Annotated in this window: 40 protein-coding genes and 1 pseudogene (1 of these 41 only partly in view); 28 read left to right on the plus strand and 13 right to left on the minus strand. The window is 62.0% G+C overall.

The window, feature by feature from the left end; genetic code table 11:
• From QN222_RS28675 to QN222_RS28690, 4 genes are all read right to left on the minus strand, one after another.
• Positions 1-703, minus strand: the 5' portion of a protein-coding gene (locus QN222_RS28675; protein ID WP_283964682.1) for a sugar ABC transporter permease. 233 nt of this gene lie to the left of the window's left edge; only the first 703 of its 936 coding nucleotides appear in the window; it begins with the start codon at positions 701-703; its stop codon lies off the left edge, out of view.
• Between the two features lie 99 nt (positions 704-802).
• The gene (locus tag QN222_RS28680) at positions 803-2,065 is read right to left on the minus strand and encodes a sugar ABC transporter substrate-binding protein (RefSeq protein WP_283964683.1); all 1,263 of its coding nucleotides are present in this window, start codon (positions 2,063-2,065) and stop codon (positions 803-805) included.
• Positions 2,066-2,108: 43 nt separating this feature from the next.
• Positions 2,109-3,281 (minus strand): PLP-dependent transferase, encoded by a 1,173-nt coding sequence (locus tag QN222_RS28685; RefSeq protein WP_283964684.1) that lies wholly within the window; start codon positions 3,279-3,281, stop codon positions 2,109-2,111.
• Entirely contained in the window at positions 3,278-3,994 is a 717-nt protein-coding gene (locus tag QN222_RS28690; protein WP_283964685.1) for a FadR/GntR family transcriptional regulator, read from the minus strand. Before QN222_RS28690 ends, QN222_RS28685 begins: the two co-directional genes overlap by 4 nt.
• Positions 3,995-4,212: 218 nt before the next feature.
• Between QN222_RS28690 and QN222_RS28695 the strand changes: the two genes are divergently transcribed.
• Entirely contained in the window at positions 4,213-4,470 is a 258-nt protein-coding gene (locus QN222_RS28695; RefSeq protein WP_283964686.1) for a hypothetical protein, read from the plus strand.
• A gap of 138 nt (positions 4,471-4,608) precedes the next feature.
• On the opposite strand, the gene QN222_RS28700 is transcribed toward QN222_RS28695, so the two are convergent.
• The 3 genes from QN222_RS28700 to QN222_RS28710 form a co-directional block, all read right to left on the minus strand.
• Entirely contained in the window at positions 4,609-5,712 is a 1,104-nt protein-coding gene (locus QN222_RS28700) for an aminopeptidase P family protein (RefSeq protein WP_283964687.1), read from the minus strand.
• Positions 5,713-5,781: 69 nt separating this feature from the next.
• Complete coding sequence (locus tag QN222_RS28705) at positions 5,782-6,462, minus strand: helix-turn-helix domain-containing protein (RefSeq protein ID WP_283964688.1); 681 nt, start codon at positions 6,460-6,462, stop codon at positions 5,782-5,784.
• A 140-nt stretch (positions 6,463-6,602) separates the two neighbouring features.
• Positions 6,603-7,295, minus strand: coding sequence for a GntR family transcriptional regulator (locus QN222_RS28710; protein WP_283964689.1), 693 nt, complete (start codon positions 7,293-7,295; stop codon positions 6,603-6,605).
• Positions 7,296-7,413: 118 nt separating this feature from the next.
• On the opposite strand from QN222_RS28710, the gene QN222_RS28715 reads away from it, so the two are divergent.
• The 6 genes from QN222_RS28715 (at position 7,414) to QN222_RS28740 (ending at position 14,414) form a co-directional block, all read left to right on the plus strand.
• Complete coding sequence (locus tag QN222_RS28715; protein ID WP_283964690.1) at positions 7,414-8,781, plus strand: glutamine synthetase family protein; 1,368 nt, start codon at positions 7,414-7,416, stop codon at positions 8,779-8,781.
• Positions 8,778-10,091 (plus strand): FAD-binding oxidoreductase, encoded by a 1,314-nt coding sequence (locus QN222_RS28720; RefSeq protein WP_283964691.1) that lies wholly within the window; start codon positions 8,778-8,780, stop codon positions 10,089-10,091. The genes QN222_RS28715 and QN222_RS28720 overlap by 4 nt, the downstream gene beginning before the upstream one ends.
• A 273-nt stretch (positions 10,092-10,364) precedes the next feature.
• Entirely contained in the window at positions 10,365-11,279 is a 915-nt protein-coding gene (locus QN222_RS28725; protein ID WP_283964692.1) for a transglutaminase family protein, read from the plus strand.
• A gap of 129 nt (positions 11,280-11,408) precedes the next feature.
• The gene (locus tag QN222_RS28730) at positions 11,409-11,558 is read left to right on the plus strand and encodes a hypothetical protein (RefSeq protein ID WP_283964693.1); all 150 of its coding nucleotides are present in this window, start codon (positions 11,409-11,411) and stop codon (positions 11,556-11,558) included.
• 261 nt (positions 11,559-11,819) lie between these two features.
• The gene (locus tag QN222_RS28735) at positions 11,820-13,253 is read left to right on the plus strand and encodes an aldehyde dehydrogenase family protein (RefSeq protein WP_283964694.1); all 1,434 of its coding nucleotides are present in this window, start codon (positions 11,820-11,822) and stop codon (positions 13,251-13,253) included.
• Positions 13,254-13,523: 270 nt separating this feature from the next.
• Entirely contained in the window at positions 13,524-14,414 is an 891-nt protein-coding gene (locus QN222_RS28740; RefSeq protein WP_349666171.1) for a DMT family transporter, read from the plus strand.
• A gap of 10 nt (positions 14,415-14,424) precedes the next feature.
• Here the strand turns inward: QN222_RS28740 and QN222_RS28745 are convergent, their stop codons facing one another.
• Together QN222_RS28745 and QN222_RS28750 are read right to left on the minus strand one after the other, a co-directional pair.
• Positions 14,425-15,603, minus strand: coding sequence for an aminotransferase (locus tag QN222_RS28745; protein WP_283964695.1), 1,179 nt, complete (start codon positions 15,601-15,603; stop codon positions 14,425-14,427).
• Between the two features lie 72 nt (positions 15,604-15,675).
• Entirely contained in the window at positions 15,676-16,719 is a 1,044-nt protein-coding gene (locus tag QN222_RS28750) for a LysR substrate-binding domain-containing protein (protein ID WP_283964696.1), read from the minus strand.
• Between the two features lie 220 nt (positions 16,720-16,939).
• On the opposite strand from QN222_RS28750, the gene speB reads away from it, so the two are divergent.
• From speB to QN222_RS28790, 8 genes are all read left to right on the plus strand, one after another.
• The gene (gene speB, locus QN222_RS28755) at positions 16,940-18,001 is read left to right on the plus strand and encodes an agmatinase (protein WP_284005722.1); all 1,062 of its coding nucleotides are present in this window, start codon (positions 16,940-16,942) and stop codon (positions 17,999-18,001) included.
• A 368-nt stretch (positions 18,002-18,369) separates the two neighbouring features.
• Positions 18,370-19,449 carry an ABC transporter substrate-binding protein gene (locus tag QN222_RS28760; protein ID WP_283965217.1) on the plus strand — a complete coding sequence of 360 codons (1,080 nt, stop codon included), beginning with the start codon at positions 18,370-18,372 and terminating at the stop codon, positions 19,447-19,449.
• A 231-nt stretch (positions 19,450-19,680) separates the two neighbouring features.
• Positions 19,681-20,718, plus strand: a complete 1,038-nt coding sequence (locus QN222_RS28765) for an ABC transporter ATP-binding protein (protein ID WP_283965218.1) — start codon at positions 19,681-19,683, stop codon at positions 20,716-20,718.
• On the plus strand, positions 20,715-21,569 hold the full coding sequence (locus QN222_RS28770; protein ID WP_283965219.1) for an ABC transporter permease: 855 nt from the start codon (positions 20,715-20,717) through the stop codon (positions 21,567-21,569). The genes QN222_RS28765 and QN222_RS28770 overlap by 4 nt, the downstream gene beginning before the upstream one ends.
• Complete coding sequence (locus tag QN222_RS28775) at positions 21,566-22,366, plus strand: ABC transporter permease (protein WP_284005725.1); 801 nt, start codon at positions 21,566-21,568, stop codon at positions 22,364-22,366. Before QN222_RS28770 ends, QN222_RS28775 begins: the two co-directional genes overlap by 4 nt.
• The gene (locus QN222_RS28780) at positions 22,363-23,148 is read left to right on the plus strand and encodes a carbon-nitrogen hydrolase family protein (RefSeq protein ID WP_283965221.1); all 786 of its coding nucleotides are present in this window, start codon (positions 22,363-22,365) and stop codon (positions 23,146-23,148) included. Before QN222_RS28775 ends, QN222_RS28780 begins: the two co-directional genes overlap by 4 nt.
• A 158-nt stretch (positions 23,149-23,306) precedes the next feature.
• A complete protein-coding gene (locus tag QN222_RS28785) occupies positions 23,307-24,260 on the plus strand; it encodes a ring-cleaving dioxygenase (protein ID WP_283965222.1) in 954 nt (317 codons plus the stop codon).
• A 215-nt stretch (positions 24,261-24,475) separates the two neighbouring features.
• Positions 24,476-25,039: an NADPH-dependent FMN reductase gene (locus tag QN222_RS28790; RefSeq protein WP_283965223.1), complete on the plus strand. Its 564-nt coding sequence runs from the start codon at positions 24,476-24,478 to the stop codon at positions 25,037-25,039.
• An 18-nt stretch (positions 25,040-25,057) separates the two neighbouring features.
• Here the strand turns inward: QN222_RS28790 and QN222_RS28795 are convergent, their stop codons facing one another.
• A complete protein-coding gene (locus QN222_RS28795; protein ID WP_283965224.1) occupies positions 25,058-26,614 on the minus strand; it encodes a VOC family protein in 1,557 nt (518 codons plus the stop codon).
• A 66-nt stretch (positions 26,615-26,680) separates the two neighbouring features.
• The gene (locus QN222_RS28800; RefSeq protein ID WP_283965232.1) at positions 26,681-27,538 is read right to left on the minus strand and encodes an SDR family NAD(P)-dependent oxidoreductase; all 858 of its coding nucleotides are present in this window, start codon (positions 27,536-27,538) and stop codon (positions 26,681-26,683) included.
• Between the two features lie 214 nt (positions 27,539-27,752).
• On the opposite strand from QN222_RS28800, the gene QN222_RS28805 reads away from it, so the two are divergent.
• Together QN222_RS28805 and QN222_RS28810 are read left to right on the plus strand one after the other, a co-directional pair.
• Positions 27,753-28,508 carry a Crp/Fnr family transcriptional regulator gene (locus QN222_RS28805; protein WP_283965225.1) on the plus strand — a complete coding sequence of 252 codons (756 nt, stop codon included), beginning with the start codon at positions 27,753-27,755 and terminating at the stop codon, positions 28,506-28,508.
• Positions 28,509-28,619: 111 nt separating this feature from the next.
• On the plus strand, positions 28,620-29,006 hold the full coding sequence (locus tag QN222_RS28810) for a response regulator (RefSeq protein WP_283965226.1): 387 nt from the start codon (positions 28,620-28,622) through the stop codon (positions 29,004-29,006).
• An 8-nt stretch (positions 29,007-29,014) separates the two neighbouring features.
• Here the strand turns inward: QN222_RS28810 and cysQ are convergent, their stop codons facing one another.
• Positions 29,015-29,791 (minus strand): 3'(2'),5'-bisphosphate nucleotidase CysQ, encoded by a 777-nt coding sequence (gene cysQ, locus QN222_RS28815; RefSeq protein ID WP_283965227.1) that lies wholly within the window; start codon positions 29,789-29,791, stop codon positions 29,015-29,017.
• 226 nt (positions 29,792-30,017) lie between these two features.
• Here cysQ and QN222_RS28820 point away from each other — a divergent pair, with 226 nt between their 5' ends.
• The 10 genes from QN222_RS28820 (at position 30,018) to QN222_RS28865 (ending at position 41,005) form a co-directional block, all read left to right on the plus strand.
• Positions 30,018-31,268 (plus strand): sarcosine oxidase subunit beta family protein, encoded by a 1,251-nt coding sequence (locus QN222_RS28820; RefSeq protein ID WP_283965228.1) that lies wholly within the window; start codon positions 30,018-30,020, stop codon positions 31,266-31,268.
• 78 nt (positions 31,269-31,346) lie between these two features.
• Positions 31,347-31,625 (plus strand): sarcosine oxidase subunit delta, encoded by a 279-nt coding sequence (locus QN222_RS28825; protein ID WP_283965229.1) that lies wholly within the window; start codon positions 31,347-31,349, stop codon positions 31,623-31,625.
• The gene (locus tag QN222_RS28830) at positions 31,622-34,579 is read left to right on the plus strand and encodes a sarcosine oxidase subunit alpha family protein (RefSeq protein WP_284005728.1); all 2,958 of its coding nucleotides are present in this window, start codon (positions 31,622-31,624) and stop codon (positions 34,577-34,579) included. Before QN222_RS28825 ends, QN222_RS28830 begins: the two co-directional genes overlap by 4 nt.
• Before the next feature lie 11 nt (positions 34,580-34,590).
• Positions 34,591-35,145, plus strand: coding sequence for a sarcosine oxidase subunit gamma (locus tag QN222_RS28835; protein ID WP_283965602.1), 555 nt, complete (start codon positions 34,591-34,593; stop codon positions 35,143-35,145).
• Positions 35,146-35,496: 351 nt separating this feature from the next.
• A complete protein-coding gene (locus QN222_RS28840; RefSeq protein WP_283965603.1) occupies positions 35,497-36,399 on the plus strand; it encodes a branched-chain amino acid ABC transporter permease LivH in 903 nt (300 codons plus the stop codon).
• 4 nt (positions 36,400-36,403) lie between these two features.
• Positions 36,404-37,789 carry a high-affinity branched-chain amino acid ABC transporter permease LivM gene (livM, locus tag QN222_RS28845; RefSeq protein ID WP_283965604.1) on the plus strand — a complete coding sequence of 462 codons (1,386 nt, stop codon included), beginning with the start codon at positions 36,404-36,406 and terminating at the stop codon, positions 37,787-37,789.
• Between the two features lie 5 nt (positions 37,790-37,794).
• Entirely contained in the window at positions 37,795-38,682 is an 888-nt protein-coding gene (locus tag QN222_RS28850) for an ABC transporter ATP-binding protein (protein WP_283965607.1), read from the plus strand.
• Entirely contained in the window at positions 38,679-39,404 is a 726-nt protein-coding gene (locus QN222_RS28855) for an ABC transporter ATP-binding protein (RefSeq protein WP_180938776.1), read from the plus strand. Before QN222_RS28850 ends, QN222_RS28855 begins: the two co-directional genes overlap by 4 nt.
• 24 nt (positions 39,405-39,428) lie before the next feature.
• Positions 39,429-39,773, plus strand: a complete 345-nt coding sequence (locus QN222_RS28860; RefSeq protein ID WP_283965605.1) for a DUF6867 family protein — start codon at positions 39,429-39,431, stop codon at positions 39,771-39,773.
• Between the two features lie 113 nt (positions 39,774-39,886).
• Positions 39,887-41,005, plus strand: a complete 1,119-nt coding sequence (locus QN222_RS28865; protein WP_180938773.1) for a branched-chain amino acid ABC transporter substrate-binding protein — start codon at positions 39,887-39,889, stop codon at positions 41,003-41,005.
• A 326-nt stretch (positions 41,006-41,331) separates the two neighbouring features.
• Here the strand turns inward: QN222_RS28865 and QN222_RS28870 are convergent, their stop codons facing one another.
• Positions 41,332-41,784 (minus strand): MarR family transcriptional regulator, encoded by a 453-nt coding sequence (locus QN222_RS28870; RefSeq protein ID WP_283965606.1) that lies wholly within the window; start codon positions 41,782-41,784, stop codon positions 41,332-41,334.
• A 193-nt stretch (positions 41,785-41,977) separates the two neighbouring features.
• Here QN222_RS28870 and QN222_RS28875 point away from each other — a divergent pair.
• Positions 41,978-42,218, plus strand: a pseudogene (locus QN222_RS28875) (alpha/beta hydrolase); the annotation flags it as partial.

A 42,218-nucleotide genomic window follows, 5' to 3' on the forward strand; every position in this document is an offset into this window, starting at 1 on the left:
TGATCGCGATCGTCGGAGCAAGGAAGGGAAGGGTGATCGAAAGGAAGCGCTGGACCGGCCCCGCCCCGTCGATGCTCGCGGCCTCGTAAAGATCGCGCGGGATCGCCTGCAGCGCGGCAAGGAGCGTGATCGCGAAGAATGGGATACCCCACCAGATATTGGCAACGATCGGCCCCCACATGGCAAGCTGCGGATCGGACAGGATATTGGCCGGCTGGTTCATGAGCCCGAGCCCGTAGAGCCAATGCGGCAGCGGACCGACGACGGGATTGAAGAGCCATGCCCAGTTGAGACCGGCGAGGAAGCTCGGGACGGCCCAGGGCAGGAAGACCAGCGCTTGGGCGATCGCGCGGCCGGGAAAGGGTTTGTCGAGCAGGAGGGCGAGTATGAGGCCGAAGCTGAACTGCAGCAGCACGGAAGCGCCGGTCCACCAGAGCGTATTGCGGAGCGCGCGGAAAAACGCCTGGTCCTCAGACAGTGCCCTGAAGTGATCGAGGCCGACGAAGGCACCGGAGAAGGGGTTGAGCAGTTGTATGTCCCGGAAGGCATACGAAACGCCGAGCACCAGCGGCACAAGCATGACCGCGACGATCAGGATCAGCGCCGGCGCACTGTAAAGATAGGGTGCGGAGGCATTGGCGATGCGTTTCATCAGCGGTGGACGAATTGCAGGCAGGCCGTTATGGCGTGCGGCATAGGCCATCGTTCGAAGTTTCCCCTTTTGACCGCCGTTATCGATCGGCGCCTTCTTGTCGTTTGGTTTGAAGACCGGCGGCGGCCGGGAGCCGCCGCCGGTGCCATCTTACTTCTTGTTCGCCAGGTACTTCTGTTGCGCCTTGGTCAGGTAATCGGCCCACTGGTTGGCGAGCTCTTCCGGCGTGATGTCGCCGAGCAGTGCTTCCTGGGTGGTCTTGATCGCCAGAGAATCCTTGAAGAAGGCGAATTCTTCGAGATAGGTCGGCATGACTGTCAGCACGACATCCTTGTCGGCGAGCTCATCGAACCAGCCCTTGAATTGCGGGCTCGCATAGAAGGGGTCCTTCTCGGCCGACTTGTGGACCGGCAGCGCGCCGGTGCGCTTGTTCCACTCGATGTTGCCTTCCGGACCTTCGAGTGTCTCGATGAGCTTCCAGGAGAGATCCTTGTTCTGGCTTGCGGAAAGCATCGACCAGCCGGCAAAGCCGATTGTGGTGAACGCCTTGCCGCTCGGGCCCTTCGGCATGGTGGTGACGCCGAAATCGTCAGGCTTCATGCGCTGGGCAATCGCGATCAGCGCATCCGGGTCCTGGTCGAGGAAGGCGCAGGTGCCGCTATAGAAGCCGGCGACGATTTCGTTGAAGCCCCAGTTGACGCTGTCCTTCGGCGCGAGCCCCTTCTTGTAGAGGTCGATGACCCAGGTCAGGCCCTTCACCCAGCCTTCGCTGTTCATCGTCGACGTGCCGTCTTCATTGAAGAACTTGTTGTCGCCGGCCATGGTGGCGCCGAACATCACCCAGCCGTTGAGGCCGCCTGGCCCGCCGCGCAGGCAGTAGCCGGATTTTCCCGGCAACCTGGAAACCGCCTCGGACGCCTTGACGAAGTCGTCCATCGTCTTCGGCGGTTCGGCAACGCCGGCCTCGGAGAGCAGCTTCTTGTTGTAGAACATCGCGCGGAGATAGAAGCCGTAGGGCAGCATGTAGGCAGTGTCGTTGACATCGCGGCCGAGCTCGAGCGCGCGCTCCGTCAGGCCGGGGGTGTGCTCCCACTTTTCGAGGTAGGGCTCGAGGCTTTCGAGCATGCCGTTGTTGGCGTAAAGCGAGAGCCAGGTGTCCGGCATTTCCATGACGTCCGGCACTTCGCCGGCCGAGACCATGGTCGCGAATTTCTGGAAGGCTTCGCCCCAGGGTAACGAGATGATCTCGACGGTGGTGCCGGGGTTTGCCGCCTCGAACTTGGCGACGATCGATTTCAGCGTCTCGGTGCGCTCGGGGCTGGTGATGACCTCGACGAGTTTCAGCTTGGTGTCGGCGAGTGCGCTGCCGGCCATCAGCGTCGCAAGCAGCGTAGCGGTAATCAGTTTCCTCATTTTCAGTTCCCCTTTTCTTAGGTGTTCGGGTGTTACCGTGTCGTCAGCCTAGCGAAGCGACGGCGATCGCCGCTTCGAGATCGCTCCAGAGGGCCTCCGTTCCCTCCAGGCCGACATGGAGCCGTACCGACCGCGGAGAAATGCCGAAGGCGGCCGCGGAATTGGGCTGGGCTTTCTGCGCCAGAACGACTTCGCCCGGCACGATGAGGCTTTCGTGGCCGCCCCAGGAAACGCCGAGCTTGAACAATTCGAGCTGATCGGCGAAACGGCGCACGTCGACGCCCTCGCGGAAAATGAACGAGAACAGGCCGGACGTTCCGGAAAGACCGGGCGGCAGATGATTGCCGAGGCCAGGATGGCAAACCGTTTCGACCAGCGGATGGCTCTGCAGGCGCTGCGCGACGGCGAGTGCCGAGCGTTCGTGCGCCTTCATCCGGATCGGCAGCGTGCGAAGCCCGCGGATCAAGAGCCAGGCATCGAACGGTGAAAGCTTGCCGCCGAGATAGGGATAGGCCTCCGAGCGGATGCGGCCGATCAAATCCTTCGAGCCGGCAACGACGCCGGCGACGACATCGCTGTGGCCGCCGAGATATTTCGAGGCCGAGTGGATGACGAGATCGACGCCGAGCGCGATCGGCTGCTGGAACACCGGGCTCGCCCAGCTGTTATCGATCGCGGTGATCACGCCCTCAGCCTTTGCGAGCGCCGCAAGGGCGGCAACGTCGTGCGTGTCCATGACCCAGCTCGTCGGACTTTCCATGTAAAAGAGCTTGGCGCCGGGGAGCGCCTTTGCCACGGCTTCCTCGTCGCGTCCGTCGACATAGGTTACTTCGACGCGCATGCGCTTCAGGTGCGTGCCGAACAGCCGGAAGGCGTCGGGATAAACATGCTTGACCGCGACGATGCGGTCGCCCGGCTCGACGAAGGAAAGAACGGTCGACGAGATCGCCGACATGCCGCTCGCGAATCCGATCGCATCCTCGGCACCTTCGAGCTTCGCCAGCATCTCCTCGAACATTCGGACGGTCGGGTTGAGGCCGCGGGTATAGATCGGCCGCACGCGCTCGCCCCGGTAGGAGGCGACCATGTCGTCATAGTCCTTGAAGGTGAACAGCGACGTCTGGACGATCGGTGGCACGACGGCATCGAAGGCATTGCCTTCGTCATGCGCGACGATGAGGGATGCTGCATCGAACGGATCGAAGCCGTTGGTCATTTGGACATTTCCTTGATGTCTTCCTCGACGATGGCGAGGATCTTCAGTGTTTCTTCGCGCGCAGCGTTGGTGTCCTGCGCTGCGATGGCGTTGAAAAGCGTGCGGTGGAACGGAAAGGACCGCCGGGCAAAATCCGGCCGGTCGAAAGGCTTCTCCCAGAATTGTTCGAACGCCTCGCGCATCTGTTCGAGAAGCTGGCGGAAGAGCGGGTTGTGCGTGGCGTCGTAGATCGCCAGGTGGAAGGCCAGGTCTTCCGGACCGGATGTGCCCTTGGCGAGATGCACGCGTTCCATTTCGTCAAGCTTTGTCTCGATGTTGACGAGGTCCAAATCGGTGCGGCGGCGCGCGGCGACCATGCCGGCCTCGACCTCGATGCCGCGCCGGACTTCGAGCGTCTGCAGAAGTGCGTCGCGCAGGTGTTCTGTATCGAGCGCCAGCGGCATGTGGATCGTCGCGCCGGAAATGGCACGCAGCAGATAGGTGCCGCTGCCTTTGCGCGCCTCCATGACGCCGAGCGCCTGGAAATGGCTGAGGACCTCGCGGACCGTGGAGCGCCCGACGGCGAGCGCCGCCATCAGCTCACGCTCGGCCGGCAGCCGATCGCCCGGCTTCAGGCCGGCATGCTGGATGTAGTCGGCAAGTGCGGCAATGACCTGTTGCACCCGGTCGACGGGGGGCAGTGGAACAAGCGTTGCCTTTTCTTGCTGAGGCATCCGTCTCTCCCCGCGGCGCCAAATTGGTCTGACATCTGAGCAATATGCAGGTGCTAGACGCGGCGGTCAAGCGGCAAACTCGGGTCTTCAGTCAGTGACGCGGAAGCCGGCCGTGGTAGCGGCCTTGTCGGAGCACGAGGGAGTCCTCGGTCCCAGGCTGCAGCGATCCCTTGACCGTTCCCGTGATTGGGCGCGATATCGGAGCGAGGAGTTCTACGATGAGATATCGAGCTTTTGCCGCTCTCGCCCTTGCCGTGACAGTGACCCTATCCGGCTTGTCGGCGGCCGATGCGAATGCGCAGATGCGAACGGGGAAGGGGGAGTATTACAGCGGCATCCAGCGCAAGCATTGGCCGGGCTACCTCTTTTTCTGGATCACCGGCCGCGATCGCGAGACTGCCCTTGGTGCGCCCGAAAGGAATGCAGCCGGAGCCAAGCAGCCGCCGAAGAGCGGCAGGAACTATCCGGCCCAATAGCTGCGGCATGATTCCTTATCTCGGAATCGATTTAAGGACAAAATCTTGCAGCCGATTGGACGCGCGGCGCTGTAGGCGAAGGACGCCGGTGCCACGTGCCGGCGTCCTCGTCATAGGACAGCGAAAGGACGCTCGCCGTCAAACCTTGGCGACATGGACCTCGCGCGGCAGTGAGGAGAGGACCTCCGGGCCATCGGCGCGCAGGATCACGATATCCTCAAGCCGAATACCGAAACGACCGGGCAGGTAGATGCCGGGCTCGATGGAAAACACCATGCCTTCCTCAAGAATCGTTTCCGAGGTTGCGGTGATGTAGGGCGGCTCGTGACCGTCGATGCCCATGCCGTGGCCGGTGCGATGCACGAAATATTCGCCATAGCCGGCATCGGTAATCACCTTGCGCGCGGCCGCGTCGACCTCCTTCGCCGCCACCCCGGGGCGGGCGGCCTTCATCGCGGCTTGCACTGCCTTTTCCACGATCGTGTGGATCTGGCCATAGCCCTCCGGTGCGCGCCCCACGACCGCCATCCGGGTAATATCGCTCGGAAAGCCCTGCTTGCGGCCGCCGATGTCGATCACCACGGCGTCGCCCTCTTCGATGACGCGGTCGCTGGCCGAATGGTGGGGAAAGGCGCCGTTGCCGCCGGAGCCGACAATCCAGAACGCCGGCGCTGCGCCTTCCGAGGAAAAGTGCGCGCGGATCTCGACCGCGAGCTCCTTCTCGGTCATGCCGGGACGGACCGCCGAAAAGGCGGCCTGCATCGCGCGGTCGGCGATCGCTGCATTCATCTTTAGGAGTTCGTATTCGCCGCGGTCCTTGCGCATGCGCAGTGCGCCAAGCGTGCCAGGGGTAAAATCACGTGCGGTGTCGTCCGGCAGGTTGTCGAGAAGCAGCAGCGCAAAATCCGCACGCATCGTCTCGTCGAGAACGACGCGGCCGGGCTTTGCAGCCTCCAGTCCTGTAAGCGCCGCCTTCAGCGCCAGAACGGGACCTTCCGCATCAGACCAATTGTAGAAGTCAATGTCGGTATGCTCGCGCGTGCCTTCGGCATTGAGCGCCGGCATCAGGAAGGCTTCCCGTTCTGGCGCGATCAGAAGCAGGCAGGGACGCTCGTCCGGATGCGGATGGAAACCCAGCACCCACTCCATGTGTGACCCCGGCGCGATAGCGATAAGCCCCGTGCCGGTTTCCTTCATTCGAGCGCGCAGCGCGGCGAGCCGCATCGTCGTCTGTTCGTTCATGTCGTTGCGTCCTGTGTTGATGGTGAGTGAAAATGCTGCTTGCGGGGCGGATATGTGCCGTTGCCTGCATCAGCGTGGCTTGTGTTTTTTCGCTACACCGTGGCGGCTTGCGGCACGCGTCACCGCTAGGCTGTTGTCCGGGTCGCCGGAAGGCTCGCCATCGCCGAAGACGTCCATCGTGCAGGTATGCAGAATGGTCGTTGGCTTGCTCGTGTGGTTCCAGGTGGCGTGGATGCGCGTGGATGGGAAATGGGCCGAGTCGCCGGACTCCAGAACGATGCGCTCGCCGTCGATCTCCAGGGTCAGCGAGCCCTCGAGGATGAAGTAGATCTCCTCGCCTTCGTGCGACATCGGTTCGCTTCGGCGCCCGGGCGGCTCATGAATGATCGTGCTTCGAAGGACATTGCCGGGGAAGGCGGCGGAAAGGCGTTCGTAGGAGACGTTGCCGTCGCCGTCGCCAAGCGCATAGATCGGACGGTGCGCGCGGCGGGTGACGGGCGAGGCAACCTTCGGCGGCGTGAACACGGTGCCGACTTCGACTTCCAACGTGCGGCAGACGGCAATCAGCGATGTGAGCGAAGGCACAGTAATGCCGCGCTCGATCTGTGAAATGAAGCCGACCGAAAAGCCCGAGCGGTCGGCGACGGTCTGGAGCGTCAGCTTCAGTTCCTTCCGGCGCCGGCGCAGCCTCTCGCCGAGCGGCGGATCGCCCACGCCAACGTGCGCTTCCTGAGCGTTCTCCGTATTCAAGGGGCGCCTCTCGCCTTTTTAGTATTTCTTCAAAGTTGGAGCACTCATGAGTCGCTGTCAACGGCCTTTTTAGTCATACTAAAAATCCATTTCGCGCATGAACTCGGGCGGGCTTGCGGCTACTTCGGGAGGGATGGGTTTCAGCCGGCGAGGCTGAGCAGCTTGGCAATCGCCTGCTGGTCAAAACCGCCGATACCCTCGCGGATATCGGCTCCGATTGCCTCGGCCACGGCGTCCTCGTCGCGCCGCCTCAGTGCGTCGATCGCCTCGCGATGGCGGTCGACGACGTAGAGTTCGGCGACATGTTCCATGGCGATGCCGAGAATCGGTCCGAGCTGCAGCCACACGCTCTCGATCAACGGCATGGCGATCTGGTCGGGATTGGCCATATAGATCTGCCGATGGAAATCCTGGTTGGCGATCAGCGCCGCAGCCTTCCGGCCAGCGAGGATCGCGGCCTCGATGGCCTCGTCGATCGCGACGATGCGGTCGATCTGTCGGTCCGAAAGATGGGCGACCGCCCTGCGTGCTGCGTGGCTTTCGAGCACGATCCGTAGTGAAATCAGTTCCTCGAAGCGCGCGGGGGTGATGCGCGGCACGACGATGCGGCGGTTTTCGAGGAAGTGCAGGGCGCCAATCGAGGTCAGCTGCCGCAACGCCTCGCGCACCGGCGTCGGGCTGCTCTCCAGCGCTTCGGCCAAGCCGCGGATCGTCACCGACGTTCCGGGACGAAAGGCGCCGACCATGATCGCCTGCCTGAGGCGTGCAAAGGCATAGTCATGCGTGGTCATGCCTTCCGGTCGTTCCAACGCCGGCAAAACAAGGGCCTTCACGATTGCGATTCCTCCTGCCGCATTGGTTCGCGCGGCTGATAGCACCGGCTAAGCTTGACTTCAAATCGTGAATTATGTCAATTTTGTAAAAATATGATCACAAAATAAGAATTGAGATATGTCTCTAGAGGCGGAAGATCCAAGCGCATTCAAGGTCTGGTTGGAGCAGAACGGCCCGATCGAAAGCATCCAGGCGGTCATCTGTGACCTGAACGGCATCATGCGCGGCAAGCGCGTGCCGGTCGAACAGGCCTCCAAGGTGCTCGGCGGCGGCATCCGCATGCCGCTCTCCATCGTTGGCGTCGATGTCTGGGGAGAGGACATCATCGGCAGCGAACAGGTTTTCGCGACCGGCGACCGCGACGGAATCTGCGGGGTCACGGGGCGGGGAGCGCTGCCGGTCAACTGGACGTCCCGGCCGAGCGCGCTGGTGCCGCTTTGGCTCTTCATCGAGGATGGCAAGCCGTTTCTTGCCGATCCTCGTCAGGCACTTGCGGCAATCGTCGGGGAATACCGCGAACTTGGCCTGCGCCCCGTCGTCGCGACGGAGCTGGAATTCTACCTGATCGATCCGGAGCCTGACAGCGCCGTGCCGCCGATCTCGCCCTATACCGGCAAGCGGCTCGATTCCGACGCGATCCTATCGATCGACGAGCTCGATGATTTCGGCGAGTTCTTCTCCGACGTCTACAAGGAATGCGCCAGGCAGAACGTGCCGGCCGATGCAGCGATCGCCGAGAACGGCATCGGCCAGTTCGAGATCAACCTCTTGCATACCGACGATCCGCTGAAGGCGGCGGACGACGCGATCTTCTTCAAGCGCATCGTCAAGGGCGTTGCGCGCAAGCACGGGCTCGCTGCGACCTTCATGGCCAAGCCCTACGGTACGCGCTCCGGCAACGGCATGCATATCCATTTCAGCCTGCTCGACGAGGAGGGCAGCAACGTCTTCAACGACGGCAGCGACGAGGGATCGCCAATCCTGAGGCACGCGGTCGCCGGACTCTTGCGCGGCATGGCGGAGACGACCCTCATGTTTGCGCCGCATTTCAATTCCTACCGGCGGCTCCGGCCGGACACCCATGCGCCGACCTCGATTTCCTGGGGCTATGAGAACCGCACCTCGGCCATCCGCATTCCGGGCGGCAACCCGGCGGCGCGACGCATCGAACATCGGGTCGCCGGTGCCGATGCGAACCCTTACCTCGTCATCGCGGCGATCCTCGGTGCCGCCCTCGTCGGTATCCGCAACAAATGGAAGCCGGCGGCGCCGGTTGAGGGGCGGGCCTACGACGCCGAGAAACTGCCCAAAATTCCTGCCGAGTGGGGGCAGGCGGTCGATGCCTTCGAGGCCGGACCGATTGCCGCCGAGATTTTCGACCCCGTGCTTCGCTCCATGCTGATCGCCTGCAAGCGCCAGGAGATCGCCGGCTTTGCCGAGCAGGTCACGGACTATGAGTTCAGCGCCTATCTGGAAATCGTATGATGGCAAGCGCAAAGAAATCCTATGCTGGCGACGGCAGCTATCCAACGAGCTACTACGCTGCCTCGCGCAACGTCGTCCGTACCCCGGTCAAGCTTAAGGGGCGCATCGAAACCGATATCTGCGTCGTCGGGGCGGGCTATTCAGGCCTGTCGACAGCAATCCATCTCGCCGAAAAGGGCTACAAGGTCACGGTGATCGAAGGCGCGCAGGTGGGGTGGGGCGCCTCCGGGCGCAATGGCGGTCAGGTCGTCAACGGCCTCAATGCCGGCCTTTCGACGATCCAGCGCCGTTACGGCGAGGATGCGGCACGCTTCATCGGCGGCCTGGTGCAGGAGGGCGGACGGATCATCCGCCGGCTCGTCAGCCGATACCAGATCGACTGCGACCTGAAGCCCGGCAACATCTATGCCGCCTATACCGCCGCGCACATGAAGGAACTGGAAGCCAAGCAGGCGCTCTGGCGCAAATACGGAATGGACGACCACCAACTCCTCGACCGCGAGGCGCTCAGGAAGCTGGTCAACTCCGACGCCTATTGCGGCGGCATGCTCGACACGACGGGCGGGCACATGCATCCGCTCAATCTGGTGCTTGGCGAGGCTCGCGCTCTCGAAAGCCTGGGCGGCACGATTTACGAAATGTCGCCGGTCACCCGCGTGGACCACGAGGCGGCCCAGCCGACCGTCTACACGCAAGAGGGTGAGGTCTCCGCTCGCATCGTCGTGCTTTGCGGCAATGCCTATCTCGGCGACGCGGTGCCGAAGCTCGTCTCGCGTGTCATGCCGGTCTCGACGCAGATGATCACCACGGCACCGCTTGGCGACGAACTCGCCCATTCGCTGATCCCAAGCGACATGTGCGTGGAGGATGTGCGCTACATTCTCGACTATTTCCGGCTGTCCGCCGACAAGCGGATGATTTTCGGCGGTGGCACCGTCTATGGCGGCACGGATCCGGCGGATGTCGTCGCGAAGCTCAGGCCCAATCTCGAAAAGGTCTTTCCGCGGCTTAAGGGCGTGAAGATCGACTATGCCTGGAGCGGGAATTTCGCGCTTTCCTTCACGCGCGTGCCGCAGATGGGGCGCATCGGCGCCAACACCTATTTCGCGCATGGCTATAGCGGCCATGGCGTCACCGGCTCCCATCTCTTCGGCCGTACGCTTGCCGAGGCGATCGACGGCGACACGTCGCGCTTCGACGTCTTCGAGAAGCTGCCGTGGTATCCGTTTCCGGGTGGTCGGATGTTCCGCGCGCAATATTCGACGATCGGTTCCTGGTGGTATTCCTTCAAGGATGCCGTCGGCTGGTAAATGGCCGACCTTGCGGAGTTTCGCGTCCAAATCGATTCCTCTCCGGACGATGATGCGCTAGAATTTCTCGGCTGGACCGTCTGACCGGTGCGTCCAGATCGGGCGCGATATCCAGCGTGCTGCAATGGTGCGCCATGAGGCTTTCTCCTCGGTCCGATCTTAAAATCGAGATCGCGGCAAACGCGACGCGTGAACATGTACCGCAGGGCATTCACGCCCTAACCGCGGGGCAGGCCATGACGGAATGACCGCGGTCGATCAGGGAGGTCAGAAATGTTCATACGCTTCGGTTACGAGATCGGCGTCCGGTGCACGCATCCAACGCCGATGATGACCTATCTTTCGGTTGTACCTGAACGGCGTGGCAACATCGTCCGTGAGCGCGGTCCGGCCGCGTCCCCCATTCTGGCGATGGAGGAAATCACTGACCCTCATGGAAACGCCTGCCTGCGGATGGTCTTGCATGCGGGCGAAACCAAGCTCAGCTATGACGCCGTGATCAAGGACGACGGCAGGCCCGATGCCTCGGATCCACTGGCGGACGCCGTGCCGGTGGAGAGGCTTCCAGCCGGATGGCTGCCTTACCTTTCCGCCAGCCGCTATTGCGAGACCGATCGGCTCGGTGCACTGGCGTGGAAACTTTTCGGCGACGTCCCGGCCGGATGGCAGCGCGTCCAGGCGATCTGCAATTATGTCCATGACCGGCTGGTTTTCAGCTATGGCTATGCGCAGGCGATGCGCACGGCCACGGAGGCGCACGAGGATCGCCTGGGCGTCAGCCGCGATTATGCTCATCTCGCCATTGCTTTTTGCCGCTGCATGAACATGCCGGCGCGCTACGTCAACGGCTACATGACCAATGTCGGCGTGCCTGAGAGCCCGGCACCCATGGATTTCAATGCCTGGTTCGAGGTCTATATCGGCGATCGCTGGTATACGTTCGACGCCAAGAACAATGCGCGGCGCATCGGCCGCATTCCTGTCGCGCGCGGCCGCGACGCGGCCGACATCCCGTTGATCCAGACCTTCGGAAAGCATGAGCTCACCGCCTTTACCGTGTGGACCTCAGTCGAAACCGATGTCTCGCTCGCCCGGTCGCACCGTGCGGCCGACGTTTCGCTGCTGACACCCTGGTTCAGCGAAACCTGGTCGCGACATCTGCAAGAGCGCGACCGCAACCGGCACTGAACATGGCAATGTCCCCGTAAACGGATTTTTCATTTCCGGCGCGATCGACAGAAAATAATATCTATAAACTCAATGGATAATATAGGAGAACATAGCTAATCGTGAAGTTGCGAAACAGCGGAGAGCAAGATGCACGCGATCAAGGCGACGGCCCAATCCCGCTACGCGATCTACGCTGCACAACCGGCGCGACGCGCGCGGGGCAATCTGATTCCTCACACCATTGCGATTGCGGCGGCTTTCAGTTTTCTCTCGGCGCTCATCATTGGTGCGATCTGACGCCGGTGCGGCGTCCTCTCGAACACAATTTTTTTCCTTCCTCCGCCTTGTCGGGATGCCGCGTACAGCGACAGCCCGGACGTGCGTCGCGCATCGGCCGGCGTGGCGACGAGATCGTTCCGCTTGCAGCCCGGGCTGCCAACGTCGTAGCCTCGCCCGCGGCAAGAGGGCATATGCGGCGGATTGCTCCGGAAGACTGGTATGAAGCCTCTCGAAGATAACGTCACTTCGCTTTCGGAGCCGTACGGGAAGGAGGAGCGAATGCTCGACAAGAGAAAGTTCTATATCAACGGCGAATGGGTCGATCCGATCGAGACGAAGGATCTGGAGGTCCTGAATCCGGCGACCGAGCAGCCGATTGCCGTGATTTCCATGGGCACGGCTGCGGAGATCGACCGGGCCGTCGCCGCGGCGAAGAAGGCCTTCGCAACCTACAGCCAGACCAGCGTCGAGGAGCGTCTGGCGCTACTCGAAAAGCTGCTTTCGATCTATAAGCGCCGCTATGACGAGATGGCCGCAACGATCACCATGGAGCTGGGCGCGCCGGCGACGATGGCGCGCGAGCAACAGGCCGATGTCGGCGTCGGCCACCTGCAGGGTTTCATCGATGCGCTGAAACGCCTGAAGACGCGCGACCGGCTTCCGAACGGTGATGTCATGCTGCGCGAGCCGGTCGGTGTTTGCGGGCTGATCACGCCCTGGAACTGGCCGATCAACCAGATCGCCCTGAAGGTCGTGCCGGCGCTTGCGACCGGCTGCACCTGCGTCCTGAAACCCAGCGAATTCACGCCGCTCAACGCCATGCTTTACGCGGAGATGATCCACGAGGCTGGCTTCCCGGCAGGTGTATTCAATCTCGTGAACGGCGACGGGGTCAATGCCGGTGCCGCGCTCTCGAGGCACAAGGACATCGACATGATGTCGTTCACCGGCTCGACCCGGGCTGGTATCGCGGTCAGCAGGGACGCGGCCGAAACGGTAAAGCGCGTCACGCTGGAACTTGGCGGCAAATCGCCGAACATCGTCTTTGCCGACGCTGACCTTGAGGAACGCGTCGCCGGCAGCATCCTCGAATGCTTCAACAATTCCGGCCAGTCGTGCGACGCGCCGACGCGCATGCTGGTGGAGCGCGGCGTCTACGACAAGGTGGTGCAGATTGCGAGGCGTGTCGGTGCCGAGGCCAGGGTCGGCGATCCGGCGAAGGAGGGCTCGCACATCGGTCCGCTCGTCAGCCACATCCAGTATGGCCGCGTACAGGTGCTGATCGAGGCCGGTATTGCAGAAGGCGCCAAACTGCTCGTCGGCGGTGTCGGCAAGCCCGAGGGCTTCGAGACGGGCTATTTCGTCAAGCCGACGATCTTCGCCGACGTCGACAACACGATGCGCATCGCACGCGAAGAGGTATTCGGTCCGGTGCTTGCGATCATTCCCTTCGACACGGAAGAGGAAGCGATCGCGATCGCCAACGACACCAGTTACGGGCTGGCAGCCTATGTCCAGACGGGGGATCCGAAACGGGCTGAACGCGTCGCCGCAAGGTTGCGCGCAGGCATGGTGCATATCAACGGCGGCCCGCACCGCTACGGCAGCCCCTTCGGCGGCTATAAGCAGTCGGGCAATGGCCGCGAAGGCGGCCTGTTCGGCCTTGAAGATTTCCTGGAGGTGAAGACCGTGCACGTGCCGGACGCGGCTTGATCCTCCGCTACTGCATGTGTCCTTAAATCATAGCCGATTTACGGACAAAAACATGCAGCAATTCAAAGTATGCTACAGCGTCCTTTGCGCGTCTGGGAAGACGCGCGGCGCTGTAGCTCGAAATTGAGCCGGTGCTCACCGCACCGGCTGAATTTTTGTCGCTAAATTAGCTGTTGTCGGCTGTTGTTGGCGGTCCGGTTCTGATAGCTGGCTCGCGGGGTGCCATGGATCCAGCGGCATCCATCATCACTTGACCCTCTGGACACCGCCTTGACCAAAGCCGCCACTTCCGTTTCCTCCCGCAACTCGCTTGCGATGACAGCGCTGCTGCTCGGTGGTGCTGCTATCGGCGGATCGCCGATCTTCGTGAGGCTTTCTGAGGTCGGGCCGATGGCGACCGCCTTCTGGCGGGTGGCTCTGGCGCTGATCCCGCTTGTCGCCTGGTCGTGGTTTCGGAACGGGCCAGCAGGCGACAGGCGGCCGCAGCAATTTTCCGATTACGCCATGCTCATTCTGCCCGGCGTCTTTCTCGCGATCGACCTCGCGGCCTGGCATCTCTCCCTGACCATGACATCCGTTGCGAATGCGACGCTGCTCGCAAACCTTGCGCCGGTCTTCGTCACGCTCGCGGGCTGGGCGCTGTTTCGCGCGCCGGTCAGCCGCGTTTTCGTCGCGGGGCTCGCCACGGCGATCGCCGGCGTCGTGGTCCTGAAGGGCGGGCCGGCCGCGCTCGCGGAGGGCGACGTTCTCGGCGATGGCATCGCGGTCGTCGCCGCGATGTTCTATGCGGGTTATATCCTTGCGATCGGCAAGTTGCGGAGCCGCTTCGACACCAACCGGATCATGATCTGGAGCACGGCCTCGGCTGCCGTCTGCATGCTGCCGATGACGCTCGTCGCCGAACCCACTCTCTTTCCGGCAAGCGGCTTCGGATGGGCGATGCTCTTCGGTCTCGCCTTTGTCAGTCATGCGGGCGGGCAGGTGGCGATCACCTATGCGCTCGCCTACCTGCCGGCCGCCTTCTCGTCGTTGACGCTGCTGTTGCAGCCGGTTGTGGCGGCGATCCTCGCCTGGGGGCTGCTCAGCGAACCGGTGGGCCTCGCTCAGGCCATCGGCGGCGCGATCGTGCTCGTCGGGATCTTGATCGCCCGCCGCGGATGATCTCTTACGCTCAGATGCCGGGCAGCTCGAAGCCCGCGAGCCGTCCTTCGAGTCTGCGGATCGTCGCCACATCGGCATTGGCGAAGGCAAAGCGCAGGTAGTTTTCCTGGCCCTCGCCGAAATAGTCGCCCGGCAGGCAGACCACTCCGGCGAGCTTCGCCAGCTTCTCGGCAACGAATTGCGAATCGATGTCGGGGAAGGGGTGGCGGATATAGGCGAAATAGGCCCCGACCGCCTGCAGCTTCCACTTCGGCAGGCGGCTCATGACCTCTTCGAGGGCGTCGGCGCGTGCGGCAATTTCAACACGGTTCGCGAGCCGCCAATCGGCAAGCGCCGGAATCGCTTTCGCGACAGCCGCCTGCGCGGCGCGCGGAGCACAGATCTGCAGGTTGTCCATGATCTTTGTGATCTGTTCGACGAGCGCCGGACCGGCGGTGATCGCGCCGAGGCGGTGGCCGGGAATGCAGAGGGATTTCGAGAAACTGTAGAGGCCGATGAAGCTGTCCTGCCAGCCCTTTGCCTGAAGCAGGCCGTGCGGCGCGACATCCGCCGATGGCAGGAAGTCGCGGTAGGTTTCGTCGAGGATCAGCCAGGTGCCGTTCTTGCGGCAGGCTTCGTGGATGCGTTGAAGCAATTCCGGCGGATAGACGGCGCCGGTCGGGTTGTTCGGCGAGACGAGGGCAAGCGCGCGAATGCCAGGCCGAAGCGCCGAGGCGATCTCGTCCACCTCCGGCAGGAAGCCGGCGCCGGCGTCACAGGGCACCAGCTCGACATTGATGCCCAGCATCGCCAGCGTCGTTTCCTGATTGAAGTAATAGGGGTTGGTCATCAGGATCGTGTCGCCCGCCCCGGCGATCGCCATGACGGCACACATGAAGGCCTGGTTGCAGCCGGAGGTGATGTGAATGTTGTCGGCCGCGACCGCCGCACCATAGAGGCTGGCGACATGGGCGGCATAGGCCGCGCGCAACTCCGCCTCGCCCTCGATCGCGCCGTAACCGGTGTAGGCGGTCGAGGCGGAAGCCTCGCCGAGCCATTTCAGCATGTCCGGATGTGCGGGATAGCCCGGCACCGCCTGCGAAAGATCGATCAGCGGCCCTCTTGCCCCGTCATAGGCCTTCGCCCAGGCGAGCACCGAGGGAACCGGCGGCGGCGAGAGCTTTTCGACGAGGGGATTGAAATGCGGCATGTGAATCTTCCTGTTGCTGGTAAGCGGGGACAAAGGGCTGGCGGAGAATTGCACCGGGCTCAGGGTCCCGTTTTATGATTTGGCCTTGCGTTTCTGGGGGCGTTCCGGGTGACGTTTGCGCGCCGGCGACGAGACGGGCTGAAAACCGTCCGCGGTCGACGTTCGCGGGGCTTCGGGCTTCGGCATGCGGCTTCGAATGATCGTGCGTGCGGAAACCTGGAGCTCCGGCATCGGGTCGCTCTCGAGGGCGGCGAACAACCAGTCGATGAAGACGCGGACGATCGGTGCGGCGCGGATTTCGTTGCGGCAGGCGACGAAGAAGGCATCGTTGGCCGGCACCGTCAGATCGAAGGGGGCGATCAGTTCGCCGCGCGCGATCAGGCTTCCCGCGGTGATCGTGTCGCCGAGCGCCACGCCCTGATTGTGCAACGCCGCTTCGGTCGAAAGCCGCGCATCGCTCATGAAATGCTGGCGGCCGCGCTGCAGATCGATCGCATCGGCGGCGGCGAGCCAGGTGTTCCACTCGCGGCCGTCGTCGCCGTGAAGCATCACGTGGTCGCGCAGATCCCGCACGGAGCGCAGCGGCCGCATGTTGAGAAGTGTCGGACTGACGACCGGGAAAAGCTCGAGCCGGCTCCAGAGCTTCGCCCAGCAGTCGTTCCAATTGCCGTCGCCGTAGAGCAGGCAGATATCGACGTCGGGGGAATGGAGATGAGCCGCATCGTTGGAGGCGATCAGCGTCAGCCTGACGTCCGGGAACTGCTCGGTGAACTGGTGCAGACGCGGGATCATCCAGAAGGAGAGCAGCGCCGGCACGCAGGTGATCCTGAGTTCCCCGCTTGTCGCCGGGCGAGTCATGGCGGCGGTAGCGGCGGCGATCTCCGCGAAGGCATGGGTGACGGCCGGCAGCAGCAGGGCGCCTTGCGGGGTCAGCCTCAGCCGTTTGCCGCCGCGCTCGAAAAGCGTGGCGTTGAAGGAGAGTTCCAGGGCCCGGATCTGATGGCTGATCGCGCCGTGGGTAACGTTGAGCTCGCGCGCCGCAGCCGAAACGGAGCCGCGCCGGGCGGTGGCCTCGAAAGCACGCAGCGGATTGAGAGGAGGCAGGCGGCTCGACAAAAAATGGGCTCCGGAGGGCGGGCAACAATGTGAATTTTTCTCACACGAAACGCTATAACAATGTCAATTGATTTTCCAGCGGAATTGTCTCCTAATATGCGCCAACAAAAGGCAAAGCCTGGGGAACATGACGGCGCCGGTCCAACCGGCGAAATCCGCAAATCGCGATTTGCGGCGCGTCCCGCGCATCCCCGGCAGCAAAACATGGAGGTTTGGGCGCATGGCCTGGGATGAACAGAAGCTCAGCGAATTGAAGGCGAAATATGGCGAAAGTCACGGCGGCGAGCTCTTCGATCCGACGTTCCGCAAGGTCGCGGACAAGATCTTCACCAAGAGCGGCACGCGGCTCGCCCCCTATTCCGGCATCCCGACTTTCCTGACCGCGCCCTATATGCCGGTCGACGCCGAAAATCCGGACTTCGGCAATCTTCAGGTGGCGATCGTCGGCATACCGATGGATCTTGGTGTCACCAACCGTCCGGGCTCCCGTTTCGGACCACGGGCGCTCCGTGCGATCGAACGCATTGGTCCTTACAACCATGTGCTCGGCTGCGCGCCCGTCCACGATCTCCGCGTGGCCGATATCGGTGATGTTGCCTTCCAGAGCCGCTATCGGCTGGAGCTCAGCCATGACGATATCGAAAAGCGCATCGACCAGATTGTCGATGCCGGCGTCGTGCCGCTTTCGGTCGGCGGCGACCATTCGATCACGCATCCGATCCTGAAGGCGGTCGGCAAGAAGCGCCCGGTCGGCATGATTCATATCGATGCCCATTGCGACACCGGCGGCGCCTATGACCTTACCAAGTTCCATCACGGCGGTCCGTTCCGCAACGCGGTTCTCGACGGCGTGCTCGACCCGACCCGTGTCGTCCAGATCGGCATCCGCGGCTCGGCCGAATATCTCTGGGAGTTCTCCTACGAGTCCGGCATGACCGTGATCCACGCCGAAGAAGTCACCGGTCTTGGCATTCCGGCTATCATCGAAAAGGCGAAGAAGATCGTGGGGGACGGTCCGACTTATCTCTCCTTCGATATCGACAGCCTCGATCCAAGTTTCGCGCCGGGGACCGGCACGCCGGAAGTCGGCGGCCTGACGACTCGTGAGGTGCTCGAACTCATCCGCGGCTTGAAGGGAGTCAATCTTGTCGGCGGCGATGTCGTCGAGGTTGCCCCGCAATATGACGCGACGACCAATACCGCCCATGCGGGCGCGCAGGTGCTTTTCGAGATCCTGAGCCTGATGGTTTTCAGCCCGGCGATCACAGGCAAGGCCGGCTGAGCCTTCGAAACCCGTTCTGCCGTCGAACTGGAAGCGGTGGCAGGGCGGACGCCGGAGCTAGGAAATTTCCAGACTGTGAAGCCACGGTGAATGCTTTTCCGGGATTGGGCGCAGGCCGCTCCGATGTGCATCATAAGCGGCGGTCGGGTGCGAGACGCTTCTCAGAATGGCCAATGCAGTCGATAATGCGGACGAAGAGCTTTTCACGGCAGATGCGCTGATTGCGGGCTCACTCGCGCCTCGCCATACGCTGATCGAACTGGGCTATTGCTTCGGCAAGAGATGCTGGCGGAGCGAGCCGAAAAGATGCAGGGAATCAACTACAACAGGGAACGCGGCGGCTGCCGCCAAAACAAAGGAGATATGCAATGAACATCAATTCCATCAAGCGCCGCACGCTGCTGGGGGCGGGGCTTGCCGGTGCATCGATGCTTGCGATGCCGGCAGTGCTGAGAGCGCAGGACAGGTCGTTGAAGGTCGGCGTCTATGGCGGCTACTTCAAGGATTCGTTCGACAAGAACATCTTCCCCGAATTCACCAAGGCCACGGGCATCGCGATCGAGTCGGTCGCAGAGCCGACCGGTGAAGCCTGGCTCGTGCAGTTGGAACAGGCCGCTCGTGCCGGCCAGGCTCCGGCGGATGTTTCGATGATGTCGCAGGTCGCAATGCTCAAGGGTCAGGCGACCGAGCTCTGGGCGCCGCTCGACATGGCGAAGATCAAGAACGCCTCGCATCTGCTCGACCGGTTCATCAACAAGTATCCGGATGGCCGCGTCGCGGGCATCGGAGCCGTTTCCTGGTACATCACCCTCGTCACCAACACGGACGTCTTCAAGGAAGCGCCGACCTCGTGGACCGCCTTCTGGGATCCGGCAAATGCCGACAAGCTCGGGCTGCTCGCGCTCGTCTCCAACTCCTTCCTGCTCGAGGTAACCGCCAAGACCTTCATGGGCGGCACCAATGCGCTCGACACGGAGGAGGGCATCCTCAAGGCATTCGAGAAACTCGCCGAAGTGAAGCCGAATGTCCGGCTCTGGTACCGCGACGAAGCGCAGTTCGAACAGGCGCTGAAGTCGGGTGAAATTCCGATGGGCCAGTATTATCACGACGTGACCGGTCTTGCGGCCGCCGATGGGCACCCGGTACGCTCCACCTTCCCCAAGGAAGGTGGCATCCAGGATTCCGGTTGCTGGGCGCTGTCGCGCGCTTCGCAGAAAGCGGAGGAAGCGCACATCTTCATCGACTATATGTCCCAACCGTCGATTCAGGCGACGCTGTCGCGCAAGGTTGGCACCTCGCCGACGGTCAAGCGCGAATCGACTGATCTTACGGACAAGGAGTTTGCAGCCGTTTCGTCGGACATCGAGCCGATTATCCCGCGCTACGATCTCTACCAGACCAAGTCGGATTGGCTGAACCAGAAGTGGACGGAGCTGATCGTCGGCTGATCGCCAATGGGCGTCGACTTCCCGCCTGCGGGCGGGACGTCGATGTTGAAAGACCGAGCGGAATGCGGGCGGAAACCGTTCCCCCTGTTCGCGCTCCATGAAGCATCTGCGCATCAGGCGCTACTGCATGATCCCTTGGGAACCGGCTTGAGGGCCATGTAGCAAACTCAAAGCGATGCAGCGACCTTTGCGCGTCTGAAAAGACGCACGGCGCCGCAGGACGGGAAATATATGTCGGGACTTGCCCTTCAGAACGTCGTCAAGGAATTCGGGTCCTTCAGGGCCGTCAACAATGTCGAGCTCACGGTGCCGCACGGCACCTTCGTTTGCATGCTCGGCCCGTCTGGCTGCGGCAAGACGACGTTGCTGCGCATGATCGCCGGGCTCGATCTGCCGACGGGAGGCGCAATCCGCCTCGACGGCGAAGACATCACCCACGTGCCGACCCATAAGCGCAATCTCGGCATGGTGTTCCAGTCGCTGGCGCTCTTCCCGCACCTGACGGTCGGCGAAAACATCGCCTATCCCTTGCGCATCCGCAAGGCGCCGAAGGAGGACCAGAAGCGGCGGGTCGAGGAACTGCTGTCGATGATCCACCTCTCCGGCTATGCCGACCGGCCGGTCTCCAAGCTTTCCGGCGGTCAGCGCCAGCGTGTGGCAATCGCCCGCGCGCTGGCAATCTCGCCGAAGCTTTTCCTTCTCGACGAGCCGCTTTCGGCACTCGACGCGAAGCTCAGGGAAGCGATGCAAGTGGAACTGCGCCAATTGCAGCAGCGGCTCGGGATTACGACGATCGTCGTCACGCACGACCAGCGCGAAGCAATGACGATGGCCGATACGGTGGTCGTCATGAATGGCGGGGAAATCCGCCAGGCGGCCTCGCCGATCGAAATCTACCGCCGGCCGGCGGACAGTTTCGTCGCCGACTTCATCGGCCAGACCAACCTGATCGAAGCCGAAGCGGACACGCAGGGCCATGTTTCCGTACTCGGCCAGTCGGTGCCGGGTCTCGCCTTGCCGTCCGGTGAGGCAAAGGCGACGCTTTCAATTCGTCCCGAGGACGTGCACCTGACGGCGCCGGGTGCCGGTGCGATTTCCGGCACGGTCACCTTCGTGCGCGATCTCGGCGGAACGATCGAAACGTTTGTCGACGTCGCCGGCCGCCAGATCGTCGCCGTCTCCACGCCGCGCGAGCGGCCGGACGTCACCGTCGGCCAGCAGGTCGGCGTCGCGCTCACTCCGGATGTTTGCGTGGTGCTCAGGAAATGAGACGCGAACCGCCCCAGACTGTCGGCGACTACACGCCGCTCCTTTTCCCCGCGGCGATGCTGACCATCTTCTTCGTCGTGCCCTTCGGCACGATGATCGCCGTGAGCTTCTTCCAGCGCCAGCAGGGCGGCTTCTATACGCCGGCCTTCGTCTTCGACAATTACGCCCGCTTTCTCACGGCCTTTTTCGGCGGCGTGCTGGGCTTCTCGCTCATGATGGCGATCGCTGTCGCCATCTGCTGCGTCGTGCTGGCGCTGCCCTTCACCTACATGCTGACGCGGATGGCGCGCAGCGTGCAGGTCGTCTGGTTGGTCGCGCTGCTCTCGGTGCTCTCGCTCTCCGAGGTCATCATCGGTTTCGCCTGGTCGACACTCTTCTCGCGCACGGCCGGTATCACCAACATCCTCGTCGCACTCGGCCTCATGGGCGAGGCCAAGGCGCTGACCCCGAGTTTCGCCGCAGTGCTGACGGGCATGGTCTATCAGGCCTTCCCCTACACGGTGCTCGTATTGTTCCCGGCGCTTGTCCGGCTCGATCCGACCTTGACCGAGGCCGCGCGAACGCTTGGAGCCTCGCCGCTCAAGGCCTTCTTTACCGTCGTCGTTCCGGCGCTGAGGAACACGATCGTTGCGACGCTGATCATGGTCTTCATCTTCGCGCTCGGTTCCTATCTGCTGCCGCAGCTTCTCGGCCGGCCACAGCATTGGACGCTGTCGGTGCTGATCACCGACCAGGCGATCTACCAGTCGAACATGCCTTTCGCTGCGGCGATGGCGGTGTTCCTCGTGCTGGTGACGCTCGGGCTGGTCGCCTTGACGGTGATTGCGGGACGAAAGGGAGAGGCGGCATGACGTCCATTTTCCGCAAGTTCTATTTCTTCCTGATCGCGCTCTTCCTTGCGCTGCCGCTGATCGTGGTTGCCGGCGTTTCGGTCAACCAAAAGCAGACGCTTGCCTTCCCGCCACAGGGCTTTTCGACATCCTGGTACGGCGAGATCTTCCTGAACCCCGAATGGCGAAACGCGCTGATGGCCTCGGTGACGCTGGCGGTGCTTTCGGCAGCGCTTGCCGTCGCCATTGCCTTGCCGCTTGCGTGGTTCCTGTGGCGGCGGATAGCGCCCTGGGCGAACGTCTTCCAGCTTCTGGGCGTTGCGCCCTTCACGCTGCCGCCGGTGATCACGGCGCTGGGGCTTCTCACCTTCTGGGCGACCGTCGGCTTCTACGGCCAGCCCTGGACTGCGGTCGTCAGCCACGCGATCTTCTTCGTGACGCTGCCGCTCGTCACCTTGTCCCTCGGCTTCACGTCGATCGATCGTTCGCTGGTCGAGGCAGCATCGACCATGGGCGCGGACGAGCGCACGGTGTTCCGCACCGTGGTGCTGCCGCTAATCCTGCCCTACATCGTCTCGGGCTATGCCTTTGCGTTCGTGCTGTCGCTCAATGAGTATATCGTCGCCTACATGACCGTCGGCTTCACCATGGAGACGCTGCCGATCAAGATCTTCAACGCGCTACGCTACGGCTACACGCCGACCATGGCCTCGGTGACGATCCTCTTCGTCACGACGGCCGCGGTCATCTTCGGCCTCGTCGCCCGTTTCGGAGACCTGCCGAAGCTGCTGGGCGCCATGTCATCGGATGGCAAATGATGAAGCTTGCCGCTTTGCAGATGAAGTCCATTGGCGGTGACGTCGCCGCCAATCTCGGCCGGATCGCCGCTGCGGCCGCGGAGGCGTCGCGCCAGGGCGCGACGCTGCTCCTCACGCCCGAACTCGGCATTACCGGCTACGGTGCCGGTGACGTGATCCGTGACATCGCCGAAGACGCCGACGGCCCAATCGTGCAGCGGTTGCAGCAGATCTCGGCCGAAGCCGGTATCGCCATCATTGCCGGCTTTGCCGAGCGGGAGGGTGACGCGGTCTACAACAGCGCCGTCCATGTCGACGGTGACGCTGCCCCGACGGTCTATCGCAAGTCGCACCTCTACGGCGACTACGAACGCTCGCTGTTCACGCCGGCAGAACCGTCGACCCGCCTCTTCGAACACCAAGGCGTCAGGTGCGGCATGCTGATCTGCTACGACGTCGAGTTTCCCGAAAATGTCCGCCGGCTCGCGCTTGCCGGTGCTGATGCAGTGCTGGTGCCGACGGCGCTTCCGGCAGGCTGGTCGGGAACCTTCATCGCCGATCACATGATCCAGACAAGGGCGTTCGAGAACCAGCTTTTCGTAGCCTACATCAATCATTGCGGTTCCGATGCGATGTTTTCCTTCGCCGGTTCGTCGCGCATCGCTTCGCCGGACGGGCAACTCCTGGCAAAAGCGAACTCCGCAGATGAAACCCTGATCTTCGCTGAAATCGACCCGGAGTTGTTTGCCATTTCGCGGTCGGAGAATACCTATCTCCGGGACCTGCAGCATCCGCGCCGCTAGATCGTTCGCTTTGGGAGAACAATCTGTTCGCGTCGCTTTCTCTTTTTGAAACGACCAGGCCGACCGATATTATGGCTCAACGAAATGCCCGCGTTACGGCGCCGTGCGTCTTTTGAGACGCCCAAAGGCCAGCGTAACGCACTGAACTGGAGGCAATCATGAGCTTGCAACTGACCGGTATCCACCATCTCACGGCGATCACGGCCAATGCGCCGGAAAACCTGCGCTTCTACACCAAGACGCTCGGGCTGAGGCTGGTCAAGAAAACCGTCAACCAGGACGACACGACCGCCTATCATCTTTTCTATGCCGACGGACAAGCAACACCCGGTAGCGACCTGACCTTCTTCGACTGGCCGGTCGGCCCCGAGGGACGCGGCACGCACAGTATTTCGCGCACCGGGTTCCGAGTCGGCAGCGCCGAAAGTGTCAGATGGTGGAAGCGTCGGTTTACCGAACTGAACGTCTCCGCCGGCGAGGTCACGGAAATCGACGGCCGGACGTCGGTCGACTTCGAGGACGGTGAAGGCCAGCGCTTCCGACTTCTGGACGATGGCGGGCTTGCGCCGTCGCATCCATGGGAAAAGAGCCCGGTTCCCACCGAGCACCAGATCAAGGGCCTCGGCCCGATTACGATCAGCGTGCCGGATATCACCAACACGGCGCTCGTGCTCACGCACGTCATGAACATGACGGACGTGCGCGCCTATCCTGCGCCCGACGGCGTCGGCGAAGTGCATGTTTTCTCGATGGGCGAGGGCGGTCCCGGGGCCGAGTTGCATGTCGCGGTCCAGCCGGGCCTGCCAATCGCGCGCCAAGGCGCGGGTGGGGTGCACCACGTCGCCTTCCGCACGCCGGATGTCGATGGGCTGCATCAGTGGACGGAACGGCTGAACGGCTTCCGCTTGCCGTCGAGCGGCGAGGTCGAGCGCTTCTATTTTCGCTCGCTCTATTTCCGCGAGCCGAACGGCATCCTGTTCGAGATTGCGACCGACGGTCCCGGCTTTGCCGTCGACGAACCGATGGAAACGCTCGGCGAAAGCCTTTCGCTGCCGCCGTTCCTTGAGCCGAAGCGGGCTCAGATCGAGGCAGGGCTGAAGCCTTTGGAGTAGCCGCAAGAAGCCGAGACATCGTTCTCGGCTTTCTTTTTTGTCCTTTGACCTCTAGTTCTACTGAATGCCTTAAGTCGTAGCCGATTCAAGGATAAAAACATGCGGCAATTCAAAGTGCTACAGCGTCTTTTGCGCGTCTGATACGACGCGCGTCGCTGTAGTGTGGAAGGGCGGCCTTGGGCCGCCGATGCGCGGACAAGAGGAACCCATCATTCATGACGAAGATTCTCGGCATATCGGGCAGTCTGCGAAAGGCTTCCTTCAATACGGCTTTACTGAAGGCAGCAAAATCCCTCGCGCCGGACAACATTGAATTCGAGACCGCAACGCTGCACGGCATCCCGCTCTATGATGGCGATGTGGAGGCTGAGAGCGGCGTTCCGGCGGCGGCGGCCGAACTCAAGCAGAAGATCGCGGCGGCGGACGGAGTGATCCTTTTCACGCCGGAGTACAACAACTCGATGCCCGGCGTTTTCAAGAACGCGATCGACTGGCTCAGTCGTCCGCCGGCCGACACCAAAAAGGTGTTCGGTTGTCGGCCCTTTGCGTTGGCCGGTGCGTCGCCTGGGAATTTCGGCACCATTCTCAGCCAGAATGCCTGGCTCTCCGTGATGCGGACGCTCGGGGCCGACCTGTGGTCGGGGAAGCGGTTGATATTGCCGAAGGCCGCCACGTTGTTCGACAGCGAGGGGCAATTGACCGACGAGCAGACCCGGGAGCGCTTACGCGACTTTGTCACGGCCTTCGCGGAGTATGTCGCCTCGGCGAAAGCATCTTAACCCGTTCGGGCCACGGCATCAGAGACCGTGTTCCGCCATCCAGCGGCGAATGGCTTCGACATCGTCGTCACCGATGCCGTGATGAGTGTCGATGTCCAGTGCCTTGAGGGTTGCGCCGGTGTCGGCGAGGATCTTTATCAAGGCCGGCGCATATTTGCCGTAGGGATCTTCCTTGCCTGTCAGCACCAGAACGTTTGCTCCGGCAAGATCGGGTGTCGGCGCGTCTTCGAGCGCGGCCATTGCCCGCATCATCACCACGTTCCTAATGAGGCCGGGGTAAAGCAGCATCACGGCAGCCAGCATATTGGCGCCGTTCGAGTAGCCGATGAAGATGGTCCTGTCAGGCGTGAGTCCATAGCCCTCGCGCGCGCCCTCGACGAAGGCGACGAAGGCCTCTGCCTCCGAGCGGATGTCCTGTTGGTCGAACGTTGTCATCGACAGGCGGCGGAACCAGCGCGGGAAACCTTCCTCGGTGCTTCGGCCGCGCACTCCAAGTAAGGTGGCGTAAGGATCGACCTGATGCCCGAAGGGGAGCATGTCGGTCTCGTTGCCGCCGCTGCCGTGCAAGAGCACGAAGGTGCGGAGGTTGGGTTCGTCCGGGTGATAGAAGCGGTGGATGAAAGGGAGGTCGCGCGGGGTCAGCCGCGGCTCGCCGGGCAGGGCGAATTGCGGAAGCTTCACCAAGGTCGCGGCCGCATCGGCTTCCAATTGCGGCGGCAGGAACAACTTGGATCCGAGCGTGTCCGGCAACTCGTCGACCGCAAAACCCGGACCGTCGGTCGCGAACTCGTAGAGCGAGCCGCCCGGTTCACGCACATAGAGCGAGAAGAAATACTTGCGGTCGTGCGCGCTGGTCGCGCCGGCGTGTTCCTGCTCGAGATCGGCGCGCACGGCCAGCACCGTCGCCTCATCCGGGGCGCGGAAGGCGATATGGTCGATCGTGCCGGTGCCGGGCGCCGACGTCCAAAAGCCGGTGGCGTCGCGCACGTCGATGACGTCTCCGGACTTCGACGTGAAGCGCCGGATCGTGGCCGTTGCTCCGGTCTCCGCATAGCCGAAATGATTTTGCAGGAAGTGGGCGGTCTCCTTCGGCTTCTCGGTGAGAATGGTCGCGCCGCGCAGCCGCCGGATCGCGTCCGTCTCCGGAATATCCCGGCTCGCCCATGGAGCGGGTTCGGCAAGCGCGTTGGTTCCGACCAGTTTCACGATCACGCCGTCCGGATCCTTGAGACGCAGCACCGGCTCGCCGAACTCCTGCGCAGGCCCGGTCGCCTGAATGTTGAACTGCAATGCGCGCGTCAGCCAGAAGCCGATGCTCTCCGGTGGGATGGCGAAGGCGATTTCGCTCGGCTGACCGTGGCCGACGCGTCCGGGCGAGCCGTCTTCCCACATCAGGAAGGTGACGAGCGAGCCCGGCGACCCCGCCGCATCCCCGTAAAAGAGATGCAATTGGTTGGGGTCCTCGTAGCCGCCGGTTCGCTTGACGAGGCGCAGGCCAAGAAAGCCGACATAGAAATCGACATTTGCCTGCACTTTGCGGGCGATCAGGGTGATGTGGTGGATGCCGCTGGTCACCGTCTTGTCCCTCTGCGCGTCGACTGCGCACTGCTCTCGGGGGGCCTGGTTACGTCCGTGAATCGCTCAGCCTTTTTTGCCGGCGAGGAAGACCTTGAAGGCTTCGCCATGGTCCGGATGCCAGCGCGAAAGCGGCGGCCGGTTCTCGACGATGTCGCCCGCCGCCCACAGGATGCGTTTCTCGTCCGTCGAGCGGTCGACCTCGTTGTCCGGGCAGAGGATATAGAAGTCCCCGCGTTCGAGGCTTTCCATCATGAAGTCCACGGTCTCATCCGCGGTCCATGCGCCCGCCGGCTTCTCCGTGCGCCCGTGGGAGGTCAGCGATGTGTAAACGAAGCCGGGGATCAGGAGATGCGCGGCGACCTTGCAGCCCTCGGTGTTGCGCAGTTCATGCTGCAGCGCCTCGGTGAAGGCCTTCACCCCGGCCTTCGAGACATTGTAGGCCGGATCGCCGGGCGGGGTGGTGATACCTTGTTTCGATCCGGTATTGATGATGAGCCCCGGCTCGCCATGGGCGATCATGGCGGGCGCGAAAATCCGCGAGCCGTTGATCACGCCCCAGAGATTGACTGCAAGCACGGCTTCCCAGTTCTCCAGCGGGCCAAACATCGAGCTGCCCGGCTGGATGCCGGCATTGTTCATCAGCACATGCACGTGGCCGAACCGCTCGCTTGCCGAACGCGCCAGCGCCACGAGGTCATCGGGGCGGGAGACGTCCGTGGCGATTGCGGCGACATCGCTCGCGCCGCCCGTGGCAATCCTTGCCACCTCGGCCGCGGCCGCCTGCAAGCGCTCGCCGGGCAGGTCGGCAAGGACAACCTTCAGCCCGAGGCCGGCGAATCGTTTGGCCGCGGCAAACCCGATACCCGAGGCAGCTCCGGTGATGACGGCGACATGGTTTTTTGCAATGGCGGCGTAGGACATGGCGTAGATCCCCGTTGACGGCGGAAAGGTCCGAAAGAGATAGAGCGGCGGCGGCGCCAAGTCCATCGCAATCGCCGGCGAACCGGCTTGTGAAACATCTGAAATGGCATCGCTTTCCAGCAAGCGTCCTTGTCCGGAAGGATGTGAGCGCTACCTCACTTATCAGGGGCCTTTATGGATAGGGTTCCTCTGCACGCCCGGCCACGAGATGTTCATGGCAAGCCAAACGAGCAAGAACAGCAAACGCACGCCCTGTGAAAATTGTCCCCTTCGCCAACTCGCGCTCTTTCGCGATTTCGCAGCCGAGGAACTCGCCTTCGTTTCGGATTTCAAGACGGGCGAGTTGGCAGTCGATAGCGGCGCGACGATAATCCTTGAAGGTATGCATAGCGCTCATCTCTTCACTGTCCTTGCCGGCTGGGGCTTTCGATACAAGATGCTCGACGACGGCCGGCGTCAGATCCTGAACTATGTGATGCCGGGAGATATTGTCGGACTGCAAGGCAGCCTGATGGGAGAAATGCAGCATTCGATCGAGGCGCTTTCGCCGGTGACTCTCTGCGTCTTCGAGCGGGACAGGCTAAATCAGCTTTATACCAAACACCCCGATCTTGCCTATGATCTGACCTGGATCGCGGCCCGGGAGGAACGCATGCTTGACGAGCATCTCCTGAGCATTGGCCGGCGTTCGGCACTTGAGAGGGCCGCCTATCTCCTTGCCTTTCTTTACCAGCGGGCAAAGGTATTGGAGCTGTTTCGCGGCAATCGCGTCGCGATCCCGATCCGCCAGCAGCATGTCGCCGACACGCTTGGTCTCTCGGTCGTCCACACCAACAAGACCCTGAAGAAGCTTGCCGACCGCGGGCTCATTCGGTGGGTGGACGGGGGATGCAACGTGCGCGATGTCGATGGGCTGCTTGCGATTGCCGAGTGGGGCGGTATCAGCGAGCACAAGCGGCCATTCATCTGATGTGGCGGTCACATGTCAATTTTAAATGCCAGGACACTCTTTACGGCCTAGCTTGGATGTTCGAGGATCAAGCCTCGGTTTGCGGGGCAGGGTTCTGAAAGGGCGTCGGGAGTGCGAAGCAACGAAATTCCGCCGACAATAAAGACGGTTCTCGTTTTGGACGACAATTTCATCATTGCGATGGATGCCGAGGAAATCCTTACATCTCTGGGAGTGGCAGAGGTTCATGTCGCCACCAATGCCGAGCAGGCTATGGAAATCGTGGCCGCTCACGCCATCGATTTTGCCCTCATCGACGTCAATCTCGATAGCGACACCAGCTTCGTCGTTGCCGATGCCATGATCGCGCGCGGCATCATGGTCGGGTTTACCAGCGGATACGGCGAGTCCTTTCCTTCGCCGGAGCATCTGCGCGATGTTCCGAGGATAGACAAACCCTTCAACGAGATGACGATCGGCAGCCTTATTGCCGCCGCACACGTTCAGCGCGATCGTTGACGACGACGTCAGGGCTTGCCGCGGGCGACGAACCAGGGATTGGCAAAATCGCTGTCGTGGCGCTGCTTGCGCTTGCCGTAAGTGAGCGGCGTTCCTTCCATGGTCAGCGTCTCGCCGCCGGCCGCGCGCAGGATGGCGTCGCCGGCTGCCGTGTCCCATTCCATGGTACGGCTGAAGCGCGGGTAGATGTCGGCAAGCCCTTCGGCCAGCAGGCAAAATTTCAACGACGAGCCGACCGCCTCATAGTCGGTAATGCCATGATCGGCGAGATAGGCGACCGTTTCTGCGCTGTTGTGCCAGCGACTGGTCAAGGCCACCGGCCGGTCGCCGCAGATGCGGCAGCCGATGGTCACGTGAGCACCGGCAGCGCGATCGTCCTCGATCAAGGCCTTCGTCGCTTTGCCGGCACTTGCTGAATAGAGGATGCCGAGCGCGGGGGCATAGACCACACCGGCGATGGGCGCACCGTTTTCGATCAACGCGATGTTGACGGTGAAATCGCTGCTGCGCCCGACGAACTCCTTGGTGCCGTCGAGGGGATCGACGAGGAAGAACGATTTTCCGGAAATATCGGGGACGTGCCCGGCGGCGGCGGCTTCCTCGGCGATCACCGGAATGTCGGGAAAGCTCGCCGCGAGATCGGCGAGGATTATGCGTTCGGCGGTGTGGTCGGCGTCGGTAACGGGTGAAGTATCGGCCTTGTAGGTGACGGCCGGCCCGGCGTTGTAAATGTCCAGGATCGCCCTTCCGGCTGCGACTGCCGATCTTTCCAGTGTTTCCAACATCGTCACTCTTCTTTTCCGCGCCAGCGCTCCGATTCGCATGAGACGGCCGGATACCGGTAGTCTTCCTTCATACTCAAATCTGCCTCTTTGCCGCAATCGCGGAAGCTTCCGCAGTTGCCGCGGAAAGATACGTCATCGCGGCATTTTGCAGCCGCAAGGCGCCTTGCATCTTTGCGTTGCGCTTTGCTTGTGCAAAGGTGGCCGCGCAAATGAACTGGATGCCTTCATGCGCTATTCCGCATTCTCGATCGTCAAGAACGCCCTCTCCGGAAATCTGAAATGGAAGCCGCAATGGCGACAGGCCGAGCCGAAGTCGCACTATGACGTAATCATCGTCGGCGGCGGCGGTCATGGTCTCGCGACAGCCTACTATCTCGCCAAGGAATTCGGCATCAAAAACGTCGCGGTGCTCGAGAAGGGCTATCTTGGCTCAGGCAATGTCGGGCGCAACACGACGATCGTGCGTTCCAACTACATGCTGCCGGGCAACGAGCCGTTCTACGAATTCTCGATGAAGCTTTGGGAAGGGTTGGAGCGCGAGCTGAACTATAATGTGATGCTGTCGCAGCGCGGCGTGATCATGCTCTACCACAGCGACGGCCAACGCGACGCTTATATCCGGCGCGGCAACGCCATGTGGATGGAAGGCGTGGCGGCCGAGCTGATCGAGCGCGACCAGCTGAGGAAGATGATCCCCTTCCTCAACTACGACCACGCGCGCTATCCGATCCTCGGTGGGCTCCTGCAGCGCCGCGCCGGTACCGCCCGGCACGACGCGGTTGCCTGGGGTTACGCGCGCGGTGCCGACCGTTACGGGGTCGATATCATCGAACACTGCGAGGTGACCGCCATCCGCCGCGAGAACGGCGTCGTCACCGGGGTCGAGACGACCAGGGGCTTCATCGGCTGCAACAAGCTCGCGCTGGCGGCTGCGGGCAACACGTCCCGCGTTGGCGAGATGGCGGATCTGAAGCTACCGATCGAGAGCCATGTGCTTCAGGCCTTCGTGACCGAAGCGCTGAAGCCCTGCATCGACCACGTGATCGTCTACGGCGGCGGGCATTTCTACATCTCGCAGTCCGACAAGGGCGGCCTTGTCTTCGGGGCGGAAATCGACGGTTACACGTCCTACGCCCAGCGCGGAAACCTCGCGACCGCCGAGCATGTGATGGAGGAGGGGGTGACGATGATCCCCGGTCTTTCGCGCGTCCGGGTGCTGCGCTCCTGGGCCGGGGTCATGGACATGAGCATGGATGGATCGCCGATCATCGACCGCACGCCGATCGACAATCTCTATTTGAACTGCGGCTGGTGCTACGGCGGTTTCAAGGCCACGCCCGCATCGGGCTACTGCTTTGCTCACCTGATTGCCAAGAACGACACTCATCCGGTCGCACGTGCCCTGAGGCTCGACCGTTTTGCTCGTGGCTATGCGGTCGACGAGGCCGGTGCCGGTCCCCAACCCAATCTCCACTGATAGAAGCGACGAACCGCCCATTCCCATGCGGTCGCATTTTCGCATCAACTGGACCCGCTCGGGTCCAAGGACAAGACGATGGCAAGCCTGATCACCTGTCCCCATTGCGGGGTCCGCCCGAAGGAAGAATTTACGATCCGCGGCGACGCGTCGCTCGTTCGCCCGGCGCCGACCGCATCCGATGAGGCCTGGCACGATTATGTCTATGTGCGCGCCAATCCGCGGGGGCGTACGCTCGAACACTGGCAGCACGTGGCAGGCTGCCGCCGTTTTTTGGTGGTCGAACGGGACACGTTCACCCATGAGGTCCATTCCGTGACCGACGGTGCTGCGTTCGCGACGGAGAACGGCCGATGACCGCCTATCGCCTGACGGCCGGGGGACTGGTCGATCGCAGCCGTTCGCTGAGTTTCAGTTTCGATGGCCGCCCCTTGCGCGGCTTTGCCGGGGACACGCTTGCCTCGGCACTCCTTGCCAACGACCAACTGCTGGTCGGCCGCAGCTTCAAATATCACCGGCCGCGCGGGATCGTCAGCGCGAGCGCGTCGGAACCGAACGCGCTCGTTACGATCGGTTCCGGCGCGCGCAGCGATCCGAACACGAAGGCGACTGTTGCGGAGCTTTATGCCGGACTGACGGCGCGCAGTCAGAACCGCTGGCCGTCGCTCGGCTTCGACATCGGCGCGATGAGTGATCTTTTCTCGCCCTTTCTGGGTGCGGGCTTCTACTACAAGACCTTCATGTGGCCGGCGCAATTCTGGGAAAAGCTCTACGAACCGCTGATCCGCCGTGCTGCCGGGCTCGGGCGCGCGGTGCTCGAACGGGATCCGGAAATCTATGAGAAATCCTGGGCGCACTGCGATCTGCTTGTCGTCGGTGGCGGCCCGACCGGACTGATGGCGGCGCTGACGGCGGCGCGCGCCGGCCTTCGCGTCATTCTCGCCGACGAGGATTTCCGCCTGGGCGGGTCGCTGCTTTCGGAAACGCAGGCGATCAATGGTGCACCCGCCTATGTCTTCGCCGATCGTGTCGTCGCGGAATTGCAGGCACTGCCGAACGTCACCCTGTTGCCACGGACGACGGTCTTCGGCTGGTACGACGACAACGTCTTCGGCGCCGTCGAACGGGTTCAGAAGCATGCGGCGGAGCCTTTGGCCAAGCTGCCGGCGGAGCGGGTCTGGCGCATCGTCGCGAGGCGGGCGCTTCTTGCGACCGGTGCCGAGGAGCGTCCGCTGGTCTTCGGCGGCAATGACCGGCCCGGCGTGATGATGGCCGGGGCACTCAGGACCTATGCGAACCGCTACGGCGTGGCGGCCGGTAGATCGGTTGCGATCTTTACCAACGGCAGCGCCGGATATCAGGCTGCCCGTGACCTCCACGCCAAGGGCATTGCCATAGCGGCAATCGTCGACAGTCGTGCAGCGGCGGAAGACGCCGCGCCCGAAGGCACGCGCGTGATCCGTTCGGCCTCCGTCGTCGATACCAGGGGACGCCGGCGGGTTTCCGGGCTCGTGGTCGAGCGGTCGGGTTTCGAGGAACTTGTTGCCTGTGATGCGGTCGGCATGTCCGGCGGCTGGAGCCCGGTCATTCACCTGGCCTGCCAGCGTGGGGCGAAGCCGGTGTGGTCCGATCAACTGAGCGCGTTCGTTGCACCGGATGTCGGCGGCGGGTTGCGTATCGCCGGGTCGGCGGGCGGCATCTACACGCTCGCGGGCTGCATCAGCGACGGCGCTGCCAAGGCGTCGGCGATCACATCCGACCTGGGGTTCAAGCCCGCTCAGGACGTTCTGCCGCAAACGGGCGAGGAAGCTGATCCGTCCTTCACCGCGCTTTGGTATGTGCCCGGAGCAAAGGCCAAGGCCTTCGTCGATTTCCAGAACGACGTGCACGCGAAGGATCTGGGGCTCGCGCTGCGCGAAGGGTTCGGCCACGTCGAACACGCCAAGCGCTATACGACCAGCGGCATGGCGACCGACCAGGGCAAGCTCTCGAATATCAACGCCGTTGGCATTCTTGCAGGCATGCGCGGGGTAAGCCCCGCGGATGTCGGGGTGACGACATTCCGCCCGTTCTATACGCCCGTTTCCTTCGGCGCGCTTGCCGGGACCGCGCGCGACAAACACGCCCAGCCCGTCCGGAAATCGCCTCTGCATGAGTGGGCGCGGAAACATGGGGCGACGTTTGTCGAGGCCGGACAATGGTATCGGTCCGCCTGGTTTCCCCGTGCGGGCGAAAAGACCTGGCGCGAGAGCGTCGATCGCGAGGTGCTGAACGTGCGCGCGAACGTCGGCATTTGCGACGTCTCGACACTGGGCAAGATCGAGCTTTTCGGCCCGGACGCGGCTGAATTCCTCAATCGGCTCTATTGCAACGCTTTGCTGAAGCTTCCGGTCGGCAAGGCCCGATATGGCCTGATGCTGCGCGAGGACGGTTTCGTCTATGACGATGGCACGGCGAGCCGGCTCGCGGAGGAGCATTTCCTCGTGACCACGACGACCGCGATGGCGGGCGGCGTGATGTCCCACATGGAATATTGCTCGCAGGTGCTCTGGCCCGAACTGAAGGTTCGTTTCTGCTCCGTGTCCGACCAGTGGGCGCAGATCGCCATCGCCGGCCCGAAGGCGCGCGGCGTGCTCCAGCAGCTTGTCGAGGATGACATCTCCGACGCGGCATTCCCGTTCCTCGCCGCCGGAACGGTAACGCTCAAGGGCGGACTGAAAGCCCGGCTCTTCCGCATCTCCTTCTCCGGCGAACTGGCCTTTGAGCTGGCGGTTCCGGCCGGATTTGGCGTGGCGGTTGCCGATCAGCTGATGGACGTGGGCCGCGCCTTCGATATCTGCGCCTATGGGGTGGAGGCCCTCAACGTGCTCCGGCTGGAAAAGGGCCTGCCCACGCATGCTGAATTCGATGGCCGGGTGACGCCGGACGACGCCGGGCTGGGCCGCATGGTTTCAGCGCACAAGACGGACTTCATCGGCAAGCATCTCTCGTCGCGATACGGGCTGACGGCCGCAGACCGTATGCAACTCGTAGGGCTGAAGTCGGTGGACAGGGAAAAGGACATTCGCGCCGGTGCGCATCTGCTGCGTGAGGGCATGAAGCCGTCGAGCCTTAACGACCAGGGGTGGGTCAGCTCTGCCTGCTTCTCGCCGGTTCTCGGTCATCATATCGCCCTTGCCTTCCTGAAGTCGGGCCGCGAACGTTACGGCGAACGGATTGTCGTCTGGGACAAGCTGCGCGATCAGGAAGTCATCGCCGAGGTCTGCGATCCGGTCTTCGTCGATCCCGAGAATGCCAGAATGAAAGCCTGAGGAAAACGCCGATGATCCGCGACCACTACAACCGTCATGCGCTTGATGAGAAGCTGCGCGGCGCGCCGCGGCCGCCGGGCGCTAATCATCTCGCCATCGGCCATAGGCAGGCAATGGCGATGGTGCTTGCCACCGCCGGCGAGGAGGACGCCGTCGAAAGGCTGTTATCATCCGTTACTGAATTCGCCGTGCGGTTCAGCGCGCCGGGCGAATGGCTGGTCATCTCCGAAAACGATACGCCGGAGGGGCTGCAACGTTGTCTCGACGCGCTTTGCAGCGGCCGGGCCCATATCCTCGATCAAAGCGAAGCGCGCGTCCTGTTCCGGCTTTCCGGCCCGTCGACGCGCCGGATTCTTGCCAAGGGCATCGGCCTCGACCTGCACCCGATAGCCTTTGCGGCCGGCGCCAGCGCGAATGCGCTTTGCGGCCACATCGCCGTCAATCTGGTGCGGACCGGGGAAGATGTGTTCGAACTGCTCGCTCCACGCTCCTTTGCCGAATCCCTCTTCGATGACCTCATGACAATGGGGCGCGAATACGACCTGACGGCGGCATTCGCCGCGTGACGAGCCGAGCGGTTGCGGCAGTCTTCGGATGATGCCCGGTCGCAACATCGGCCGCAATTCAAGGTAGCGTCGGTTGCGCGCCCTTATGGGACGCGTGGCGTCGTTGGTGCCGATTTACCGCGACTTTGCGGTCAATCGTGCTCATTTCGCGTGCGATCGCTGCCAAAATTTTGATTTTTTTGGCTTCGAAAGCGCCAAATCGATTTTATCGCCGAAGAATCCGGAGGAGAACCACTTTTTAGCTTTCATTTTCGTTTGAAAGAGGTATGGAATTGGGGCAAAGAGCACGCTCACCAATGAGCTCTAATAACAAGAGATCGGACCGCTAGGATCTGGTCCAGGGGAAGATTGATGGAGTATTTCGTCCAGCAGCTCGTCAACGGGCTGACGCTTGGGTCTATTTATGGTATGATCGCGATTGGTTATACCATGGTTTACGGCATCATCGGCATGATCAACTTCGCCCATGGCGATATCTTCATGCTAGGCGGCTTTGCCGCGTTGATTGTCTTTCTTATTCTCACATCATTCATGGCGGGCGTGCCGGTTGTACTGGCGCTGTTGCTCATGATGGTCGTCGGTATGCTTACGGCGGCGATTTGGAACTGGACCATTGAGCGGGTGGCTTACCGTCCGCTGCGCGGGTCCTTCCGTCTGGCGCCGCTGATCACGGCCATCGGCATGTCGATCGTATTGTCGAACTTCATTCAGGTGACCCAGGGTCCGCGCAACAAGCCGATCCCGCCGCTTGTCTCGTCTGTCTATGATGTATTCGGCATCGCCATTTCGCTGAAGCAGATCATCATCGTCATCATTACGGCCATTCTGCTTTCAGTGTTCTGGTACATCGTCAACAAGACGCCGCTCGGTCGTGCGCAACGCGCCACCGAACAGGACCGCAAGATGGCGGCACTGCTCGGCGTTGATGTCGATCGTACGATCTCGGTGACGTTCGTCATGGGCGCGGCGCTTGCCGCTGTCGCCGGGACGATGTTCTTGATGTATTACGGTGTCGTCGTTTTCACCGACGGCTTTGCTCCGGGCGTCAAGGCATTTACGGCTGCGGTTCTCGGAGGCATCGGCTCGCTGCCGGGCGCGGTCCTCGGCGGCCTTATGATCGGCCTGATCGAGTCATTGTGGTCGGCCTATTTCACCATCGACTACAAGGATGTCGCGACGTTCTCGATTCTCGCGATCGTCCTGATCTTCAAGCCGTCGGGTATTCTCGGACGACCGGAAGTCGAGAAGGTATAATTCCATGGCAAACATTGCATCTACTACTGCAAGCGCCGGCACTGAGGTGACGGCGCGGGCCCTGCGCGAGGCTGTCTTCGCGGGCCTCGTCACCCTCGGCATGTTCGTGCTCTTCGTCGGCCTCAAGACCGACCAGAACATCCGCAACGAGTTGATCCTCACCCAGCGCTGGGGTCTGCTGGCGACGTTCGTGATCACTGCCATGGTTGGTCGCTTCCTGATGGTCGCCTACGCCCAGCCTTGGCTTGCGCAGAGAAAGGCGGCGAAGGCGGCTGCCCCGGAGGTCGTGAAAGAGGAGGGCTTTTTCAGCCGCAACTTCTCCAAGATCGCGATCGCGGCACTCATCCTCTATCCGCCGGTCATCTTGGCCCTTACCGGGGTTCAGGGGTCGCTGAAATGGGTGGACAATTTCGGCGTCCAGATCCTGATCTACGTGATGCTCGCCTGGGGCCTGAACATCGTCGTCGGCCTTGCCGGTCTGCTCGACCTCGGCTACGTCGCCTTCTACGCGGTCGGTGCCTATTCCTATGCGCTGCTTTCCAGCTATTTCGGCCTGTCCTTCTGGGTGCTCTTGCCGGTCGCCGGGCTTCTTGCCGCCTGCTGGGGCGTGATCCTCGGGTTTCCGGTCCTGCGCCTTCGCGGTGATTACCTCGCGATCGTGACGCTCGCCTTCGGCGAGATCATCCGTCTCGTGCTGATCAACTGGACAGAGGTGACCAAGGGTACCTTCGGCGTCTCCGGCATCGCCAAGGCAACGTTATTCGGCATCAAGTTCGATGCTTCCAAGGACGGCTTCGCGGCGTTGATGGGCCTGCCGATCTCGTCGGCCTATTACAAGATCTTCCTGTTCTATCTGATCCTCGGCCTCGCCTTGCTGACGGCCTTCGTCACAATCCGGTTGCGCCGGATGCCGATCGGCCGCGCCTGGGAAGCGCTTCGCGAGGACGAGATCGCCTGCCGCTCGCTTGGCATCAACACGACCACGACGAAGCTTACGGCCTTCGCCACGGGTGCCATGTTCGGTGGCTTCGCCGGTTCATTCTTCGCGGTTCGTCAGGGCTTCGTGTCGCCGGAATCCTTCGTGTTCCTCGAATCTGCTGTCATTCTTGCGATCGTGGTTCTTGGTGGCATGGGATCGCTGACCGGCATCGCCGTCGCAGCGATTGTCATGATCGGCGGTACCGAAATCCTTCGTGAACTCACTTTCCTGAAGATAATCTTCGGACCGAACTTCACGCCCGAACTTTACCGCATGCTGATCTTTGGCCTGGCCATGGTCGTCGTCATGGTGCTGAAGCCGCGCGGCTTCGTTGGATCCCGTGAACCGACCGCGTTCCTGCGCGAACGCAAGGCTGTCTCCGGCAGCTTCACCAAGGAAGGGCACGGCTGATGGCCATCGAGACAATGACGAATACAATGACAAAAGACCCCATTCTCAAGGTCGAGCACCTGTCGATGCGCTTCGGCGGTCTCATGGCCATCAACGACTTCTCCTTCGAGGCGTATCGCGGCGACATCACCGCGCTGATCGGCCCGAACGGGGCGGGCAAGACGACGGTGTTCAACTGCATCACCGGCTTCTACAAGCCGACGATGGGCATGATCACGATGAGGCAGAAGTCCGGGCAGGAGTATCTGCTCGAGCGTCTGCCCGATTTCGAGATCACCAAGCACGCCAAGGTCGCGCGCACGTTCCAGAACATCCGGATGTTCTCCGGCCTGACGGTTCTGGAAAACCTGCTTGTGGCGCAACACAACAAGCTGATGCTGGCTTCCGGCTATACCATTCTCGGCCTGCTCGGATTCCCGGCCTATCGCCAGGCTTCCAGGGAAGCGATCGACATTGCGCGGCATTGGCTCGAGAGAGCGTCGCTGATCGACCGCGCCGACGACCCGGCCGGTGACCTGCCTTACGGTGCGCAGCGGCGGCTCGAGATCGCTCGTGCCATGTGCACCGGGCCGGAACTTCTCTGCCTCGACGAGCCGGCGGCGGGCCTCAACCCGCGCGAGTCGCTTGCGCTCAATGAACTTCTGCAGAACATCCGCCGCGATACCGGCACGTCCATCCTCTTGATCGAGCATGACATGTCGGTGGTCATGGAGATTTCCGACCATGTGGTGGTGCTGGAATACGGCCAGAAGATTTCCGACGGCAACCCGGAATTCGTGAGGAACGATCCGAAGGTCATTGCGGCCTACCTGGGTGTCGAGGACGAAGAGGTTGAAGAGGTGATCGAACAAATCGAGGAGATTGAAGGCGGGCAGGGAGGCACGAAGCAATGAGTGCGCCGCTGCTGCATGTAAGAGCCGTCGAGACCTATTACGGCAATATCCGCGCACTGAACGGCGTCGACGTGGAGGTCCATCGTGGAGAAATCGTCAGCCTGATCGGTGCCAACGGCGCCGGGAAGTCGACGCTGATGATGACGATCTGCGGCAGCCCGCAGGCGCGCACCGGCTCCGTCTTCTTCGACGGTCAGGAGATTACGCGGCTGCCGACGCACGAGATCGCCCGCCTGAGAATCGCGCAATCGCCGGAAGGGCGACGTATCTTCCCGCGCATGACGGTTCTTGAGAACCTGCAGATGGGGGCTAGCCTCGACAACCTGAAGTATTTCAACGAGGACGTCGAAAAGATCTTCACGCTCTTCCCGCGCCTGAAGGAGCGGCAGGCGCAACGCGGCGGCACGCTGTCGGGCGGCGAACAGCAGATGTTGTCTATCGGGCGCGCCCTGATGGCCCGGCCGAAGCTGCTTTTGCTCGACGAGCCTTCGCTCGGCCTTGCGCCGCTGATCGTGAAGGGCATCTTCGAGGCGATCAAGAAACTCAACAAGCAAGAAGGCCTGACGGTGTTCCTGGTCGAGCAGAACGCCTTCGGTGCACTCAAGCTGTCGGACCGTGCTTATGTCATGGTCAACGGCAGGGTGACCATGAGCGGGACGGGCAAGGATCTTCTCGCCAATCCGGAAGTCCGTTCGGCCTATCTCGAAGGCGGCCGTCATTGATGCGCCGCGCCTGGAGTATGTGACATGCAGGGAATTCTCTACGAAGAAACGTCGATCTGGCAGTTTCTCTTCATCACCTGTGTGCTGGGTGGCTGGACCGCCTGGCGGACGGGCAAGAGCGTTGCCGATACGTGGCATAACTTTCCGCGGCTGCTGCTCTATGTGGCGCTGCTGGGTTGGGCTATCCGCTTCATTCATCACGCTCTTTTCGGTGGCACGATGTTCAGCCTGCAGTACTATATCGTGGACACGATCGTGCTTTTGTTGTTTGCTACCGCCGGTTTTCGATACTACCGGACCAGGCAAATGACCAACAACTACTACTGGCTCTATGAAAAGGCTTCACCCTTCTCCTGGAAGACCAAATAAGGGAACAGCACGTGCCGGTCGATTGCGGCCGGTGCGAAAGAACACCGGCGCAATTAAGGTGGGCATTGCGCAGGCGTGGAAACGAGACCCGCTCGATTATTGGGAGTAACAAGATGAAAAAGTCTCTTTTGTCGGCCGTTGCGCTGACGGCAATGGTCGCCTTTAGCGGCTCTGCGTGGGCTGACATTGTGGTCGGTGTTGCCGGCCCGTTGACCGGCCCGAATGCTGCGTTCGGTGCACAGCTTCAGAAAGGCGCTGAACAGGCGGCTGCCGATATCAACGCTGCAGGCGGCATCAACGGTGAACAGATCAAGGTTGTGCTCGGCGACGACGTGTCGGATGCCAAGCAGGGCGTTTCGGTCGCCAACAAGTTCGTTGCTGACGGCGTGAAGTTCGTCGTCGGCCACTTCAACTCGGGCGTGTCCATCCCGGCTTCGGAAATCTACGCCGAAAACGGCATCCTGCAGGTCACTCCGGCCTCCACCAACCCGCAGTTCACCGAGCGCGGCCTGTGGAACACCTTCCGTACCTGCGGTCGCGACGATCAGCAGGGTGCGGTTGCCGGTGCCTACCTCGCCGCCAATTTCAAGGACGCGAAGATCGCCGTCGTTCACGACAAGACCCCCTATGGTCAGGGCCTTGCCGATGAAACCAAGAAGGCGATGAACGAGGCCGGCCTCACCGAAGCGCTCTACGAAGGTATCAACACGGGTGACAAGGACTTCTCGGCGCTGATCGCGAAGATGAAGCAAGCCGGTGTTTCGATCGTCTATTACGGCGGTCTGCACACGGAAGCTGGCCTGATCATGCGCCAGATGAAGGACCAGGGCCTGAAGGCAACGATGATGTCGGGTGACGGCATCGTCTCGAACGAACTGGCCTCGATCGCCGGTGACGCCGTTGACGGCACGCTGATGACCTTCTCGCCGGATCCGCGCAAGAACCCGAATGCCAAGGACCTCGTCGAGAAGTTCCGCACCGCCGGCTTTGAACCGGAAGCCTACACGCTCTATGCCTATGCCGCTCTCCAGGTGATCGCTGAAGGCGCGAAGGCTGCCGGCGGCAACGATCCGCAGGCCGTGGCCGAGGCCATCAAGGCCAAGGGTCCGTTCAAGACCGCAATCGGCGAACTCGGCTACGACGAAAAGGGTGACATCACCCGCCCGGACTACGTCATGTACACCTGGAAGAAGGGTGACGACGGCAAGTACAGCTACTTCCAGAACGAATAGTCGTCATTTCGTTCCGCTTTTAGAGGACCCGGCGTGGAAGCGCCGGGTCTTTTTGTTCCTGTGGCAGCGGTGCATACGCACCTCCAGCGCGGCCCGTCCGATCAGACGTGCAAGGGATGTTGTAGCACTTTGAATTGCTGCATGGTTTCGTGGTTGAACTGGCTACGATTTAGAGCAATTCCAGGAAAAGTGTGTAACGGTTTTCCGTCCGGAATTGCGTAGTTTCAAAGAGTTAGATCATTTCACTGTTTCAGTGAAACAATGAAATGGATCTAAGGGCGCATGCGGTAGCGATGCGCAGGCTGTCAGCGCCTGCACAGCGCGCCTTATCTCAGCAGCGACGTACGCAGCGTTGCGATCTCCTGCTTGAGCCGGACGAGCTCGGCGGGCTTCATACCTGTGGCGTTGGCAATGCCACGGGGAACATTTTCGGCCTTTTCCCGCAAGGCGCGGCCGCTTTCGGTCAATTTAACGCGCACTTGTCTTTCGTCGGCCCGGTCCCGGACTCGCGATATGTAGCCCATGGCTTCGAGGCGCTTCAGCATAGGTGTGAGCGTGCTCGACTCCAGAAAAAGCCTTTCGCCCAAACTGCCAACGGTCTGGTCGTCTTTTTCCCAAAGGACGACCATCACGAGATATTGCGGATAGGTGAGGTCCAACTCGTCCAGCAGCGGCTTGTAGACGCGCGTGAAGGCGTGGTTTGTCGAATAGATCGCGAAGCACAGAAAATTGTCGAGTTTCATTAGGTCTTCGTGAGAGGGGCTGTCTGCCTTGGTCATTGTTCCAACCCAGATTTGTTCATGGGATAAAATAAATCGTTCGCGATCTAATCGCAAGGTATTGACACGTCGAATTCGTCACGATAAATATCGTGCACGATTTAATAGTGAGATAGGTAATGATCGGGCGGTATCGCGCACGATTTAATCGCGAGACTTTAAGCGACCTATGCAGCGGAACAAGGAGCATTCCATGACAAGGATAAGCGCAAGCGTAAGGACGAACGGCATCTCACGAAGAGACGTACTGGCTGGCACGCTCGGCGCCGCCGCTGCAGTATCTGCTGTCCGCCCGGCCTCGGCGGCGGCAGTTGCCGCGAATGCAACCACCACAACCAGCGAAGGAGCAAGGACCATGGGAAGCAGGATCGTCACCCGCGACGGCGTCGAAATCTATTACAAGGACTGGGGTCCGAAGGACGGGCCGGTGGTCG

The organism is Sinorhizobium sp. 6-70 (genome assembly GCF_030124375.1).
Taxonomy (GTDB): Bacteria; Pseudomonadota; Alphaproteobacteria; order Rhizobiales; family Rhizobiaceae; genus Sinorhizobium.

Excerpts from the sequence above, each read along its gene's own strand:
- QN222_RS28680 (WP_283964683.1), bottom strand. The coding sequence starts at position 2,065 with ATGAGGAAACTGATTACCGCTACGCTGCTTGCGACGCTGATGGCCGGC.
- QN222_RS28685 (WP_283964684.1), bottom strand. The coding sequence starts at position 3,281 with ATGACCAACGGCTTCGATCCGTTCGATGCAGCATCCCTCATCGTCGCG.
- QN222_RS28690 (WP_283964685.1), bottom strand. The coding sequence starts at position 3,994 with ATGCCTCAGCAAGAAAAGGCAACGCTTGTTCCACTGCCCCCCGTCGAC.
- QN222_RS28695 (WP_283964686.1), top strand. The coding sequence starts at position 4,213 with ATGAGATATCGAGCTTTTGCCGCTCTCGCCCTTGCCGTGACAGTGACC.
- QN222_RS28700 (WP_283964687.1), bottom strand. The coding sequence starts at position 5,712 with ATGAACGAACAGACGACGATGCGGCTCGCCGCGCTGCGCGCTCGAATG.
- QN222_RS28715 (WP_283964690.1), top strand. The coding sequence starts at position 7,414 with ATGTCTCTAGAGGCGGAAGATCCAAGCGCATTCAAGGTCTGGTTGGAG.
- QN222_RS28720 (WP_283964691.1), top strand. The coding sequence starts at position 8,778 with ATGATGGCAAGCGCAAAGAAATCCTATGCTGGCGACGGCAGCTATCCA.
- QN222_RS28725 (WP_283964692.1), top strand. The coding sequence starts at position 10,365 with ATGTTCATACGCTTCGGTTACGAGATCGGCGTCCGGTGCACGCATCCA.
- QN222_RS28730 (WP_283964693.1), top strand. The coding sequence starts at position 11,409 with ATGCACGCGATCAAGGCGACGGCCCAATCCCGCTACGCGATCTACGCT.
- QN222_RS28735 (WP_283964694.1), top strand. The coding sequence starts at position 11,820 with ATGCTCGACAAGAGAAAGTTCTATATCAACGGCGAATGGGTCGATCCG.
- QN222_RS28745 (WP_283964695.1), bottom strand. The coding sequence starts at position 15,603 with ATGCCGCATTTCAATCCCCTCGTCGAAAAGCTCTCGCCGCCGCCGGTT.
- speB (WP_284005722.1), top strand. The coding sequence starts at position 16,940 with ATGGCCTGGGATGAACAGAAGCTCAGCGAATTGAAGGCGAAATATGGC.
- QN222_RS28760 (WP_283965217.1), top strand. The coding sequence starts at position 18,370 with ATGAACATCAATTCCATCAAGCGCCGCACGCTGCTGGGGGCGGGGCTT.
- QN222_RS28765 (WP_283965218.1), top strand. The coding sequence starts at position 19,681 with ATGTCGGGACTTGCCCTTCAGAACGTCGTCAAGGAATTCGGGTCCTTC.
- QN222_RS28770 (WP_283965219.1), top strand. The coding sequence starts at position 20,715 with ATGAGACGCGAACCGCCCCAGACTGTCGGCGACTACACGCCGCTCCTT.
- QN222_RS28775 (WP_284005725.1), top strand. The coding sequence starts at position 21,566 with ATGACGTCCATTTTCCGCAAGTTCTATTTCTTCCTGATCGCGCTCTTC.
- QN222_RS28780 (WP_283965221.1), top strand. The coding sequence starts at position 22,363 with ATGATGAAGCTTGCCGCTTTGCAGATGAAGTCCATTGGCGGTGACGTC.
- QN222_RS28785 (WP_283965222.1), top strand. The coding sequence starts at position 23,307 with ATGAGCTTGCAACTGACCGGTATCCACCATCTCACGGCGATCACGGCC.
- QN222_RS28790 (WP_283965223.1), top strand. The coding sequence starts at position 24,476 with ATGACGAAGATTCTCGGCATATCGGGCAGTCTGCGAAAGGCTTCCTTC.
- QN222_RS28800 (WP_283965232.1), bottom strand. The coding sequence starts at position 27,538 with ATGTCCTACGCCGCCATTGCAAAAAACCATGTCGCCGTCATCACCGGA.
- QN222_RS28805 (WP_283965225.1), top strand. The coding sequence starts at position 27,753 with ATGGCAAGCCAAACGAGCAAGAACAGCAAACGCACGCCCTGTGAAAAT.
- cysQ (WP_283965227.1), bottom strand. The coding sequence starts at position 29,791 with ATGTTGGAAACACTGGAAAGATCGGCAGTCGCAGCCGGAAGGGCGATC.
- QN222_RS28820 (WP_283965228.1), top strand. The coding sequence starts at position 30,018 with ATGCGCTATTCCGCATTCTCGATCGTCAAGAACGCCCTCTCCGGAAAT.
- QN222_RS28825 (WP_283965229.1), top strand. The coding sequence starts at position 31,347 with ATGGCAAGCCTGATCACCTGTCCCCATTGCGGGGTCCGCCCGAAGGAA.
- QN222_RS28830 (WP_284005728.1), top strand. The coding sequence starts at position 31,622 with ATGACCGCCTATCGCCTGACGGCCGGGGGACTGGTCGATCGCAGCCGT.
- QN222_RS28835 (WP_283965602.1), top strand. The coding sequence starts at position 34,591 with ATGATCCGCGACCACTACAACCGTCATGCGCTTGATGAGAAGCTGCGC.
- QN222_RS28840 (WP_283965603.1), top strand. The coding sequence starts at position 35,497 with ATGGAGTATTTCGTCCAGCAGCTCGTCAACGGGCTGACGCTTGGGTCT.
- livM (WP_283965604.1), top strand. The coding sequence starts at position 36,404 with ATGGCAAACATTGCATCTACTACTGCAAGCGCCGGCACTGAGGTGACG.
- QN222_RS28855 (WP_180938776.1), top strand. The coding sequence starts at position 38,679 with ATGAGTGCGCCGCTGCTGCATGTAAGAGCCGTCGAGACCTATTACGGC.
- QN222_RS28860 (WP_283965605.1), top strand. The coding sequence starts at position 39,429 with ATGCAGGGAATTCTCTACGAAGAAACGTCGATCTGGCAGTTTCTCTTC.
- QN222_RS28865 (WP_180938773.1), top strand. The coding sequence starts at position 39,887 with ATGAAAAAGTCTCTTTTGTCGGCCGTTGCGCTGACGGCAATGGTCGCC.
- QN222_RS28870 (WP_283965606.1), bottom strand. The coding sequence starts at position 41,784 with ATGACCAAGGCAGACAGCCCCTCTCACGAAGACCTAATGAAACTCGAC.